The sequence below is a fragment of the Streptomyces sp. NPDC001292 genome (assembly GCF_042896465.1).
Taxonomy (GTDB): domain Bacteria; phylum Actinomycetota; class Actinomycetes; order Streptomycetales; family Streptomycetaceae; genus Streptomyces.
Genome location: NZ_JBIAXG010000035.1, coordinates 57,672 through 99,288, shown reverse-complemented (window position 1 = coordinate 99,288; position 41,617 = coordinate 57,672). Strand labels below are relative to the sequence as shown.

Here is a 41,617-nt window from a genome sequence, read left to right as displayed (position 1 = left end):
CGGGAGTCCTCCCGGACGGGGCGGTCGTCGGTGAAGCAGGAAACCCAGCGGGCGACCGCTGGAATCCCCCGCCTTTAGGCGGGGGAGGAAGTCAACCATGAGCAGGTACAACAGACCCACGAGCGATCCACTGCTCACGATCTCCCGGCGGTCGATCATCCCCCGCACCTCTGAGAGGGGGATCCACTCGATGCGGTCGGACTCGTTCATCTCTGTGGGCGGCCCGGCGTAGGTGGCGCCATCCGCGCGGAAGACGTGGTGCTGTGAATCGGTGATGCCGTTGGCCGGCTCGGCGTAGATAAGGGGCTTGATGGGACCAGGGCGCCAGCCCGTCTCTTCCAGGACCTCGCGGGCCGCCGCCTCTTCCGGGGTCTCGCCCTCCTCCACCAGGCCCATGGGCAACTCCCAGGCCCACGAGTCCGTGATGAAGCGGTGCCGCCACATCATCAGAACCTCTTGGCGGTCGTTGACCACGACGGCCACGGCCAAGTGGCGGAGGCGAACGACGTGGTACTCCCACCTGCGTCCATCAGGCTGCTGGACATCGACCAGACACAGATTCACCCACTTGTTCGTGTAGATCTGTCGCTCACCGTGGGTCTTCCACTCCATACCTGCGGCCCCTCTCGATCGGTCTCCAGGATCTCAGACCATCCCGGAGACGGACGCAGGTTCGGCCCTTTTCGCGTCAGCATGACGAGATGGCTCTTGGGCGTGATCGCGTCCTCGCTCAGGATCCGTCACTCACCGGCTTGGTCAGGCTGTCCAGCCGAGCGGGGAGAGAGGTGACTAACCCCACAAATTCTTGATCGGTTGGGATTTTGGGACATTCGTGAGCCAAGCTCCATGTCTGACGACAAGCCCCCACCGCCGTAGGTGGGGCGGTCTGGGCGTGCGCCGAGTCCTGCCGACGCCTGGATGCCGACGCGACGTATGGCGAGGCAGGAACGGAGGACCCACGCACGACGGGTCGCTGGAACGGTCACGCCATGACCGGTCCGAGCAGCCCTTGGGGTGAAGCCGCGGCAACGCGGCCGGGCAACTTCGCCAGCCCGAATCCGACAGGTCATCCTTCGTAGGCGGCAGACGAAGGGTTGCGCATGAGTGCGCCGCAGAACACCCCGCAGTTCCCCGTTCCTCACCAATCCCCGAGGAACAAGAAGACCGATTCCTTGATCGCGGTCCTGATCGCGATCATCATCGGAATTTTCGCGGGCGTCCTCCATCGGACCATGGAGGGTGTGTCGTACTACGAGGCCATTAAGACAGCGGGCGGTACGGCCGTTGGACTAGCGGTTCTCTTCTTCATGATCTTGAGCTACATCTGGCCCTGATCACGGAAACCCATCCGTTGTTTCTTAGCCCCTCCACCGTACGGGGGCGTATCGAGAGCAAGGTCATCACGGAGACCCCGTGAGAGAGCATTGACGAACGTGGATGAGACCCTGGCACCCAGGCTAGGGTCTCTCTACTGGTGTGCCTCGGTATATCCCTGCCGACTCAGCCACGCCTACTGGGTTGTGTCGTCCAACGGCGGAAACTGCCTCGGCCGGCCCGCGACAGCCGTCCGTGAGCCATCAGTTTGGGAAGCTTGGGTGCTTTCAGGGCAGGAACCTTGTTGACCTGCGTGGAAACGATGCCGGTGCCCGATGGCTGCCGGCTTGGCAGGCTAAAGCTGGTGCTCGAACCAACGCCTGCCTTGGGCGATCTCGTAAAGAGTGGGGCGTGTGAGGTTACTTCTTTCCAATCCCTCCTCTGCAATCGTAAGCAAATTGACAGGAAACTCATGGGGATGAGCTAGGATCCTTTTCGCAGTATTCGCATCCATCCTAGATCGGATGAGTTTCCAGCCCTGGGGTGAAATGCCCTTTGAGTGTAGGGCGTCACTGCGCGCGTTCTGATATTTGGCACTACAAATTTCCAGCGCATCTCCCCAATCGCGCCTAGCCGCCATGCGCTTTAGGGCGCGATTCACCAGGAAACCTGAGATAAAGCCGGCATGCTTGCCGCACGCTTGCCGACTATCGATGATTTCTCCCAGCTCCCAAATGGCGTTGGGCCCCATGCGGTGCTCAAGGATAGCCAATAGGCAGCAGGACGCATTTTCGTCGATGGATTTCAGCTCACCCTCACGGATACGAGTTTTCCGCTCGAGGCGGAATAGACCCGTAGGTGCGTTCATCACGCCAACAAACCTTCTGATTTGGGAAAACTCCCAAGGCTCAAGTTGCCGACATAGCTCATTGAGCTCATTTGAAAGATCCACGATCACGTGTCCAGGAGCCCAGCTCAGCAGTGCCGCAGAAACTGCCATCTTATGGCCATCGTGCATGCATGCGCGAAAAGCATCGTGCCACAATGAAGATTGTTCCCGGTGCTTCCAAAGTGCAGCAGCCCGTTCAGACAGCGGAACTCTTCTGTCATTTATGGTTGGATATCCTGAGCAACCCTTCCATGGTGCAGTTGACAGGGCAAGGCGCCAGGCAACCCAAGGGTCACCCATTTCCTCACCGATGAGATTGGCTCGCTCTGTAAGAGATGTGCGGGCTCGTTTCTGGTCATGACAGCGAACCATCAGATCTGAGAGCCGCCTCAATTCCTCCAAAGCAGCAGAATCCCCATCAAAATTCAACTGGGGAACGCTACCGACTTCTTTGTGCAGAACGCGCGGATCATAGAAGCCCGTACGGAAGATGTTACGAGTGAGGTAGGTAAGGTACTCTCCCAAGTTGGAGTTGTTCTGGAACAACGGCGAGTAGCCACGCGCCAACGCGTCTATGAAACGCCGCATCCTCCCCCCAGTGGAAGCGATATCCATCCTGCCAGCCTCGACGCAGCGGACCCACTGAAGGGTAGTTGACGTCTCCTCAAAGAGTGGTAGCAGATCATCCCTTGCCGCCTCGACTAGGCAATTGGCGATGACGCCACGCCGAATCCACTCATCGCGTTCCACGCCAGAGTCTTGGAGGTTATGCAACCACCATTTACTTCTTTCAGAGTTTGGCAACTGCAGCAAGAGGGGGGCAAGCTCATAGACGATTTCGTCGCTAATGGGCTCGGTATAGTGAGCCTTAGCCGCATCTAGTAGGACCGGCAACCCAGAATCCGTAGGAACGAACTCAGCCGATGAAGGAGGCTGGTATACTCCTGCCTTTTGTGCTCTGAGGATTTGCCGCATGCTAAGCATGTCCGTCAAGTGCCCCGCGATTTGGCGCGTGCACTTTGGAGCAGCCGCAGATACGTAATCATTCAGAAGGTAAGCGACGAGAAGTCGGGAGTGTAGCGAGTAGCGATGGCTATCGTCTCCCCAGAGTTCACCGATCCTCTGAGTTAGATCGGCAAGTTCCCCGATGTCATACCAACCGCAAAAGAACCTCGCCACATTCAGCCAATGGGCGTCACGAATCAGCGCCTCGAGTCGCTCCGGCCGGGATCCCGTCACTTCGACAGCATTAGTGTGATAACGGGCTGTCTTGTAGAGATATCTCGCCGCGAAGAACTCGCGTAGCGGCTGAACTTGGAACTCGAATTTTCCTTCAATGCGCTCTACGAGGACGAAGACCCGATTTATTCCCTCTGTGATTTCTTTGATTCGGTCGCTCGGCCCCTCCTTGGCGTCGAGGTACGACCAAATGGTCCGCTTGAGTTCAGCTGACTCAATGTCACCGGCGCCATATTCTCCAGACTTCTCTTGACTTCTAGCATGCAAGAGCCAGCCTAGATAGCCATGAACCTCAAGTAGTACCTCTCGATACTTCCTGACCACGGGGGTTTTATCCGCTTCGCGGTCTAGCAGCGTGTTGATGTACTCATCGTAGAGAGAAGTTCTTTTATCCGGAAGATTCCATCCCCTGGTATGGACGAGCCAGAGCAGAATAGCCAGCTGCATTGGCGTTCGCGCCAGCTCTGCGACGTGTGGTTGCGTAAGGCATCCCGCCAAGGCCCCTCTAAGCTCCGATGCCTGATCGGTCGGCAGGGTGCGGCGACTGATCCAAGAGTTGGCGTACCTCTCGGTTAGATCGACAGTCAAGTCCTCGAGTTTTCCATAAAGGAATACATCACGTGAGAAAGTGGGTGCGCTAGCCAATGAGGAGGGACGCCCCGTGGCCACCACTTGTACATCGGAGCCGAGACTTTCCATGTCCTGCACGAAGGAGCTGACCGTCTTTACAACCTGATCCCGCAGGGAGGGATCAGCTACTTCATCCAGTCCATCGAGCAACAGAAGCGTAGGTGTGCTGGATACGACGGCCACGAGATCGTCATTACTAAAGCGCATTCCGCCGGTCACGAATTGTACGTGATCTGCAATGTACGATTGCAGAGAGGGTGCGCCGGTTCTGGCTTTTGGCTCCTCTGAGCCAAGCCAGGGTGAAATACCCTGCATCCATTTACCCAAATGCCTCAATTCGACGCGCAGCGGCATTCGCAGAGGGCCGTTCACTAGTCGTGCTGGCAGCCGAGCTAGGTCGCTTTCTTTGTTGAGTAGTCGCGCTCGGAGGACCTGCCCAATGAATTGAATAAGCGTAGATTTCCCTTGCCCAGGGCCGGCTTCAATGACCAGGCGGTCAAGTTTCGGAATATCGTGATCAGTCAGTAGCGCGCTTGCCGCTCCTAATGGATACCTGTCCCTTTCCTCGTAGAGTTCCTCCAAGAAGACTTCGTAATCTTCCCCAGGCTCTTCCTCGGTTTCGTGCAGTTGTTCCGCTAGAGCGGCAACTTTATGTGACAGCTGATGGCGGGCGGTTGAGTCGGGGCTAATCGCGAGCGGTACATCCACGAAGGATTCAATGAGAGGCGCATCAACATGAGCTTGCTTAAAGCGGAGGCTTGCTTGCTCATCGTATTGTCGAGACAAGTAAAGCAGTATCGTTGATACTGCAGGATTCCGTGACGTGTAGCTAACATGCTGCGAGGGCGGGGCAGCAGTATTCTTCGTTAGGGTTTCAGTGAGATAGGAGTGCACAGCATCCGGGCCGCGGAAAAGCGTGAACCTGAAGACGAGCGAGGGATGCCTATCAAGTCTTGCGTCCACATCTTCGCGCCACCAAAAAAATGTGGGTAGCGGTAGGTGATTTTTTGCCCACCCCTGAACCCTGTCGCGCAATCCAGAATCTAAATGGCCGCTCGCTGGAACGTTTGAAACAAAAACGAACTCGCGAGCGCCTCTGCCTTTCAGAGCCTGAAGCTTGGGAATCTCACCTTTCAGGTTTTTGGTGACCCACTTGTACAGGTCATCTGCCGTTGGAGTGCCCAGCGGGTTTGGCTCACGAAATTTCACCTGGTAAACGATGGCGTCAATGAAGGTGTTGTCATCGTCAAGGTCCAGGACTACTGAGTCTCGTCCACCGTCGGGTCCAGAAATCGGCAGGCATTGCGCTCGCGGTCGTTCAGCTGTAATGAGCGACTGGACCAAGCGTTGGAACCGCCGGCCGTCAAGGTCTTCATACGGATAGCTTTCGCCCATGCGTTTGATCCCCTCCCCGCACTCCAGGGTCATTGTGCACGACGCGCCTGCTCCGTAGGGGCGGGATGAGTCAAGTTGCGTGGAGGGATGTGGTGCCTGCTGGTTGAACGGGGGCGCGCCGACCCTGGGACGCAATCGGCTGGAGCTGAGGCGGGCGGGCCCAAAGCCCTCGTGGCAGAGGTGCCAGCGTTCGGAGTTGACGGCAGCGCTGACGGCAACGATGGCACGCAGACGCATATGATCGCTAATCTGAACGATCAGAACGTGAGACCGTCGGCTCTCCTCGCGGCGTGGTGCCCGATCCTACGGATCAGAAGGTTGCAGGTTCGAATCCTGCCGAGTGCACACAGGTCAAAGGCCCCGGAGTGATCCGGGGCCTTTGGCGTTTCAGGGGCGTACAGCAGTGAGGTACAGCAACCGCGTCAACCGCTACCGCCCATTGCGTCGGACAGCTTGCCGATCGCGGCGCGCACTTCTTCCTCGCTCGCCTCGGCGTAGACCTCCATCGTCATGGCGATCTGCGAATGGCGGAGGATCCGCTGGGCGACCTTCGGGTGGACCTTGAGGGCGGCCAGGAGCGAGCTGCACGTGTGCCGTGTGTTCCGCAGCGGGATGACCCGGACGCCGGCGCGGCGAGCCCGCAGGGCGAACATGCGGGTGAGGTTGCCCGGCTCGATCGGGGTGCCGTACTTCGTGGTGAAGATCAGGTCCTGGCTGCCCTGCCAAAGTTCCCGCTGCTCGCGCAGGGCGGCCAGCTGGCGAAGGAAGGCGTCCGGGGTGAGATCGTCCAGGCCGGTCAGCGACTCTGACATCTTCACCGCCCCTCTCCGGGGTAATCGGGGCCGTCGCTGGGGTCGTAGCCGGGCGGGAAGGTGCCCGGCGGCGGCTCGGGCAGCGACACGGCCAGCGACGGGCTGACTGCGTTGACGAAGTCGAGGTCGGCGCCGGTGGTGTCGGCGTAGAGGGCGAGTTGGCCCAGCAGGAGCACAGTGCGGGCGAAGTCCTCGCAGTCGGGGCACATGACGGTTTCTCCCTTCATCAGGCATGGCTGGGGTAGGGACCTGGCGTGAAGGCGGTCACGCCGACCGAGGAGGCAGGGAAGGTCAGGCCGTAGCCGGGGCTGTCTTGGACAGCGGCACCGGGGCTGCGGGAGTGCCGGGCAGGGCGGTCCGGAAGGGGGCCAGTTCGGGCAGGTCCGGGGTCAGGTTGGCGTGCCGGTTGCAGGTGTTGACGGCCTGGCGCAGGGAGGTGTGCGGGGCGCGGATGCGGTGCCAGCCGCCGGTGGAGCCCCCGGCGATGGCGAGGCCGCGCAGTTCGGCGGGGATCTGGATGGCGGCCAGGACGGCGTCCGGGGAGATGTCGACAAAGGCCATGTTGGCTGAGGTTTCGTCGTTGACGCGGTGGGCGGTGCGGCCGGTGAGCTGGCGCGGAGCATGGTGATGCCCTTGCCGAGTTCGGAGCCGAAGCGCTGCCCGCAGATTTCGAGGTAGATGCCGGCGGCGCGGCCGAGCTGGGCGAGGCGGACCAGGGCGGTGATGATGCGGTCCCGCCGCTTCTCCTCCTCCTTGCTCGCGAAGAGGGCGAGTTCGGCGACCTCGTCGACCAGGACCACGATCGGAGTCCGGCGCAGGTGTTCGGGCAGGTCCCAGATGTCGGCGGCGATCTCCGCATCCGGCACGGCAGCGGTGATGCGCTGCTCGGCACGGATGATCTGGTACACCTCCTCCATCCGGGCTACGAGGGCGTCGAGGAGTTCGGCGGCGGTGTCGGGGTTGTCGGCGAGGGCGGAGAAGCGGCGGGCCAGCGGGAACAGCTCGACCCCTTGCTTGCAGTCGATGCCGACCAGGGCGACGTCCATTGCGTGGGCAGCGCGGGGCCGGGGCCGCCGACGTCCGTGACTGATCGTTCCCCGGTGGTGGAATCCCGCCCCCCGGACCTGACCGGGCGGCCGAGCGCGCTCGTCGCCGATGGCCTTGTCAGTGGGGGCCCGTACTCTCGCAAGGGATGACGCGGGTGTGGAAGTGCTCGGGGCTGCAGTGGTCGGGGGACGGTCCCGTGCTGGTGTGGGACGGCGGGCGGACGAGCGCGCTGCCGTGGGGGAAACGGGTGGCCTTCGAGGTCGCGGAAGGGGGAGTGCGGACATGCGTGGGAGCGCGGCGGCACGGGTGTCCGGTCCGGGCGGCGGTGCCGGGGCGGAGCGCTGGGGCGCGGTGCGAGGAGTGCGCGCGGCTGGAGCGGGCGCACTCCGTGGCCGCGGACACGATCGCGGACGATCCGCGGCCCTACCACGTATATCTGGCCTGGTTCGGGCCAGGCATGGTCAAGGCGGGGATCACGGCCGTGGAGCGAGGCTCCGCGCGGCTGCTTGAGCAGGGAGCCGTCTGCTTCAGCTGGCTGGGCGCGGGTCCGCTCATGGCGGCGCGCCGCGCCGAGGAGTTGCTGCGCGCCGCGCTCGGGGTCCCGGACCGGATTCCGTACGCCGAGAAGCGCGCCGTACGGTCCGTGCTTCCGGTAACCGAGGAAGAGCGGGCTGCCGAGGTCGGGGAGCTGCACGGGCGGGCGACCGCGCTCGGCGGCTGGCCCGAGTCGCTGGAGCGGGAGCCGTTCCGGCCCGTCGACCACGCCGGGATCTTCGGGCTGACCGGTCTGCCGGCCGCCGTGGGCGAGGTGACCGAGCTCGTCGCGGGCGGGGTGGTGAGCGGTGAGCTGGTCGCGGCCGCCGGGCCCGATCTCCACCTGGCGGCCGATGGCGGGGTCGTCGTGCTGGACACGCGGCTGATGGCCGGCTGGGGGCTGCGGCCTGCCCGGAGCGTGGAATTCACCGTGCCGGTACGGGAGTTGCGGGATCCGGCCGGCGTAGAGAATGGGCTGCAGGACGGGCTGTTCTGAAGCGTGCCGGCCGCAGGTGAAGTCTCGGGACTCAAGGAAACTCCCGGGCCGCTGGGAAGGCTGAGGCGTTTGGGAGGCTTATTGGGAACCCTGAGGCCGATGGGACTCCGAGGCTGCCGGGAACTCCGAAGCTGCGGGGAAGCCGAGGCCGCCGGGGAAGCCGAGGCGGCAGGAGGAAGTACCAGGCTGCCGGGGGCGTCCCGGGTCGCCGCGGCCATCACGCGCCTCCCGGGCGTTTCCTGAGAGCCGCCTGTGGGGTTTCTCAGGGAAATCACAGACGGGTGAAAGTCTGCTCTCAGAGGCTCCCTGAAGGGTGTCCCCATGACCACGACCTCGCCCCAGGGGCGCACCGAACTGCTGAGGCCCGACGGGAGCCCCGTCCGGGTGCTTGTGGTGGACGACGAGCCGTCGATCACGGATCTGCTGTCCATGGCCCTGCGCTACGAGGGCTGGCAGATCCGCAGCGCGCAGGACGGGCAGGGCGCCGTCCGGGCCGTGCGCGAGTTCCGGCCCGACGCCGTCGTCCTGGCCATGACGCTGCCGGACATGGACGGACTCGCCGTCCTGGGCCGGCTGCGCCGCGAACTGCCCGCGGTGCCGGTCCTCTTCCTGACCGCCAGGGACGCCGCGGAGGACCGTGTCGCCGGGCTGACCGCGGGCGGGGACGACTGCGTCACCAAGCCGTTCGGCGTGGAGGAGGTCGTGGCGCGGCTGCGCGGGCTGATCCGGCGCTCGGGTGCCGCCGACCGGCGTTCCGACTCCGTGCTCGTGGTCGGCGACCTCTGCCTGGACGAGGACAGCCACGAGGTGTCGCGGGGAGGGGAGGACATCCACCTCACCGCCACCGAGTTCGAGTTGCTGCGCTTCCTGATGCGCAACCCGCGGCGCGTGCTCAGCAAGGCGCAGATACTCGACCGCGTCTGGTCGTACGACTTCGGCGGGCAGGCCAATGTCGTCGAGCTGTACATCTCCTATCTGCGGCGGAAGATCGACGCCGGCCGTGAACCGATGATCCACACCCGGCGGGGTGCCGGTTACCTGATCAAGCCCGCCGCGTGAGGCGACACCCTCTGCGCCGCTGACGCCCGGCCGCCACCGCCCGCGTCGTCGTAGTACACCCACAGGCGTTCCTATACGGTGTATAGCATGTCGACGACCTCGCCGGAGCAGACCTCCTCCCAGGCCGCCCAGGGCCACCCCCAGCGCTGGCTGATCCTCGGTGTCATCTGCCTCGCCCAGCTCACCGTGCTGCTGGACAACACCGTTCTGAACGTCGCGATCCCGTCCCTCACCCGTGAGTTGCGCGCGGCCACCTCCGACATCCAGTGGATGATCAACGCGTACTCGCTCGTGCAGTCCGGGCTGCTGCTCACCGCGGGCAGCGCCGCCGACCGGTACGGCCGCAAGAAGATGCTGGTGGCGGGGCTGGCCCTGTTCGGCATCGGTTCGCTGGCCGCCGCACTCGCCGACTCCACCGGGCAGCTGATCGCCGCCCGCGCGGGCATGGGCGTCGGTGGCGCGCTGCTGCTGACCACCACGCTCGCCGTGGCGATGCAGATCTTCGCCCCGGCGGAGCACCCCAAGGCCATCGGCATCTGGAGCGCGGTCAACGCCCTGGGATTCGCGATCGGCCCGCTGATCGGCGGCTTCATGCTGAACCACTTCTGGTGGGGCGCGATCTTCCTGATCAACCTGCCGGTCGCCGTGCTGGGCCTGGTCGCGGTCCTCGCCCTGGTCCCCGAGTCCAAGAACCCCCGAGGGGACCGGCCCGACCTGCTCGGCGCGCTGTTGTCCACGATCGGCATGACCTCGCTGGTGTACGCGATCATCTCGGGTCCCGCGCACGGCTGGACGTCGACGCGGGTGCTGGTCACGGCGACGGTGGCGGTGGTGGTGCTGACCCTCTTCGCGTTCTACGAGAGCCGGATCCCGTACCCCATGCTCGACATGAACTTCTTCCGCGACCGCCGCTTCGCGGGCGCGGTCGCCGGTGCGGTGCTGATCACCTTCGGCATGGGCGGCGCGCTCTTCCTGCTCACTCAGCACCTTCAGTTCGTGCTCGGCTACGGCCCCCTGGAGGCCGGTCTGCGCACCGCGCCGCTCGCCCTGTCGGTGGTGGCGCTGAACTTCACCGGACTCGCGGCCCGGTGGACGACGCGGCTGGGCACCCCGGCGGCGATCGGCCTGGGCATGGTGCTGATGTCCGGCGGGCTGGTGTCGATCGCCACGCTCGCCTCCGGCGGGTACGGCGGCACCCTGCTGGGTCTGCTGCTCATCGGCGCGGGCTGCGCGATCGCCAACCCGGCCATGGCCCACGCCATCATGAGCGCGATCCCGCCGGCCAAGGCGGGCGTCGGGGCGGGCATCAACGGCACGCTGGCGGAGTTCGGCAACGGCCTGGGGGTGGCCGTCCTGGGGGCGGTGCTCAACTCCCGGTTCGCGGCGGTGTCCCTGCCGGTGGCCCTGGCCGCGGCGGGGTCGGCCGCGCAGAGGAAGCAGGTGACCGACGCGTTCTCCGCCGGGCTGCAGACCAGTCAGCTGGTGGGAGCGGTGGCCGTGCTGCTCGGTGGCCTGCTGGCCGCCGCGTTGCTCCGCAGGGCTGAGCGGGCAGACTCGGGGGTGGTGGTGGCCCACTAGCTCGGGCGGTTCCGCCCCGCGCGCCTTCGGGCGCCCGGCACGACCGGCGGTTCAGGAATCGAGGAAGGTGCGCCATGGTGAAGGCAGCCCAAGGGGCCAAGGGGGCGGCGCGGACCAGCGTCTGGCTGGAGGGCAAGGCGCGCCGCGGCGGGCGCGGCGGGCAGCCGTCCGGGCTGGACCGGGAGCGGATCACCGAGGTCACGGTGCGGCTGCTGGACGCGGAGGGGCTGGCGAAGTTCTCCATGCGCCGGCTCGCCGCCGAGCTGAACGTGACGGCGATGTCCGTGTACTGGTACGTCGACACCAAGGACGACCTGCTAGAACTCGCCCTCGACGCCGCCTTCGGCGAGCTGCGGCTGCCCGAACCGGACGAGGAGACGGACTGGCGCGACCAGTTGCGCCGGCTCGCCGCCGAGTACCGGGTGCTGCTGGTGCGCCACCCCTGGCTGTCGCCGCTCGCCGGGACGTTCCTCAACATCGGCCCGAACTCGCTCGCCTTCTCGGGCACGGTGCATCGCGTCATCCGCCGTACCGGGCTGCCCGAGGAGCGGCTGACCGGGGCGATCTCCGCGGTCTTCCAGTTCGTGTACGGCTACGGCACGATCGAGGGCCACTTCGTGGCCCGCTGCGCCGAGGCGGGCATGGCCCCGGACGACTACTTCCGGCACGCGATGAGCGCGGCCACCCGGGCCCCGGACGCCACCGAGGTGCTCCGGGAGTCCGCGACCCTCATGGCGGCCCGTGGCGGCGACACGGTCGCGGAGATGCTGGACCGCGACTTCGCCTTCGCGCTGGACCTGCTGGTCGCCGGCATCGAGGCGATGGTCGCCCGCGGCTGACTACTCGTCGCGCGGCGCGAGCCGTGCGGGGAACCCGCCCGTCGACACCGGTCCCCAGCGCCGCGGAGTGATCCGGATGATCGACTTGCCCTGCCTGACCATGGCCTCCCGGTACTCGTCCCAGTCCGGGTGCTCGCCCGCGATGTTGCGGTAGTACTCCACCAGGGGCTCCACGGAGTCCGGCGCGTCGATCACCTCGGCCGTGCCGTCGATCTGCACCCACGGCCCGTTCCACTCGTCGCTCAGCACGACGACGCCGACCCGTTCGTCCCTCTTGGCGTTGCGGGTCTTGGCCCGCTCCGGGTAGGTGGAGACCACGATCCGCCCGGAGCCGTCGACTCCGCAGGTCAGCGGTGAGGCCTGGGGGCTTCCGTCGGCCCGCCGGGTCAGCAGCAGGGCGCGGTGACGGGGCCGTACGAAGTCCAGCAGCTCATCCAGTGAGACGCGGGTGTTGGTCGCGATGTCCGGTGCCATAGCCGCAGCCTAGGCGCTGACCGGGGCCGAAGGCCCTTCGGCGGCTGAGCCCGCCGCGTGTCCTCCGCCCGGCTCGTTCAGGCGAGGGCACCGCTCAGGTCGTCGTGCACGGGCACGTCGCGACGGACCCCGGTGACCTCCAGGACGCGGTACGGGACACCGTCCGGCCTCGCCATCACCCGGAGCCGCACTCCAGGGGGCAGCCCGTGCCGTACGTCCTCGACGAGGCGGGCGCCCTGGGAGTCCATGAAGCGGGTGTGGGTGAGGTCCAGGACCAGCACGTCCAGCCGGCCGGCGCGGGCCGCGGCGAAGGCCAGGACGCCGGCGCGCAGGGCCGGGGCGTTGGACAGGTCGATCTCCGGGGGAAGGACGAGCAGGGCTCGGCCCGGGTGGTCGTGCACCCGGCAGGGGTTCGGGAAGTGGGTCACCGCACTCACCTGGTGGAAGGCAGAGGTCCATCCGGTCTCGAAAGGCCGCTTCCTGACCCGTCCGGGTCCATTCCACCATTCCCGCGCGCCGGTTCACAGGGGCTGAGGCCGACCGTCAACCAGGCGGAACCTCCTGGGAGGGACGAGATAAAGTTCTGTTCGTCCTGTGCTCGCAGTCGGGAATGTGCTGCGGAGCTCTCCTGCGCATGGCCGTTTGGCCGTGCATGCCGAAGAGGTTCGTGGTGCCTGCGTCCGACTTTTCTGAATTGCCCCGTTTTCCGGGGGATCTCGAGCTGGCCGAAGCGCTGACGACGGCGGCTCAGCAACTGCACGACACGGCCACCCCGCACAGCACCATGCAAACCGCCGTACGGCTCGCCGTACGTCTGCTGCCGGGCGCCGAGCACGCGGGCATCTCGGTGCTGGAGCGCGGCAGCGGCCGCCGTGCGGCCGCCTGGACCGACGAGGTCGTGCGCACCGCCGAGGGATCCGGTGGCGGGGGCGACCCGGAGCCGTACTGGGATCATCTGTGGCATGCGCCTGTCGTGCGCATGGCGGACAGTGAGGCCGACGACGGCGGCGCGTCGCTGGCCGGCCTGGGGCTGCGCTCGGCGCTCGCGCTGCGGCTGCGCGCCGACAAGCGGCGGCTGACCCTGCTCACCGTCTACGCCCGCAAGCCGGGCGTCTTCGACGACGCCGCGACGCGCGTCGGGCGGCTGTTCACCGCGCACGTCAGCCTCGCGCTGGACTCGGTGACCGTGCGCGAGCAGCTCACCGAGGCGATGCGCACCAGGGACCTGATCGGCCAGGCCACCGGCATCCTCATGGAACGGCTGAACATCGACGCGGCGGAGGCCTTCGACAGCCTGGTGCGCGCCTCGCAGCGGGAGAACGTCAAGCTCCGCGACCTGGCCCGCCGGATCGTCGATGCGAACAACGCCACATGAGCGGCGGGGAGTTGATCGGCGGCAGGGGGACACACGCAACCGCATGAGCCCCGAGACGAGCTCTGACCCGCTGGAGCAGCGATCGTGCGCAGCGGCGGTCTCGACACGCTGCTGCGTGATCTGACCGACCGCGCGGTCGAGGACGTGCCCGGCGCCGCCGCGTGCAGCATCACCGTGCGCCGCGACCACCGGCTGCTGACCCTGGCGGGCAGCGGCGGCCTGCCCAGCGGCCTGGTCCTGCGTCAGTACGAGAACGGCAACGGCCCGTGCGTCACCGCGGCCGGGACCGGCGCCGAGCAGTACACGAGCAGTACAGCCCCGACCTGGCCGCCGAGACCCGCTGGCCCGCGTACACGCCCTACGCGCTGTCCGTCGGGGTGCGGTGCGTACTGGCGCTCCCGCTCGTCGTGACCGGCGAGACGGGCGCCGCGATCAACTTCTACGGCGTGGCGCCCGGCGCACTCCAGGCGGGCCGGCACCGGGCCCGCGCCTTCGCGGCCCGCGCCGCGGACGCCGTCGACGTCTCCCTGCGCCTCGAACGCGACCGGGCCGCCGTGCCCGACGTACGCACGATGCTGCTGTCCCGCAGCGTCATCGACCAGGCGATCGGCGTCCTGATGGCCCGGGAACGGGTCGACGCCGCCAAGGCCCTGGACCGTCTGCGCCGCACCACCCGGCATCGCAACACCAAACTCCGCGACCTGGCCGCGGACCTGGTCTCCCGCGTCACGGACCCGGGCCGCCCCCCGTCCGGCGGCCGGTAGGGCGGGCCGCGGGTCCGGTGGACTACGCCGTCGGGAGCACGGTGCCCTGGACCGCCTGGATGTCCAGTTCGACCCTCAGGGTGGTGCCGATGGCCGCGATGCCGGCCTGGAGGACCTGGTTGTAGTTCATGGCGAAGTCCTCGCGGCGCAGTTCGGTCGTCGCGCGGAAGGCGGCGCGGGTGCCGCCCCAGGGGTCGGCGCCGGTGCCGAGGTAGGCCAGGTCGAGGTCGACCGGGCGGACCACGCCGCGCATGCCCAGCTCGCCGTGGACGGTCCAGCGGTCGGGGCCGGCGGCGGTCACACCGGTGGAGCGGTAGGTGATCCGCGGGTGCCGCTCGACGTCCAGGAAGTCCGGGGACTTCAGGTGGCCGTCGCGCATGCCGTTGCCGGTGTCGACGGAGTCGGCGCGGATGACCGCCTCCACACGGGACTTGGTGACGTCGTCGGGGGCGATCTCGACGGTGCCGGCGAAGTCCCTGAACCGGCCGTGCACGCTGGAGATCCCCAGGTGCTGGGCGACAGCGGCGACCGAGGAGTGCGCCGGGTCGATGGTCCACGGCCCCGGCGGGGGCAGCTCGGTGCCGCCCTGCCGCGCCAGCGTCACCGTGCCGACCTCGGCCCGCCCGCTCGCGGTGACGATCGCGCTGGAGGCTGCGGGCGCGTACCCGACCGCCGTGACGATCACCGTGTACGCACCCGGTGCCAGCGCGGTCGTGTCCCGTACGGCGCCCTCCGCGTCGGCCTCGGCCCGCAGCACCTGCGTGCCCGCCATGTCGGTCATCGTGACGACCGCGTGCGACACGGCCCATCCGTCCCGGGTGCGGATCCTCGCGGTCAGTCCCATCCCGTTTTCTCCCTGCACAGCCTTGCAAATGGTCGGAAAGCGACCGGCCCGCGGCGCGGCGCGGCTCCCCTCGGAGCGCGCCCCGCCACGGGCCGGACCGTGACCCGGGACCCCGCCCGGGCCTCATGGGCACCCTGGCCCGGTCTTACTCGCCGGGGTGGGCGAGCTCGATGTCGTGGTCGTCGACGCCGCGGCCGGTGACCGTCAGGGCCGTCGCCACGGGCGGGTAGCCCGTCGCGATGACGGTGTAGTCACCGCCGTTCAGGTCGGTGAAGGCGTACGCCCCGTCCGCGCCGGTGGTGGACGTGCCGACCACGTTGCCCGCCGCGTCGACCAGGGTCACCCGGGCGTCCGCGAGGGGACCGTGCGGAGCGCGGACGACACCCTGGAGCTGCGCCCCGGCGTCCAGGTCGATCTCGACCCGGGTCACACCGGTGCCGACCACCTCGACCGGCAGCGCCCGCGGCCGGTACCCGGCGGCGTTCACCGCGACGGTCACCGCCCCCGGTACCAGCTCGGCGAAGGAGAACTCGCCGCTCTCCCCGGTGGTCCCGGTGGCCAGCAGGTCGCCGCGCACATCGGTGACGATCACCATCGCGTCCTCCACCGGCAGCCCGGACCCGGCGGCCCGGACCACACCGCCCAGCCCGCTGGTGCCGCTGAGCAGGATGTCGTACGCCACCGGCTCGCCGTTGACGACCACCGTGGACGCCTGCGGCTGGAAGCCGTCGGCGGAGGCGATCAGGACGTACGAGCCCGCGCCCGGCGCGTCCACCGCGTAGGCGCCGTCGGCCTGGGCGACCGACCGGCCCAGCTGGCGGCCGGCCAGCGAGATCAGCGTGACCGCGGCCTGCGGCACCGGCGCGCTCTCGGCGCCCCGGACGAAGCCGTGCACCGGAATCCCGCCGCCGGCACCGGCGCCCGGCTCGCCGGCTGCCACCGTGGCGACTGCGGCCAGCCTCTGGGTTCCCTCGGGACCGGTCCCGGCGCCCTCGGCGGGGGAGGCGGCCACCGCCCAGCTGGGCACCCGCTCCCCGGCGGCGGCCGCGGCCTCGGGGGCCCGGGCCTCGGCGACGACGGGGACGGTGGCCGGGTCGACCGGCGCGGACTCGGCCTCGGCGGACTGCGCCAGCGCGCCCTTGGTCCGCAGCGGGACCTCCTTGATGAACAGCGAGATCAGGAAGGCCACCGCCGCCAGCGCGGCGGCGATCAGGAAGATGTCGGCGATGCCGTGCCCGTAGGCGCTCTCCATGACCGCGCGCAGCGGCTTCGGCAGCGCGTTCATGTCCGGGATGGTGTCGCTCGAACCGGAGGAGGACAGGGCGGCCGCGTACTTCGGGCTGAGGCCGGCCAGGCCGTCCTTGACGTAGTCGGTGATCCGGTGGGCCATCACCGCGCCGAGCGCGGAGACGCCGACCGCACCGCCGAGGGAACGGAAGAAGGTGACCGTGGAGCTGGCCGAGCCGAGGTCGGTCGGCGCCACCTGGTTCTGCGTGCACAGCACCAGGTTCTGCATCATCATGCCGATGCCGAGGCCCAGCAGGGCCATGAAGACGGCCGTCTTCCAGTACTCCGTGTCGTAGCGGATGGTGCCGAGCAGGCCAAGACCCGCCGTCACCAGCACGCCACCACTGACCAGCCAGGCCTTCCAGCGGCCGGTGCGTGTGATCAACTGTCCGGAGACGGTGGAGGAGACGAACAGGCCGGCGATCATCGGGATGGTCATGACACCCGACATCGTCGGGGACTTGTCCCGGGCCAGCTGGAAGTACTGGCTGAAGAACACGGTGCCGCTGAACATCGCGATACCGACGAACAGCGAGGCGAGCGACGCCAGCGTGATGGTGCGGTTGCGGAACAGCCGCAGCGGGATGATCGGCTCGCTCGCCTTGGACTCGACGAGCACGAACAGCAGGCCGAGGGCGATCGAACCGGCGAGCATCGCGTACGTCTGCCAGGACAGCCACTCGTACTTGTCACCGGCGAAGGTGACCCAGATCAGCAGCAGCGACACGGCGGCGGAGATCAGGAACGCGCCGCCCCAGTCGACCTTGACCTCCCGCTTCACCACGGGCAGGTGCAGGGTCTTCTGCAGGACGATCAGCGCGATGACCGCGAAGGGCACGCCGACGTAGAAGCACCAGCGCCAGCCCAGCCAGGAGGTGTCGGTGATGACACCGCCGAGCAGCGGGCCGCCCACGGTGGCCACGGCGAAGGTGGCGCCGAGGTAGCCGGAGTAACGGCCGCGCTCCCGCGGCGAGATCATCGCGGCCATGACGATCTGGGCGAGGGCGGACAGACCGCCGCTGCCAATGCCCTGCACCACACGGCAGGCGATCAGCATGCCCGGGTTCTGCGACAGGCCCGCGCAGGCCGACGCCAGGACGAAGATGACGAGCGCTATCTGGACGAGCGCCTTCTTGCTGTAGAGGTCGGCGAGCTTGCCCCACAGGGGAGTGGCCGCGGTCATCGACAGCAGGGCGGCCGTGACCACCCAGGTGTAGGCGGACTGACCGCCGCCGAGGTCACCGATGATGTGCGGCAGCGCGTTGGAGACGATCGTGGACGACAGGATCGCCACGAACATGCCGAGCAGCAGCCCGGAGAGCGCCTCCATGATCTGCCGGTGCGTCATCGGAGCGCTGCCGGAGGAGCCTCCCCCGTGCTTGGCGTGAGCCCGCACACCGGCTGGTGTGGTCGTTGCCATGGGCTTCCTTTTTCTTACGTGCTTGCGGGTGTACGGGTGGTCTTGGGGGCAACGGGTGCGGGGATCCGGGCCGGAGCGGAACGGCAGTCGCCGAAGCTGGAGCGCAGGCGTGTCATCAGCCGGATCAGCTGGCCGACCTCGTCGTCGGTCCAGTCGCTCAGCCGCTCGCTGAGCAGGCGGGTGCTCCGCCGGGTCAGGTCGTCGAGCTGGTCCAGCCCCGCGGGCGTCAGGCGCAGGATGCGCGAACGCTTGTCCGCGGGGTCCGGGATCCGCTCGATCCAGCCGCGTGCGGCGACGTGCGCGACGTGCCGGCTGGTCACCGACATGTCCACGGAGAGCAGCTCGGCGAGCTTGCTCATGCGCATGTCCCCGTGGCGGCCGAGCAGGGTCAGCACGGCGGCCGAGCCGGCCGGGCAGTCGGGCGGCAGGATCCGTCCCATGTCACGTTTCACGGCTCCGACGGCACTGAGCTGACGCGCAAGCTCTTCGTACTGCGCCTGCTCGGCCATCACACCTCCCGAATTCGTTGCTCGGGGCAACCGTAGTGTTGTTGGTTGCCGCAGGCAAACAAATCGGGGCCCGGTGGCGCAAAAACTTGGCAAAGGCAAGTATTGGCGGATGTAAACCCGCAGGTGAGGTGCCGTCCGCCGCCCCGCGACCACGGTGCGGCCCCGCCGGCCTCCGGCCGCCCGTCCGGCCTCCCCTCTCCGGGGCCCCCGTCAAGTGAGGTGCGGGGCCCCGCGCTTGGGCGGCGGCAGCGTTTTCGCTAGGGTCTCGGGCCATGGCTAACACCCAGGGCCCGCAGGGCAACTACGACCCCGCCGGCAGCACCCAGATGTTCCGCGCGTTCGTCGACGAGGCGCCTCCCCAGGGCGCCCAGCAGCAGGCCTCCTCCGGCCCGCGCATCGGCCTGATCGTCGGTGTCGTCGTCGCGGTGGCGGTCGTCGCGGCCGTCGCCTGGCTCGCGCTCAAGTAGGGCGAACCACTTTTAGTACACATCGTTTAGTACACATCGTTCTCTCCGGCTCCGCCGTCTCCGTCCATCGACACCAGCCGCCCCCTCTCCCCCGTCGGCCCCCTCTCCGTCGGCCCCGCCGCCCCGCGCGCGGCCGGGAAACGGCTCCCAGACAGACGACGGCCGCCGAAGCGCCCGAACGGCGCCTCGGCGGCCAGGAGTCGACGTCATCACGGCATCGCGCCGTGATGTCCGGCGCCCCGTCGAGCGGGAGGCGCCGGGCCTTGCGGATCAGTCGTTGATGAGCCCCTCCCGCAGCTGCGCGAGCGTCCGGGTCAGCAGCCGGGAGACGTGCATCTGCGAGATGCCGACCTCCTCGCCGATCTGCGACTGGGTCATGTTGGCGAAGAAGCGCAGCATGATGATCCGCCGCTCACGGGGCGGCAGCTTGGCCAGCAGCGGCTTGAGCGACTCGCGGTACTCCACGCCCTCCAGCGCCGTGTCCTCGTAGCCGAGGCGGTCGGCCAGGGAGCCCTCGCCGCCGTCGTCCTCGGGGGTCGGGGAGTCCAGCGAGGAGGCGGTGTAGGCGTTGCCGACCGCGAGGCCGTCGACCACGTCCTCCTCCGACACGCCCAGCACGGTGGCCAGTTCCGTGACGGTCGGGGAGCGGTCGAGCTTCTGGGAGAGCTCGTCGCTGGCCTTGGTGAGCGCCAGGCGCAGCTCCTGAAGGCGCCTGGGCACCCGCACCGACCACGAGGTGTCGCGGAAGAAGCGCTTGATCTCACCCACGACCGTCGGCATCGCGAAGGTCGGGAACTCCACGCCCCGCTCGCAGTCGAAGCGGTCGATCGCCTTGATCAGGCCGATGGTGCCGACCTGGACGATGTCCTCCATCGGCTCGTTGCGCGAGCGGAAGCGGGCCGCCGCGTAACGGACCAGCGGGAGGTTGAGCTCGATCAGGGTGTCCCGGACGTAGGCGCGCTCGGGGCTGTCCTCGTCGAGTGTGGCGAGCCGCAGGAACAGGGAGCGGGACAGGGTGCGGGTGTCGATGGTCTCCGAGGCCGGCAAGGCCGACGCGGCCGGAACAGCCGGGGCGGGGGCGGCCTCGAGGGCCGCCACGTCGTCGAGGGCGTCGAGCGGCTCGAGCGCCGGGGAGGGCGTCTCGCTCTTCGTGAGCGTCAGCACCTTGGAGCTGCCCTGGTCTGCGGACATGCCACCCCCTCTGGGTCGCGGGACGGTCGCGGCCACGCTCTCTGACGAGGAGAACGCAGCCCTCACCTGAATACCGGAGCCGAAGCCACGGCAAACGCGCTTCCCGCAGAATGTCACATGTCGGCAACGCGCTGTAGGGACTTGTCGACAAGTGAGAACCGAATCGACCCTGGAAAGAAGGGGTCTGACGGTCTTTCGTCCCGAAGATGTCGGGAACTGCCCTGATGGGTGATTCGCTCGTGCCGGTTACGCCTCGATCCTGTTTGCGGACCGCAATCGCTGGAAGCTACGGGCGAGTAGCCGGGACACGTGCATCTGGGAGACGCCGAGTTCCGCACTGATCTGCGACTGGGTGAGATTGCTGTAGTAGCGCAGCAGCAGGATCCGCTGTTCCCGTTCGGGAAGTTGGACGAGGAGGTGGCGGACCAGGTCGCGGTGCTCGACGCCGTCCAGGGCCGGGTCCTCGTAGCCGAGCCGGTCCAGCAGCCCGGGCATTCCGTCGCCCTCCTGGGCCGCCTCCAGGGAGGTCGCGTGGTACGAGCGTCCGGCCTCGATGCAGGACAGCACCTCTTCCTCGGTGATGCGCAGCCGCTCGGCGATCTCGGCGGTCGTGGGGGAGCGGCCGAAGGCGGTCGTCAGGTCCTCGGTCGCGCTGTTGACCTGCACCCACAACTCGTGCAGCCGGCGTGGGACGTGGACCGTGCGGACGTTGTCGCGGAAGTAGCGCTTGATCTCGCCGACGACCGTCGGCATGGCGAAGGTCGGGAACTGCACGCCCCGGTCCGGGTCGAAGCGGTCGATGGCGTTGATGAGCCCGATGGTGCCGACCTGGACGACGTCCTCCATCGGCTCGTTGCGGGAGCGGAAGCGGGCGGCCGCGTAGCGCACGAGCGGCAGGTTCGCCTCGATGAGCGCCCCTCGCACGCGGGCGTGTTCGGACGTGCCGGGTTCGAGCTCCTTCAACTGGGTGAAGAGCACCTGCGTGAGGGCTCGGGTGTCGGCACCGCGCCGCTTCTCGGGAGCCGGAGTCGGGGTCGCGGTCGGGGCCGGGTCGTCCGGAGTCGAGGCCGTGGTTGTGGCCGGGGCCGAGACGGGATCCTGGGGCGGCGCAGTCTTGGCCGACACGGTCAACGCCACCTCTTCGTCGATCAACTCATCCGTCAAAAGCGGTCATAGCATCACAAGACATGTGCATCGTGTTCAAGCACCGCATATGCACGTGTTGAGGGGTGAATTAGGGCATAAGACACCAAAAAGCCCCGCACCGTTCCGATGCGGGGCCGAGCGTGCAGCCGTACGGCCGTAAGGCTGAGAAGTTACCGGCGGTCAGAACTCGTAGTCGGCGATCACCCACGTGGCGAACTCGCGCCACTGGGCCACGCCCGCCTGGTGGGCCGGGTGCTCCAGGTACCGGCGCAGCGCTGCGGCGTCCTCGACGGCCGAGTTGATCGCGAAGTCGTAGGCGATGGGCCGGTCGCTGACGTTCCAGCCGCACTCCCAGAAGCGCAGGTCCTCGATCTGCCCGCCGAGCGCGCGGAAGGCCTCGGCCCCCGCGGTGACGCGCGGGTCGTCCCGCTCGACGCCTTCGTTCAGCTTGAAGAGGACCAGGTGGCGGATCATCATTCTCCTCCGTTGGCGACCCACGTCATGAAGTCGCCTATGGCCTTGGCGGCGTCCGAGATGCCCTCGAACCCTATCTGGACGTAGCTCGCCGCCTTGGCGGGGTCCGTGATGATCACGTACAGCACGAAGACCACGAGCAAATAGACGGCGATCTTCTTGGCGTTCACCGCCATCGCGGCCTCCCCCTGTCGCTGAGTTCCCTGTCGCTGATTTCCCTGTAGTCGGTACCGTCCGGGTCGAGCGCTGTAGATGATCGCACGAAGGGCCCCGTCCTGGCGGACGGGGCCCTTCTCGAGCGGTAGCGGAGGGATTTGAACCCTCGGTGACTTGCGCCACACTCGCTTTCGAGGCGAGCTCCTTCGGCCGCTCGGACACGCTACCGAGGGAGACCTTACAGCACACCGGGCCGTGCTCCGAAATCCGTTTCCGCCCCGCCCCGGCGGCCGGGGTTCAGCGGCCGCGGAAGAAGTCGGTCAGCAGCGCGGCGCACTCCTCGGCGAGCACGCCCTCGATCACTTCGGGCCGGTGGTTGAGCCGCCGGTCCCGTACGACGTCCCACAGGGAGCCGGCGGCGCCCGCCTTCTCGTCGCGGGCGCCGTAGACCACCCGGTCCACCCGGGACAGCACGATCGCTCCGGCGCACATCGTGCACGGCTCCAGCGTGACCACCAGCGTGCAGCCCGACAGCCGCCACTGCCCGGTCTTCGCGGCGGCCCGCCGGATGGCGAGCACCTCCGCGTGGGCGGTCGGGTCGCCGGTGGCCTCCCGCTCGTTGTGGCCGACGCCGAGCACGGTCGTACCGTCGGCGGACAGCACGACCGCGCCGACGGGCACGTCCCCGCCCGGGAGGGCCTGCCCGGCCGCGTCCAGGGCGAGCCGCATCGCGGCCCGCCAGCGGTCGCGCACCGGGTCCGGGGCCCCGGCCGGGTCCGGCGTCCCGCTCAGGTCCTGCGTGTCAGGCGTGTCCGGCCCGGTCAGCGGACGGTCTCCAGCACCTCCGAGGCGCCCAGGGCCTCGGCGATGGCGCTCAGCGCGTCCTCCGGGTCCAGGGTGCGCAGCTCCTTCGCGCCGACCCCCAGGTCGTCGAGGATCTCGCCGTCGCCCAGGGGGCTGTGCGTGATGGCTTCGGCGGACGACGACTCCTCCTCGTCGTCCTCGGTGGACTCCGGTTCACCGTCCTCCGTGCCGTCGAGGTCGAGGGAGTCCAGGTCGGGGCCGTCGTCGCCGGGCTCCCGGCCGAGCAGTTCGTCGGTGAGCAGGATCTCGCCATAGGAACTACGGGCAGCGGCGGCGGCGTCGGAGACGTAGATACGAGGGTCGTCCTCGCCGTCCACGCGGACCACGCCGAACCACGCGTCCTCCTGCTCGATCAGGACGAGCACCGTGTCGTCGTCGGCCGAGGCTTCCCGGGCCAGGTCGGCCAGATCGGCCAGCGTCTCCACATCGTCGAGCTCTGTGTCGCTCGCTTCCCACCCGTCTTCGGTGCGCGCGAGCAGTGCGGCGAAGTACACCGTGACTCTCCCACTGGTCATAGGCGTGCCGGTTGGGGGTTCCCCCGGCGGAGGTTCTGGGCGGGGGAGCTGGGCTCCGAGCCCCACCCACTCGGAATCGTGGCAGAAACAAGGCCTTCAGGGGACGTCTTCGGCTCCCTGTGTCCGGCAGTTTTGATCGCACGCCGGTGAAGGACTCACCAGCGCACACGTTGCCGCCACCAGCGGATCGTACGCGGCTTTCCCCCGGCGGCCACGCACACCCACCGTCGGAGACGTCCGTGCGGGTGCAGGTGGCGTCCTACCAGCGGAACGTGCGCATGCGCATGGCGTGCCGCAGCCGGGCGGTCTTGGCGCGGCGGGGCTGTACGCGGTCGCGCAGGGCCCGGGCCTCGGCGAGATCACGCAGGAACCGGGCCCGGCGGCGGCGCCGCTCGGCGTCGGCGTCCGCCGCGCCGGCCGTCTCCGGGACGTCCGCCGTCTCGCGCCGCGCGCGCGGCGACGGGTCCTTGTCAGGTGCCCGTTCCCGATCAGGCATCGGCTCACCACCCCAGGCCCACCCAGTCCGTCACTCCCACTTTCCCCCGGATGCCGGGTTTGATGCCACAACGGTGCACGTTGGCCGGGGTGCGGCGCGGGCCGCCGCCTGCGGCGCAGCAGGCGGGCGGGCCGGATCGGGGCCCGGTTACTGTTGGCCCATGCGTCTCCACGTCGTCGACCACCCGCTGGTCGCTCACAAGCTCACCACGCTGCGCGACCGCCGCACCGACTCCCCGACCTTCCGGCGGCTCGCCGACGAACTGGTCACCCTGCTCGCCTACGAGGCGACCCGCGACGTGCGCACCGAACAGGTCGACATCAACACGCCGGTCGCCCAGACCACCGGCGTCAAGCTCTCCCACCCGCGGCCCCTGGTGGTGCCGATCCTGCGGGCCGGACTCGGCATGCTGGACGGCATGGTGCGGCTGCTGCCGACCGCCGAGGTGGGCTTCCTGGGCATGATCCGCAACGAGGAGACGCTGCAGGCCTCGACGTACGCCACGCGCATGCCGGAGGACCTCTCCGGCCGCCAGGTCTACGTCCTTGACCCGATGCTGGCCACCGGCGGCACGCTGGTCGCGGCCATCCAGGAGCTGATCAAGCGCGGCGCCGACGACGTGACCGCGGTCGTCCTGCTGGCCGCCCCCGAGGGCGTCGCCGTCATGGAGCGCGACCTGGCGGGCACCCCGGTGACCGTGGTGACGGCCTCGGTCGACGAACGCCTCAACGAGCACGGCTACATCGTCCCGGGCCTCGGAGACGCGGGCGACCGGATGTACGGCGCCGCCGAGTAGCCCCGGCCCACCAGCTGACGCCCCTCCGGCCGCCCCGCGGGACCACCCGCCACTGACCGGTCGCGGAACCTCAGCAGCCCTTCTCCGGGGTGGTTGCCTCGGGCTGCGGGGCGGTCAGGGCGGTCAGGGCCTCATCGGCGGCCGCCTGCTGGGTCAGCGCCTTGAAGCCGGTGCCGATGATCAGGTCCACGTCCGTGCCCTTGCGGGTGTCCGTGCGGCGCTCCGCCCCGTCGAGCTGGGTGGCGAGGACGGGCAGCGAGGTGTTCAGCGAGGAGGCCGGGCCGAGGAGCAGACCGGCCCCCTTGACCTTCTTGTCGAACTCCTCGGTCGCGTTGCCGACCTGACCGATGCGGAAGCCGCGCCTCTTCAGCTCGTCCGCGGTCTGCTTGGCCAGGCCGCCGCGGGGCGTGGCGTTCAGGACGTTGACCGTGATCTGGCCCGGCTTGGGCAGCGCCCGGGCCGCGCTCGTCGCCGACGTGCTCGCCGCGGGCGACGCCTTGGTCGAGCAGTCCCCGTCGGTGCCGGCCGCCGAGGCCCTCCTGCCGCCGGTGAAGACGTCGATGAGCTGCCACGTGCCCCAGCCGATCACGCCCAGCACCGCGACGGAGGCGACGACGAGGAACACGAGCCTGCCGCGCCGCCGGGGCTTGCGCATCCGCGGGTATCTGTTCCCCGTGATCCGGTACTTCCCGCCCATGCCGGGGGGAGTCAGCATGCTCATGGGCGCAGCGTAGTGCGCATGAGCGGTGATTCCTACTAGATGATCATTGGAGCCCGCCCAGCTGAACCCGAAAGGTCCAAGGCGTCACCGAACGGCGGTCCCGGACGGCGCACGTCCCGGCTCAGGGTCCCGGCTTGCGGTCCCGGTTCACGGGCGCGGGCCTTCGGCCCGGATGCTCAGTCCAGCTCCAGCACGCGCGCGTGCAGCACCTGGCGCTGCTGGAGCGCCGCCCGCACCGCGCGGTGGAGGCCGTCCTCCAGATACAGGTCGCCCTGCCACTTCACGACGTGCGCGAAGAGGTCGCCGTAGAACGTCGAGTCCTCCGCGAGGAGGGTTTCCAGGTCGAGCTGCTGCTTGGTGGTCACGAGCTGATCGAGGCGGACCGGGCGCGGCGCGACGTCCGCCCACTGCCGGGTGCTCTCCCGGCCGTGGTCGGGGTACGGCCGGCCGTTTCCGATGCGCTTGAAGATCACACGGAGAGCCTACCGGCCCAGACCTTCCGGGCGCAGCCCGGCCGCCGGAGTGCGGCGCTGGAAATGCGGCAGCAAAACCGGGCGAACCGGGAACGAGGGCTTGAGATGAGTGACGGCGGGGCCGTGGCCGGACCGGGCGGTGAAGGCGTCGCCGTCGTCGGGCCGTTGTGCACAGGCTGTGGACAGCGGGTCACACGGTGCGGGGGACGCGTTGGGCGTGCCCGCGGATGCGGAAGGCGGTGACGATCTCGAAGACGCCGACCACCACCAGCCACCAGCCGCCGAGCACGATGAGCACCGCGGCCGACTGCAGCGGGGAGTCGATCAGCACGATCCCGGCGATGAAGGTGAGCACGCCGAGGAAGATCTGCCAGCCGCGTGCCGGCGCGTCGCGGTCGTGGACGGCGGCGATCGTCAGGGTGATGCCGCGGATCAGCCAGCCGATGCCGATCCAGAGCGCGAGCAGCAGGATCGACTGCGTGGCGCCGCGGAAGCACAGCAGACCCAGCAGGATCGACAGGGCGCCGCTGAAGAAGGCCAGCACGCGCAACGAGGTCGTCTTGTGGGTGCCGAACGCGGAGACCAGCTGGAGCACGCCGCTGACCAGCAGGTAGATCCCGAAGAGGACTCCGGCGGCCAGCAGTGAGGCGCCCGGCCAGAGCAGCACCAGGATGCCGAGGACCAGGGCGGCCACACCGGTGGCGAGTACCGCCTGCCAGGCGGCGCGGGACAGGAGGTGCAGGGGCCCTTCCAACGGCGGTTCGTGCTGCGGGGGCGGTGCTGTCCGGGGGTCCCGTGGGTCACGCATGGCGTGGACCCGACGATCGTCGTACCCCGGGCCTTCGGGGCCGCTGCTCGGTGGCTCTGTCATGATCCATGCTGCGATCGGGCGCGCGCGTACCGCCACCCGGGACCGGCCACTCGGCTGACGTCCGCCGCAGGGCCGGCCCGCCTCGGCCGCACCGCCGGCCCGGTCACTTCCCGGAGGACTTCGTCCCCTTGCCCGCCTTGCCCGCCTTGGCCGCCGCCTTCAGCTCCTGCTTGTGCGCCCGCACTCTGGCCAGCGACTCGGGCCCGGTGATGTCGGCGACGGACCGGAAGGAGTCCGGCTCGCCGTACGCTCCCGCCGCCTCCCGCCACCCCGTGGGCCGCACACCGAGCTGTTTGCCGAGCAGCGCCAGGAAGATCTGCGCCTTCTGCTTGCCGAAACCGGGCAGCTCCTGGAGTCGTCGCAGCAGTTCCTGCCCGCTGTCGACGCCCCGCCAGATGGCCTCGGGGTCGCCGTCGTAGCGCTCGACGAGGTGATGGCACAGCTGCTGGATCCGCTTGGCCATCGACCCCGGGTAGCGGTGCACGGCCGGTTTGTCCGACAGGAGCCGGGCGAAGGTCTCCGGCTCGAAGGCCACGATCTCGTGGGCGTCCAGGTCGTCGGTGCCCATGCGCCTGGCGATCGTCGCCGGCCCGGTGAACGCCCACTCCATCGGGATCTGCTGGTCCAGCAGCATGCCGATCAGCGCGGCGAGCGGACTGCGGCCGAGGAGCGCGTCGGCCTCGGGGTCCTGGGCGAGGTGAAGGGTGACGTCCATGTCCCGATGGTCGCCCGCCGGACGGCGTGACGCAGCCGGAGGACTCGGGCGAGCCGGCGGCCGGGGCCGCGACATGGCTCCCGGAGTTGGCCCTCCTCGGCCCGCGCCCCGCCCCGCCCCAGTGCCCAACTGGCCCTTCCGCCCCAGAAGTCAGCCTTCCCGCGGGAGCCTCGGTGAGCAAAGCGCCGTCTTCGTCCGTACCCATCCAGAAGCCGGCGAGTTCCAAGACGGAGAAGTGACGTGACCGGACGGCGGGGCGAAGGTCGGGACGGCGCTGCGCGCCGTGGACGCGGACGGTGCCGACCACTTGGGGAGTTGACGCTGCTCGGCGCGGTACTGGTCCTGCTCCTCCTCGGCGGTGCCGGACCGGCCTCGGCCCACGCCGCCCTGCGGGGCGCGGACCCCGCCGACGGAACCGTCCTCAGGACGGCGCCCGGCACGGTCACTCTGGCCTTCACCGAGTCCGTCAGTCTGCTCGACGACTCCTTCCGCCTGTTCGACCGCGAGGGGCGGCGGGTGCGCACGGGCGAGCCGCAGCACGCATCGGGACGCCCGGACACGGCCCAGGTGGCGTTCCCGGAAGGGCTGGGCGAAGGCACGTTCACCGTGGCGTGGCGGGTGGTGTCGGCGGACAGCCACCCCGTCTCCGGCGCCTTCACCTTCTCGGTGGGACAGCCGTCCCCGACGTCGGCCGCGATCGACACCGGCCCGGCCGGGAACCCCACGACCCGCGGCCTCCACGACCTCGCGCGCTACACCGCCTACGGCGCCGCGGCCCTGTTCATCGGCACGGCGGCCTTCGCGCTGCTGTGCCGCCCGCCGGACGCGGGCCCGCTGCGCAAGCCGCTGATGGCGGGTTGGTGGGCGCTGCTGACCTCCACGCTCGCCCTGCTCGTGCTGCGGGCGCCCTACGAGACCGGGGCCGGTCCGGCGTCGGCATTCGACCCCGCGGTTCTCTCCCGTACCCTGACCGGCCGCCCCGGTCTGATGCTGCTGGCCCGCCTGGCTCTGCTCGCGCCGGCGGCCGTCCTGCCGGCACGGCTCTGCCGGCCCCGGCCGGAGGAGAAGCCCTCGCGCGCGACCCTGGCGGCGGGCGCCGCGCTGGCCCTCGCCCTGGCGCTGACGTGGGCGGGGTCCGAGCACGCCTCGGCCGGCATCCAGGTTCCGGTGGCGATGACGTCGTCGGTGCTGCATCTGCTGGCGATGGCGGTCTGGCTGGGCGGCCTGACGGCCCTCCTGACCACCCTTCAGCGCGTCACGGCGGACGAGCCGGAGGCAGGGCGCGGCGTGTCGGCGGCCCCGGACGGTGCCGGGGGCCCCGGTTCTTCGGGCGGCGACCCGGGACCGAAGGCAAAGGCAGCAGTCACGGTCGCCTCCGAAGGCAGCGGCGGCCGCACGACGGTCGCGGCCCCGGTCGCCGACCCGACCGCGGCGGTCGACGGCCCGATCCCCGCAGCGGCCGGGAGGGCGGCCGGCGCCACGGCGCCTTCCGCCGACGGTCCCGGGCTGACCGCCGCGGTGGCGCGCTTCTCCCGGATCGCCTTCGGCGCCGTCACCGTCCTCGTGGTCACCGGGGTCTACCAGTCCTGGCGCGGCCTCGGCTCCTGGACCACGCTCACCGGTACGGCGTACGGCCGGCTGCTGCTGGTCAAACTCGCGGTGGTGGCACTGCTGCTGGCCGTGGCGGCCCGTTCCCGGCGCTGGACGGCACGGCTGGTGACGGCGAATGCGGAGCCGGCCGTACCCGACGGGAACGCGCAAGCGGAGGACCCCGAGACGAAGACATCCGCACCCACACCGTCGTCCACCCCCGACGCCTGCCGCCGTGCTCTGCGCCGCTCGGTGCTGGCCGAGGTCGCCGTGGGCATCGCGGTCCTGGTCTTCACCACGGTGCTGGCCGGCACCCTGCCGGGCCGCGCCGCCGCCGAGGCGGCCCGGGCCACGCCCGAGGCCGGGGTTCCCGGCGCCTCCGTCACGGTCATCCCGTTCGACGTCGGCACCCCGGGCGGTCACGGCAAGGTGCAGATCACCCTGGAACCGGGCCGCGTCGGCCAGAACGCGGTGGAGGCCGTCGTCTACGGCCCGGACGGCGGCCTGACCGTCGTTCCCGAGCTGCGCCTGTCCCTGTCCCTGCCCGCACAGACGATCGGCCCCGTCGACGCCGGGCTGGCCAACAGGGGCGGCTACTGGGGCACCGACTCCCTCAATCTCCCGATCCCCGGGACCTGGACCATGAAGGCGACGGTACGGGTGTCGGAAATCGACCAGGTGAGCGAGGAACGGAAGGTCCAGATCCTGCGCTAGCGGCTGCGGGACGCCGGCCCGCGTCCCGCGCATCACGTGTGCGGAACGCGGCGGGTCGATACCCGTGACATGCGTCTCCGGGGACGTATTGTCGACGTGACACACGCCGAACGGCGGGTCAGCGCCCCACACCTGTCTCTTCATCTGTACGGATGAGACATCCGATCGCACATATAGAGCTAATCAGGGAATTCCTTCACCCATTTGCCGCGCATCCGGGGAAAGTCGGGGGCGTTAGTCGGGATATGACTAAGGCAGCCAGGGAAGGGTACTGGGGTCTGTTCGGGGGTCAGGAGCGAGAGGACCCGGTCGCCGCACGCGCGGTGGCGCTGGGCCCCTACACCTACCTTCCCGCCCCGGTGCACTCGTCGACCACCGTCAACGGCACCCTGACCAGGGGCGGGCTCCCGGTCGCACTCAAGGTGACGGAGCCCCTGTTGCGGGATTTCCTGGACGCGATGAGCACACTGGAAGCCGACCTCGCCCGCCGCTGGCTGGGTTCTGACGTCAGGTCCCGTTTCTCGGGAGCGGAATAGCCGGCCGGGTCATGTACGACGAACGTATCGATCATCGTTCCGGCCGTTCGACTGACTATTCGGGCTATCCCGGTTACCCGAGCCATCCGGGCGGACACCAGGGGGCGGGCACCGGCCGGCACCGGGGTCCGGCGGATTTCTTCACGTCTCCCCTGGAGCCGCCGGACGCGGCCTGGGATCCCGCCGAGGAACTGGCCTTCATGCTCCAGGACGCGATGGAGGAGCACCGGCCGGACATCCCCACCGTGCGGGACGAGGCACCGGTCACCGAGCCCGGCCCGAACACACCCCTGGAGAACCTCCAGGCGATCACGGCGGAACTGCCTCCCCTGAAAGCGGTCTCCCGACGCCATCGAAAGGTCCGGGAACGCAAGCGTCCGAACGTCCTGCGGACCGCCAGTCACGTCATCGCCGCGCTGGCCGCGGTGATCGCTTCTTCTGTGAGTTTCTTCGGCGGAATGGTTGCCTACGATCCCCTCCGCGTCGTGGCCGTTGCCCGTATGCAGGACGGCATCGCGTCCTGGTGGCCCCTGCTGGTCTACGGTCCCTGGCTGGTCGCCTCGCTGTCCGTGCTGCGGGCCGCGCTGCACCGGCGCCGCGCCGTCCACTCCTGGAGCGTGGTGCTGACCTTCTCGTCCATCGCGATGCTTCTGTGCGTGTTGCAGGTGCCCAGGACGGTAGTCGACATCGCCGCGGCCGCCCTGCCGGGCCTGGCCTCCCTGGCCTGCTTCCAGCAGCTCGTACGCCAGATCACCCTGACCCGCCCGCCCCGGCGCACATCGCCCCGCCACCGTCAGCCCCGTATTCCCCACACCGAGACCCCGCCCAGGTCCACGGCCCGCGACACCCGCCGCACCACGACGGCGCGACCGGCGCGACCGGCGCGACCGGCGCGACCGGCCGGAGGCACGGCACGCAAGAGGGCCTGAGCCGATCGCTCCCCGGAGCCAGGGCCCCACGGACGTGGCGCCGGGGCCACCATGGAGGTGGACGGAGTGTGGCGGACGCGAAGGAGGCCGCCATGGCAGCCGCGCATCTCCCGGTGTCGCCCCTGGTGGTCAGGGCGACCGACGGCCGACGGGCCGAGCTGGCACTCACCGGGGACATCGGGGCGGAGGCCCTGTGGCCACTGGAGGAACGACTCGCGGCGCCGCCGCTGAGCGAGGCCGACGAGTGGGTCGTGGACATGAGCGGGGCAACCCACCTCGACCTCGCGTGCGCCTACGCCCTGCTGCGGGCCGCCACGCGGTGGCCGGCGACCGCGCTCACCATTCGCGGCGCCCGGCGCACCGTGCACCGGACCCTGCACCGCGCGGGGCTCGACACCGTCGCGGTGATGGAGGACTTAGAGGTGGCGGAGAGCTCCGGGACGGCGGAGGGCTCCGGCCGGTGACAGTGGGGACCAGATCAGACGCATCCCGAATATTTCGGTGACCGATGTAATCTGGAGTCATGGCTCCGGATACGACGCGCACCCCGTCCCGTCCGCGCTGGCCCGCCGTACTCACCGTGGAGCGGGCGCGCCCGGAGGGGATCCGGTCACGGCCGAACGCCTGGTGGCTCGCCGTGGCCACGGTGTGCTTCGGGGCGTTTATGGGTCAGCTGGACGCGAGCATCGTGACGCTGACCTACGGCAGCCTGCGCACCGAGTTCCACGCCTCGCTCGCCGCGGTGGAATGGGTGTCGCTGGCGTATCTGCTGGCCTTGGTGGCGCTGCTGGTGCCGGCCGGGCGGCTGGCGGACGCCCACGGCCGCAAGCTGCTGTACCTGTACGGGTTCGCCGTCTTCACGCTGGCGTCCGCCGCCTGCGGACTGGCGCCCTCCTTGGCCGCGCTGGTGGGCTTCCGGGTGGTGCAGGCGGCCGGGGCGGCGCTGATGCAGGCCAACAGCGTCGCGCTGGTGACCACCAGCGCACCCCGCGGGCGGATGCGCAGCGCGCTCGGCGTGCAGGCCGCCGCACAGGCGCTGGGGCTCGCCCTGGGGCCCACGGTGGGTGGCGCACTGGTGTCCACCCTGGGCTGGCGCTGGGTGTTCTGGGTGAACGTGCCGGTCGGGGTGATCGCGCTGGTGAGCGGGCACTATCTGCTGCCGCGCACCAGGGCCCGTACGAAGGTCGCCCGCTTCGACTGGGCCGGACTGGCGTTGCTCGCCGTGGCGACGACCTGCGCGCTGCTCGGCGTGTCCGCGGCCTCCGGCCTGCCGGTGCCCGGCTGGAGCGTGGTCCTGCTGTTCGGCGTGGCGGCTCTGGCCGGCTGGGGCTTCGCCCGCCGTCAGCGCCGTACCGCCGCGCCCTTGCTCGATCTCGCTCTGCTGCGGGTGCGTGCGGTCGCGTTCGGGCTGGTCGGGGCGCTCAGCGGATATCTGGTGCTGTTCGGCCCGCTGGTGCTGGTGCCGGTCGTGCTGACCGCGCGGGGCGCCTCGGAGCTGACCGCGGGAGCGGCGCTGACCGCGTTGCCCGCCGGGTTCGCCCTCGGCGCCACCGGCGGCGACCGGTTGCTGCCGCGCTCCTTCAGCGACCGTGGCCGGTGCCTGACCGGCGCCGGCGTATTCCTCCTCGCCACGGCCGCTCTCCTGGCCGTTCCGCTGACCCTCGCCCGGCTGGTGCCGCTGCTGGCCCTGGTCGGCGTGGGGCTGGGAACGTTCACCCCGGCCAACAACGCCCTGATCATGGGCGCGATCCCCGCCCGTTCCTCCGGCACCGGTGGCGGCCTGGTCAACATGACCCGCGGTCTGGGCACCGCCCTGGGAGTGGCGCTGGTGACCCTCGCCCTGCACCTGGCGGCCGGCGGCGGAACCGAGGCCGGCGCGCGGTGGTCCGCGGGGATTCTGGTGGCGGTGTCGGCCGTCGCGGTCGTATCGGCCTGGCTGGGGCCGGACCGGGGCGACCACCGGCGGTCCCGCCCGGGGCTCGAGGAGTGAGACGGTGCGTGAGCCGGTGAAGAACCCGCGTGAGCCGGTGAACAACCCGGTGGCGGAACGAGCGGGAGGGCGCGCCCGGGGACCCGGCTACCCTTGCCGCATGCCCGCGCAGCCCCGTTCCGAGCTCCCCCTGCCCGGCCCCGCCGCCGAGGCGCCGGACGCCCGTCTGCTCACCGAGGCTGTCACCCGCCTGCGCCGCGCCCTGCGGGCCTCGATCCGCACCGACTATCCGTGGGAGAAGCTGCCCATGGCCCAGGTCGAGCTGCTCCAGGTGCTCGGTGAGCACTCACCCGCCCGGATCAGCGATCTCGCCGCCCGCCAGCGACTCGCGCCGAGCACCGTCAGCGGACTGATCGGCCAGATGATCGCCACGGGCCTGGTCGCGCGTGAGGTCGACTCCGCCGACCGCCGTGCCTCCGTCGTCACCCTCACCGACGCCGGACGCGACCAGCTCGCCGCGTGGACCACCGCCCACGAACGCCGGATGGACGCCGCACTGGCCTCCCTGGACGACGCCGACCGGGCCGCCATCGCCGCCGCTCTGCCTGCCCTCTTCCAACTCGCCGAGCAACTTGGCCAGTTGGACGCAGGCGCGAACGCGGGCTGACACGGAGGGCTCCCACCGGAATCCGGTCGGAGCCCTTGTTCGTCCTCCTGGGTGCCCTTTCGTCCTGGTGGGTGCCCTTCGGCGTCAGGCGGTCGCGCAGACGGCCTCGACGAAGTGGCCCACCTGCGTCTCCGGCAGGCTGCGGGAGAGGTCCGCCTCGCTGATCATGCCGACCAGGCGGTGGTTCTCGATGACGGGCAGCCTGCGGATCCGGTGTTCCTCCATGGTCCGCAGGACAGTGCCGCTGTCGGCGTTCGCGTCGATCGTGATCGGCTTGCCCCGCTCCAGCTCACCCGCGGTCATGGTCCGGGGGTCCCGCCCCTTGGCGAGGCACTGCACCACGATGTCGCGGTCCGTGATGATCCCGTGGAGGCGGTCGTCGGGCCCGCAGATCGGAAGGGCTCCGACGTCCAGCTCCCTCATCCGGCGCGCCGCGTCCTCCAGCGTCTCGCTCTCCTGGACGCATGTGGCGCCGGTGTGCATGATCTCCCGTGCGGTGGTCATGGCCGTCTCCTTCGAGCTTCGATGGCCGGCACGGAGAGAGCCAAGATCCTGGCCCGCTCCGGCCAGTTCGGCTTACCACCAGTGTCGGTTCTCCGTATGCCCGCCGCATGCCGTGGAGGCCCGGCTCCCGCTCGGGGGACCACCCCGCCCCAGGTGGGGCGTTTGCGCGCGTTTGTGGTGATTCAATACCGTTGGTCGCGGGGGCAACCGACGTTCGGGCAGGGCAGAGCGATGACCGTCAGTCCGTCTTCGCCACGGCCGACCGCAGACCGGGAGCGGGCACCCGTCCATCTGTCGTCTCTGGTGAAGCGCCCCGTGGTGGACCGGGGCGACCGGTCGCTCGGCCGCCTCTCCGACGTGATCGTCCGGCTGCGCGGTGCCGACTATCCGGTGGTGACCGGGCTCGTGGTCGGCGTGGGCGGCCGTGAGCTGTTCGTCCCGGTCGAGCAGGTGGCCGCTCTCGACGCCGAGGGCCTGGTGGAGCTCGAGAGCGCACGGCTGGACCTGCGGCCGTTCGAGCGGCGCGAGGGCGAGGTGCTGCTGCGGGCGGACGTGCTGGGCCACCGGCTTATCGATGTCGGCGAGGCACGCCTGGTGCGCGCGCAGGACGTGGAACTCGCCGAACGGGAAGGCCAGTGGCTGCTGTCGGGCGTGGACACGCACCGCCCCCACCGGCTGCTGGGGATCTTCGGCAACCGTTCGACGGGGCACGCGTGCCGGGACTGGAAGGCGTTCGAGCCGCTGATCGGACACAGCCGCAGCGCGCTGGTCCGCCGTCCAACGGCCCGGATCCGGCGCCTGCGGCCGGCGGAGATCGCCGACCTGCTCGAAGACGCCTCCCGGGACGAGGAACGCGAGATCCTCGGCGACGTCCGGCAGGACCCGGAGCTGGAGGCGGACGTCTTCGAGGAGTTGGAGGAGGACCGGGCTTCCCGGTTGCTCAACGCCCGTACGGACGAGGAGATCGCCGCCGTCCTGGCGCGGATGCGGGCGGACGACGCGGCCGACGCCATCGACGATCTACGGCAGGGCCGTCGCCGTACCGTGCTGGAGCTGCTGCCCGCCGGACAGCGCGCCAAGGTGCTGACCCTGATGGGGTTCAACCCCGACAGCGCCGGGGGCTTGATGGGGATGGACTTCCTTGCCCTGCCCCCGGACACGTCGGTGAGCGAGGCCGAGGCGGCGGTCAGGCGGGCGAGCCGGCTCCAACCGGAGGCGCTGACCAGCGTCTACACCGCCGACGAGGACGGACGGCTGCTCGGCTGGGTCCAACTGGTCACCATCCTGCAGAGCGATCCCGGGCTCCGGCTGGCCGAGGTGAGCGAGGCCGATCCCGTGCGCGTCGGCCCGGACACGGACCTGGTGGACGTCGCCCTGCTGATGACGGACTACAACCTCATCACCCTGCCGGTCGTGGACGACGAAGGGGTCCTGCTCGGCGTGATCACGGTCGACGACGTGCTGGAGGCGACGCTGCCGGAGGACTGGCGGCGCCGGGAAGTGGCTCCGCCACCCGATGCCCACCGGAACGCTGAGGCGGGCGGCACCGCGGGCACCACTGAGGCCGGCAGCGCCACGGGCCTGGAGGAGCGTGAGGAGCCCTCACCATGACGGAGCCCCGGCCCGAGCGGCGCCCACCGCAGCAGCCGCCGCCCGGCGCGCGCCCCGAGGACCGTCCGCCCAGGCCCGGCGCGCGCCCGGAGGACCGTCCGCGTGCGCCCGTCTCGCGTCCGGAAGCGCCCACGCCCACCCCGCCCCGGGACGGGGGTACGCCGCCCACGCCCGCCCCGCGCCCACAGGCGCAGGGCGGCGGTGCGCACCCCGTGGTCCCGGGCAGGCCACCGGTCGGTCCCGCCGCCCCGGAGCGCGCTACGACGCCCAGCCCCGCACCGACGCCCCCATCCCCGCTCCCACGCGCCGACATCACCCCCACAAGGCCGGCGGCGGGCCCCCGCCCTCGCCCCGGCGACCACCCTCACCCCCGCACCACAGCGGTACTGGACGACGCCCACCTCGGCGACATCGAGGGTGCCCTGGGACGTATCCGGCTGGAGGAGGCGGACTCCAGCCGCAGCCTGAAGAGGCGGCTGCTGACGTTCCTGGCGATCGTCGGCCCCGGCCTGATCGTGATGGTCGGCGACAACGACGCGGGCGGGATCTCCACCTACGCCCAGGCAGGCCAGAACTACGGCTACAGCCTGCTGTGGGTGCTCCTGCTCCTCATCCCCGTCCTCATCGTCAACCAGGAGATGGTGGTCCGGCTCGGCGCCGTCACCGGTGTCGGGCACGCCCGGCTGATCAACGAGCGCTTCGGCAGGTTCTGGGGCTGGTTCAGTGTCGGCGACCTGTTCGTGCTGAACTTCCTGACGATCGTCACCGAGTTCATCGGAGTCTCGCTCGCCCTGAGCTACCTCGGCGTCGACAAGTACATCGCCGTGCCCGTCGCCGCCCTCGCCCTGGTCGCGATCACCGCCACGGGCAGCTTCCGGCGCTGGGAACGCGCGATGCTCGCCTTCATCGCCGTCAGTCTGCTGCTGGTGCCGCTGGCACTGATGAGCCACCCGCGCTACGGAGCGGCCGTCCAGCACCTGGTCGTCCCGGGCGTGCGAGGCGGGGTCACCTCGGAGGCCGTCCTGCTGATCATCGCGATCGTCGGTACGACCGTCGCCCCCTGGCAGCTGTTCTTCCAGCAGTCCAACATCATCGACAAACGCATCACCCCGCGGTTCGTCGGCCATGAGCGCGCGGACACCGTGCTGGGCTCCCTCGTCGTGATCGGCGGTGCCGTCGCGATCGTCCTCGTCGCCGACTACGCGGTGAGCGGTACGAGCGCCGCCGGGCACTTCACCGACGCGCTGGGTGTCGCCGAGGCACTGGGCGGGCACAGCCACGTGCTGGGAGTGATGTTCGCGGTCGTGCTCCTGGACGCGTCGATCATCGGCGCCGCGGCCGTCACCCTGGCCACCAGCTATGCCTTCGGCGACGTCTTCAACCTACGTCACTCCTTGCACCGCAGCTTCCGCGAGGCGAAGGCGTTCTACGGGACCTACACCGGGATGGTTCTGCTCGCAGCCGCCATCGTGCTGATCCCCGGTGCGCCCCTGGGGCTGATCACGACCGCCGTACAGGCTCTGGCGGGACTGCTCCTCCCTTCCGCGTCGGTCTTCCTCCTGCTGCTGTGCAACGACCGGGCGGTCCTCGGCCCCTGGGTCAATCCGCGCTGGCTCAACGTGGTGGCCTCGACCATCATCGCGGTGCTCCTGATGCTGTCCGGAATCCTCGTCGCGACGACCCTGTTCCCGTCGCTGGACACCGCCCGGATCGCGCTGTGGCTCGCCGGGGTGCTGGTCGTGGGGTTGCTGGGCGCGGCGGTGGGGCTGCGTGTCGTCCGCGCCCGCCGGGGCCCGGCCCTGCCCCCGCCTTCGAAGATTCCCCGCTCCGAACGCGAGAGCTGGCGCATGCCTCCCCTGGCTCTGCTGGAACCGGTCGTCTGGTCCCCCGGGATCAAACTCGGAATGAGCCTGCTGCGCGGCTACCTCGTGATCGCCGCGCTGCTGCTGGTGGTCAAGGCCATCCAGATCGGCTGAGCCGGGTCGGGGGCCTGGTCGGGGGCCGGAGGCGGAGTGAGGATGGAGGTGTGAGGGAGGCTCTGATGTGATCCCGCCATACCCGCACCACGGTGATCGTGTGGTGGCCTACCTGCTGCCGGTGTGGACGAGGCTCCCCGCCGCCGATCGCATGGGCGTGGCCGCCGCCGTGCTGGCCGTGGCGTTCGTCGCCCTGATCGTCGGGACGAGGGTGCGGCGGGCCCGTTCCCGTCCGCCCAGACGTCCACGGGCCCGGACCGCCGAGCCGGTCGACACGTCATGGTTCACCGCCCACACCCTGGACGGCTTCCCCGAGGAGGCGGTCCGCGCCGGCCTGAGGTCTCCTACCGCCCCGTCCCGCGAACGCCTCTACGCCGCCTGGGTTCTCGCCACCCACACCCAGGGCGCGGACGCCGTATGGCTGGAGAAAAACCTGGCCCTCCCCGCCGAAGCCGCCCACCTGATCGTGGACGCCGCCGAAGCCAGACGCCGCGAACCCTCGGCACGGGAGAACACCGATACGAAGGCTCACGGAAGCGACCGCCCTGAGCGGTGACGGATGGTGGAAACCGAGACGGGTGAACGCCGGAGGGCCGGGCCGCTTTCGCGGTCCGGCCCTCCGGGCTGGCGGAGGATACGAGATTCGAACTCGTGAGGGGTTGCCCCCAACACGCTTTCCAACTGTGTTGGTGGGGTGGTGAGCCTCGTACGGAGCCGTTCACCTGCGTTCATGGCTGACCGGGTCCCGGGACTAGCCTCGCCCACAGTCCGGTCTGAACGGCCCTGTACGGGGCTGAATGAGACGGGAACTGAGACGGCCCGGCGGTGACTGGGCCCGCCCGGCTGCCTGCGTTCAAACCATTCCGCCTTTCCCTGTGACGCGCCTGTGACAGTCGGCGGACACGGCCATGACGTCCGGCGAGCAATCTGAAGAAACAAGGGCAAATCGCCCTAAGCGGTCAGATCCCTCGTCGGAAGACAGCACCATGAGCGCCACCCTCGCCATTCCACACATCGAAGCCCCCGCCCCTGCGCTGGCTCCGCGCGAGCGCGAGACGCTCCGGCACATCGCCGCTGGCCGCACCTACCTCCAGACCGCCCGCCACATGGGCCTCTCCACCCACACTGTGGACGCCTACCTGCGCCGTATCCGGGCCAAGCTCAACATCACCAACACCGCCGAACTGACCCGCGTGGCCATCGCCCTGGGCCTGTGACCCAGGGGGCCGCGACCGGCTCCCCGTCGACCCGCACGCCGGCGGCGGTGGGGGTGGGGGTGCTGGCGCAGTCCGCGGACCGGACGCCGGACGTCGCCGCAGCTTCTAAGCGCAGGTCGGAGGGCATCACGATGTGAAGGTCACGGCGGTCTTGAAAACCGTCGTGGCGCGAGTCACCGTGGGTTCAAATCCCACACCCACCGCGCAGGTTCACGGTCCTTGACCAGGTGAAACGGTCGAGGGCCGTTCTGCTGCCCGATGCCCGTGGGCACCCGCTGTTCCCCGTTGTTTCCCGTTTGAACGGGCACGACTGGGGCACGGCTATGGCCGACGTCGTACTGATCGAACGTCGCAGCCCTGCTGTCGCATAGGGCGTACGCTCCCCGAAATGCGAGGGAGCCCCAGATCACTTTGGGGTCCCTGCGCAAGCCGGGGCGGCCATACGAGGGAAGATATTCACTCAATCGCACGCTTGCGGACCGGCAGCGGTCGTGCGAATAAGAAGATTTGCCAAGAGTGGGCGGTACCCATTCCCCATCAGGAGGAGAAGGAGATGGCTACCAGTCCAGATCGGGCTCCGCAGAACGGCGGCGAGCCGAAAGGTGACATGGGCGCTGACGAAGTGCACCAGTTCTTCGTCGTGAACGTCACCACCGGCCCCCTCGACGGCAAGGTGTACTGGGAAGGCGGCGGAAGCCAAGCCGCAATCGACGTACAAGGTCTTCAGCCGGGACAGGCATCACGTCTTGAGTCCTTCTCTCCCAAGAGCGGGAGCAAGGACTGGTGGAAGTGGTCTGAACGTGGAGGTTGGAACCAGCTCAACATCTATGGCGGCGACCGCTACGTAGCCGTCACGATCAGCAACTACGGCATCGGTGTGCTTCCCACCGCCACCTCTCCCGACACGTGGAAGTGGTGACCCCTCAGTGTGAAAGCGGTCAGCTGGGTCACAACTGATCACCGGAGGCCGTGACCTGCGGCCGACTCGTCGATGAACGCTCTCACCGTGGGTTCAAATCCCACGCCCACCGCGCATGTGAACGGCCCCTGACTAGGTCAAACGGTCAGGGGCCGTTGTGTTGCGCGATGCCCGCCAGCCACCGTGGTTCCTTCCCCGGGGATCCCCGCAGGATTGGGCACGGACGGGGCACGGGCACCTTTCGGGCAGCGGTGGTCATAGCAAGATGTGGATGGTCGCTGTGGTTGCTGCTGTACTGCGCTGCTGTACAGCCACGCCTCCGATGGCTGGCGCTTCCTCTGGCTCAGGACTCCGGTCCCACAACAATGGAGTCTCTTGTGCTCTCGACGATAGCGAGCAACTCCGCCCGTTCCTGCTGCGTTACCTTGAACTTGTCGAGTGTCTGGTTGAAGTCGTCGATGAATGCCTCCCACTCGTCTCCGGTGATCAGCAGGTCGCGATGGGAGTCTTCCATTGTGCGACCCGTGTATCGCTGCGGCCCCCCGGTCGCTTCACCGACCATTTCCGTCACCAGGTACTTGAACCCCGGCGGCAACACGCGGTGGTGCGCCTCGTTGACGTGAGGATTCGCGTTCAGCCGGTCGTCAATCATGATCCGGTCGATGAAATCGTCGACGACGGTGGCAATGCTGTAGATACCGCCGAGTCGCTCGTAGAGCGAAGTTGGCTGCATTTCCACGTTCGCCTCCTCCGGCTCTGTGGTGCCTGATAACCGATCACGCGAGTGTGACGGGATCGCCGCGCCGGATTGTGCCGCCTGCGATCACATCGGCGTAGACCCCCACATTCACCTGGTTGTGCTGCGCTGCCGTGCGCAGGATGCCGGCGTCTTGCGGCAGGTCTCCCTGCGGCAGCGTGATCATGACGCAGCGAGAGCACGGGCCGGTGATCTGCAAGCGGACCTGGTCGCCGATCGCCACCGCATGACCGATCCAGTCGTTCTCCACGAAGCCCTGCTCGTCCGGGCCGGTTGCCACGACAATGTTCGGCCGAAATCGCCGAGCCTCGAAGCGCCCCTCGGGGTACAGCGCGCGCAGCCGATCGATCGTCGCTGTCGTAATCAGGTGCACGACTGAGATATCGAAAAACGTCCCCGCCGGCATTTCCCACTCGGTCACGGTGTCCCTGTGATCGAGACCCTCCATGTCCGGCCAGTACTCCTCGGCCGTCGCGCCCGACAACTCGCCCTCGTCTCGCGCCTGCGCAAGCACGACCTCCCGGCCGAGCGTTTTGGAGAGGATCTGCGCCAGGTGGGGCTGGTCGCTCATGAGGGCAGTCCCATCGGGCAGGGTCAGGCGGACGGCAGGCAGTTTCGATGCCGCCTGCGGAGGCTCGACATATGCAGCGCGAAAGTCGAAGAAATTGCCCCACTTATGCGGATTCTTCGCGCCCGCGACCTTTCCCGTCGCTGTGTCGACAATGGCAAATTGCCGATCCCCGACAAGCCCGCGCTCCGTGACCTCGGAGGCGTTCAGCTCCTCCCCGAGCATCGACTTCACTGGGTAGCGCCACAGCCCGACAACCGAGCCACCGCCCGCATGTACGGAAGGGGAAGGCGAGTGCGACGGATCCGT

The 41,617-nt window shown here is 69.3% G+C and carries 42 protein-coding genes, 2 tRNA genes, 3 pseudogenes and 1 riboswitch (1 of these 48 running past the window's edge); of the genes and pseudogenes, 22 read left to right on the top strand and 25 right to left on the bottom strand.

What is annotated here, in order from left to right; translation table 11 throughout:
* Positions 1-96: 96 nt before the first annotated feature.
* Positions 97-612: pseudogene (locus tag ACFY4A_RS30535) on the bottom strand (NUDIX hydrolase); the annotation flags it as partial.
* 273 nt (positions 613-885) lie between these two features.
* Positions 886-1,097: riboswitch (cyclic di-AMP (ydaO/yuaA leader) on the top strand.
* Positions 1,098-1,100: 3 nt separating this feature from the next.
* Here ACFY4A_RS30535 and ACFY4A_RS30530 point away from each other — a divergent pair.
* Positions 1,101-1,334 carry a hypothetical protein gene (locus ACFY4A_RS30530; protein WP_390832556.1) on the top strand — a complete coding sequence of 78 codons (234 nt, stop codon included), beginning with the start codon at positions 1,101-1,103 and terminating at the stop codon, positions 1,332-1,334.
* A gap of 335 nt (positions 1,335-1,669) precedes the next feature.
* On the opposite strand, the gene ACFY4A_RS30525 is transcribed toward ACFY4A_RS30530, so the two are convergent.
* From ACFY4A_RS30525 to ACFY4A_RS30510, 4 genes and pseudogenes are all read right to left on the bottom strand, one after another.
* Positions 1,670-5,467 (bottom strand): NACHT domain-containing protein, encoded by a 3,798-nt coding sequence (locus tag ACFY4A_RS30525; RefSeq protein WP_390832555.1) that lies wholly within the window; start codon positions 5,465-5,467, stop codon positions 1,670-1,672.
* A gap of 422 nt (positions 5,468-5,889) precedes the next feature.
* A pseudogene (locus ACFY4A_RS30520) lies at positions 5,890-6,198 on the bottom strand (tyrosine-type recombinase/integrase); the annotation flags it as partial.
* A gap of 83 nt (positions 6,199-6,281) precedes the next feature.
* Positions 6,282-6,506 (bottom strand): hypothetical protein, encoded by a 225-nt coding sequence (locus ACFY4A_RS30515; RefSeq protein ID WP_390832554.1) that lies wholly within the window; start codon positions 6,504-6,506, stop codon positions 6,282-6,284.
* 64 nt (positions 6,507-6,570) lie between these two features.
* Positions 6,571-7,325 (bottom strand): annotated as a pseudogene (locus ACFY4A_RS30510) (FtsK/SpoIIIE domain-containing protein); the annotation flags it as partial.
* A gap of 146 nt (positions 7,326-7,471) precedes the next feature.
* On the opposite strand from ACFY4A_RS30510, the gene ACFY4A_RS30505 reads away from it, so the two are divergent.
* The 4 genes from ACFY4A_RS30505 to ACFY4A_RS30490 all read left to right on the top strand — a co-directional run bounded on the left by ACFY4A_RS30505 (position 7,472) and on the right by ACFY4A_RS30490 (position 11,832).
* Entirely contained in the window at positions 7,472-8,356 is an 885-nt protein-coding gene (locus tag ACFY4A_RS30505) for a DUF2797 domain-containing protein (RefSeq protein WP_390832553.1), read from the top strand.
* A 321-nt stretch (positions 8,357-8,677) separates the two neighbouring features.
* Complete coding sequence (locus ACFY4A_RS30500; protein WP_390832552.1) at positions 8,678-9,415, top strand: response regulator transcription factor; 738 nt, start codon at positions 8,678-8,680, stop codon at positions 9,413-9,415.
* Between the two features lie 87 nt (positions 9,416-9,502).
* Positions 9,503-10,993 (top strand): MFS transporter, encoded by a 1,491-nt coding sequence (locus tag ACFY4A_RS30495; protein WP_390832551.1) that lies wholly within the window; start codon positions 9,503-9,505, stop codon positions 10,991-10,993.
* A 74-nt stretch (positions 10,994-11,067) separates the two neighbouring features.
* Complete coding sequence (locus tag ACFY4A_RS30490; protein WP_390832550.1) at positions 11,068-11,832, top strand: TetR/AcrR family transcriptional regulator; 765 nt, start codon at positions 11,068-11,070, stop codon at positions 11,830-11,832.
* On the opposite strand, the gene ACFY4A_RS30485 is transcribed toward ACFY4A_RS30490, so the two are convergent.
* Together ACFY4A_RS30485 and ACFY4A_RS30480 are read right to left on the bottom strand one after the other, a co-directional pair.
* Complete coding sequence (locus tag ACFY4A_RS30485; RefSeq protein WP_390832549.1) at positions 11,833-12,306, bottom strand: PPOX class F420-dependent oxidoreductase; 474 nt, start codon at positions 12,304-12,306, stop codon at positions 11,833-11,835.
* A 77-nt stretch (positions 12,307-12,383) separates the two neighbouring features.
* Entirely contained in the window at positions 12,384-12,734 is a 351-nt protein-coding gene (locus tag ACFY4A_RS30480; RefSeq protein ID WP_390832548.1) for an STAS domain-containing protein, read from the bottom strand.
* A gap of 224 nt (positions 12,735-12,958) precedes the next feature.
* Here ACFY4A_RS30480 and ACFY4A_RS30475 point away from each other — a divergent pair, with 224 nt between their 5' ends.
* The 3 genes from ACFY4A_RS30475 (at position 12,959) to ACFY4A_RS30465 (ending at position 14,445) form a co-directional block, all read left to right on the top strand.
* Positions 12,959-13,681 carry a GAF and ANTAR domain-containing protein gene (locus tag ACFY4A_RS30475; protein ID WP_390832563.1) on the top strand — a complete coding sequence of 241 codons (723 nt, stop codon included), beginning with the start codon at positions 12,959-12,961 and terminating at the stop codon, positions 13,679-13,681.
* An 84-nt stretch (positions 13,682-13,765) separates the two neighbouring features.
* Positions 13,766-14,092: a hypothetical protein gene (locus ACFY4A_RS30470; RefSeq protein ID WP_390832547.1), complete on the top strand. Its 327-nt coding sequence runs from the start codon at positions 13,766-13,768 to the stop codon at positions 14,090-14,092.
* A complete protein-coding gene (locus ACFY4A_RS30465) occupies positions 14,089-14,445 on the top strand; it encodes an ANTAR domain-containing protein (protein ID WP_390832546.1) in 357 nt (118 codons plus the stop codon). Before ACFY4A_RS30470 ends, ACFY4A_RS30465 begins: the two co-directional genes overlap by 4 nt.
* Before the next feature lie 22 nt (positions 14,446-14,467).
* On the opposite strand, the gene ACFY4A_RS30460 is transcribed toward ACFY4A_RS30465, so the two are convergent.
* The 3 genes from ACFY4A_RS30460 to ACFY4A_RS30450 all read right to left on the bottom strand — a co-directional run bounded on the left by ACFY4A_RS30460 (position 14,468) and on the right by ACFY4A_RS30450 (position 18,505).
* A complete protein-coding gene (locus ACFY4A_RS30460; protein ID WP_390832545.1) occupies positions 14,468-15,289 on the bottom strand; it encodes a YceI family protein in 822 nt (273 codons plus the stop codon).
* Between the two features lie 145 nt (positions 15,290-15,434).
* Positions 15,435-17,996, bottom strand: a complete 2,562-nt coding sequence (locus ACFY4A_RS30455) for an MFS transporter (RefSeq protein ID WP_390832544.1) — start codon at positions 17,994-17,996, stop codon at positions 15,435-15,437.
* 14 nt (positions 17,997-18,010) lie between these two features.
* On the bottom strand, positions 18,011-18,505 hold the full coding sequence (locus tag ACFY4A_RS30450) for a MarR family winged helix-turn-helix transcriptional regulator (protein WP_390832543.1): 495 nt from the start codon (positions 18,503-18,505) through the stop codon (positions 18,011-18,013).
* Positions 18,506-18,777: 272 nt separating this feature from the next.
* On the opposite strand from ACFY4A_RS30450, the gene ACFY4A_RS30445 reads away from it, so the two are divergent.
* Positions 18,778-18,972, top strand: a complete 195-nt coding sequence (locus ACFY4A_RS30445; RefSeq protein ID WP_390832542.1) for a hypothetical protein — start codon at positions 18,778-18,780, stop codon at positions 18,970-18,972.
* Between the two features lie 270 nt (positions 18,973-19,242).
* Here ACFY4A_RS30445 and ACFY4A_RS30440 read toward each other — a convergent pair whose 3' ends face one another.
* The 8 genes from ACFY4A_RS30440 to ACFY4A_RS30405 form a co-directional block, all read right to left on the bottom strand.
* Entirely contained in the window at positions 19,243-20,163 is a 921-nt protein-coding gene (locus tag ACFY4A_RS30440; protein ID WP_390832541.1) for an RNA polymerase sigma factor SigF, read from the bottom strand.
* Between the two features lie 246 nt (positions 20,164-20,409).
* Positions 20,410-21,288 (bottom strand): RNA polymerase sigma factor SigF, encoded by an 879-nt coding sequence (locus ACFY4A_RS30435; protein ID WP_390832540.1) that lies wholly within the window; start codon positions 21,286-21,288, stop codon positions 20,410-20,412.
* 201 nt (positions 21,289-21,489) lie between these two features.
* Entirely contained in the window at positions 21,490-21,783 is a 294-nt protein-coding gene (locus tag ACFY4A_RS30430; protein WP_390832539.1) for a Dabb family protein, read from the bottom strand.
* Positions 21,783-21,959: a hypothetical protein gene (locus ACFY4A_RS30425; RefSeq protein WP_390832538.1), complete on the bottom strand. Its 177-nt coding sequence runs from the start codon at positions 21,957-21,959 to the stop codon at positions 21,783-21,785. Before ACFY4A_RS30425 ends, ACFY4A_RS30430 begins: the two co-directional genes overlap by 1 nt.
* A gap of 123 nt (positions 21,960-22,082) precedes the next feature.
* Positions 22,083-22,167 (bottom strand) — tRNA-Ser (locus ACFY4A_RS30420).
* Positions 22,168-22,236: 69 nt separating this feature from the next.
* On the bottom strand, positions 22,237-22,668 hold the full coding sequence (gene tadA, locus ACFY4A_RS30415; RefSeq protein ID WP_390832562.1) for a tRNA adenosine(34) deaminase TadA: 432 nt from the start codon (positions 22,666-22,668) through the stop codon (positions 22,237-22,239).
* A 92-nt stretch (positions 22,669-22,760) separates the two neighbouring features.
* Entirely contained in the window at positions 22,761-23,297 is a 537-nt protein-coding gene (locus tag ACFY4A_RS30410; protein WP_390832561.1) for a hypothetical protein, read from the bottom strand.
* Positions 23,298-23,577: 280 nt separating this feature from the next.
* Positions 23,578-23,814, bottom strand: coding sequence for a hypothetical protein (locus tag ACFY4A_RS30405; RefSeq protein WP_390832537.1), 237 nt, complete (start codon positions 23,812-23,814; stop codon positions 23,578-23,580).
* 160 nt (positions 23,815-23,974) lie between these two features.
* Between ACFY4A_RS30405 and upp the strand changes: the two genes are divergently transcribed.
* On the top strand, positions 23,975-24,610 hold the full coding sequence (upp, locus tag ACFY4A_RS30400) for a uracil phosphoribosyltransferase (protein ID WP_390832536.1): 636 nt from the start codon (positions 23,975-23,977) through the stop codon (positions 24,608-24,610).
* A 70-nt stretch (positions 24,611-24,680) separates the two neighbouring features.
* On the opposite strand, the gene ACFY4A_RS30395 is transcribed toward upp, so the two are convergent.
* From ACFY4A_RS30395 to ACFY4A_RS30380, 4 genes are all read right to left on the bottom strand, one after another.
* The gene (locus ACFY4A_RS30395) at positions 24,681-25,307 is read right to left on the bottom strand and encodes a LytR C-terminal domain-containing protein (RefSeq protein ID WP_390832560.1); all 627 of its coding nucleotides are present in this window, start codon (positions 25,305-25,307) and stop codon (positions 24,681-24,683) included.
* Positions 25,308-25,507: 200 nt separating this feature from the next.
* The gene (locus ACFY4A_RS30390; RefSeq protein WP_004943146.1) at positions 25,508-25,804 is read right to left on the bottom strand and encodes a type II toxin-antitoxin system VapB family antitoxin; all 297 of its coding nucleotides are present in this window, start codon (positions 25,802-25,804) and stop codon (positions 25,508-25,510) included.
* 190 nt (positions 25,805-25,994) lie between these two features.
* Entirely contained in the window at positions 25,995-26,675 is a 681-nt protein-coding gene (locus tag ACFY4A_RS30385; protein ID WP_390832535.1) for an HdeD family acid-resistance protein, read from the bottom strand.
* A gap of 103 nt (positions 26,676-26,778) precedes the next feature.
* On the bottom strand, positions 26,779-27,390 hold the full coding sequence (locus ACFY4A_RS30380; protein ID WP_390832534.1) for an HhH-GPD-type base excision DNA repair protein: 612 nt from the start codon (positions 27,388-27,390) through the stop codon (positions 26,779-26,781).
* 315 nt (positions 27,391-27,705) lie between these two features.
* Here ACFY4A_RS30380 and ACFY4A_RS30375 point away from each other — a divergent pair, with 315 nt between their 5' ends.
* The 6 genes from ACFY4A_RS30375 (at position 27,706) to ACFY4A_RS30350 (ending at position 33,756) form a co-directional block, all read left to right on the top strand.
* Complete coding sequence (locus ACFY4A_RS30375; protein WP_390832533.1) at positions 27,706-29,694, top strand: copper resistance protein CopC; 1,989 nt, start codon at positions 27,706-27,708, stop codon at positions 29,692-29,694.
* Positions 29,695-29,939: 245 nt separating this feature from the next.
* Positions 29,940-30,230, top strand: a complete 291-nt coding sequence (locus ACFY4A_RS30370; RefSeq protein ID WP_390832532.1) for a hypothetical protein — start codon at positions 29,940-29,942, stop codon at positions 30,228-30,230.
* Positions 30,231-30,241: 11 nt separating this feature from the next.
* Entirely contained in the window at positions 30,242-31,159 is a 918-nt protein-coding gene (locus ACFY4A_RS30365) for a DUF2637 domain-containing protein (protein WP_390832531.1), read from the top strand.
* A gap of 92 nt (positions 31,160-31,251) precedes the next feature.
* Complete coding sequence (locus ACFY4A_RS30360) at positions 31,252-31,623, top strand: STAS domain-containing protein (protein ID WP_390832530.1); 372 nt, start codon at positions 31,252-31,254, stop codon at positions 31,621-31,623.
* Between the two features lie 59 nt (positions 31,624-31,682).
* Positions 31,683-33,149, top strand: a complete 1,467-nt coding sequence (locus ACFY4A_RS30355; RefSeq protein ID WP_390832529.1) for an MFS transporter — start codon at positions 31,683-31,685, stop codon at positions 33,147-33,149.
* A gap of 100 nt (positions 33,150-33,249) precedes the next feature.
* A complete protein-coding gene (locus tag ACFY4A_RS30350; RefSeq protein ID WP_390832528.1) occupies positions 33,250-33,756 on the top strand; it encodes a MarR family winged helix-turn-helix transcriptional regulator in 507 nt (168 codons plus the stop codon).
* Positions 33,757-33,840: 84 nt separating this feature from the next.
* On the opposite strand, the gene ACFY4A_RS30345 is transcribed toward ACFY4A_RS30350, so the two are convergent.
* Positions 33,841-34,260, bottom strand: a complete 420-nt coding sequence (locus ACFY4A_RS30345) for a CBS domain-containing protein (RefSeq protein ID WP_390832527.1) — start codon at positions 34,258-34,260, stop codon at positions 33,841-33,843.
* A gap of 231 nt (positions 34,261-34,491) precedes the next feature.
* Between ACFY4A_RS30345 and ACFY4A_RS30340 the strand changes: the two genes are divergently transcribed.
* The 6 genes from ACFY4A_RS30340 to ACFY4A_RS30315 all read left to right on the top strand — a co-directional run bounded on the left by ACFY4A_RS30340 (position 34,492) and on the right by ACFY4A_RS30315 (position 39,983).
* Complete coding sequence (locus tag ACFY4A_RS30340; RefSeq protein ID WP_390832526.1) at positions 34,492-35,871, top strand: magnesium transporter MgtE N-terminal domain-containing protein; 1,380 nt, start codon at positions 34,492-34,494, stop codon at positions 35,869-35,871.
* Positions 35,868-37,847 (top strand): divalent metal cation transporter, encoded by a 1,980-nt coding sequence (locus tag ACFY4A_RS30335; RefSeq protein ID WP_390832525.1) that lies wholly within the window; start codon positions 35,868-35,870, stop codon positions 37,845-37,847. The genes ACFY4A_RS30340 and ACFY4A_RS30335 overlap by 4 nt, the downstream gene beginning before the upstream one ends.
* A gap of 100 nt (positions 37,848-37,947) precedes the next feature.
* Positions 37,948-38,403: a hypothetical protein gene (locus ACFY4A_RS30330; RefSeq protein WP_390832524.1), complete on the top strand. Its 456-nt coding sequence runs from the start codon at positions 37,948-37,950 to the stop codon at positions 38,401-38,403.
* Between the two features lie 430 nt (positions 38,404-38,833).
* Positions 38,834-39,064 carry a response regulator transcription factor gene (locus ACFY4A_RS30325; RefSeq protein WP_141365842.1) on the top strand — a complete coding sequence of 77 codons (231 nt, stop codon included), beginning with the start codon at positions 38,834-38,836 and terminating at the stop codon, positions 39,062-39,064.
* A gap of 44 nt (positions 39,065-39,108) precedes the next feature.
* Positions 39,109-39,269: transfer RNA gene (locus tag ACFY4A_RS30320), tRNA-Ser, on the top strand.
* Between the two features lie 348 nt (positions 39,270-39,617).
* On the top strand, positions 39,618-39,983 hold the full coding sequence (locus ACFY4A_RS30315) for a hypothetical protein (RefSeq protein WP_390832523.1): 366 nt from the start codon (positions 39,618-39,620) through the stop codon (positions 39,981-39,983).
* A gap of 343 nt (positions 39,984-40,326) precedes the next feature.
* On the opposite strand, the gene ACFY4A_RS30310 is transcribed toward ACFY4A_RS30315, so the two are convergent.
* The gene (locus ACFY4A_RS30310) at positions 40,327-40,716 is read right to left on the bottom strand and encodes a group 1 truncated hemoglobin (RefSeq protein WP_390832559.1); all 390 of its coding nucleotides are present in this window, start codon (positions 40,714-40,716) and stop codon (positions 40,327-40,329) included.
* 43 nt (positions 40,717-40,759) lie between these two features.
* Positions 40,760-41,617, bottom strand: partial view of an MOSC domain-containing protein gene (locus ACFY4A_RS30305; RefSeq protein WP_390832522.1) — the 3' portion only. Its footprint extends 6 nt past the window's final position; the window shows 858 of its 864 coding nt (coding positions 7-864); its start codon lies off the right edge, out of view; its stop codon occupies positions 40,760-40,762.

Coding starts and splice junctions, on each gene's coding strand:
- ACFY4A_RS30335 (WP_390832525.1), top strand. CDS start 35,868: ATGACGGAGCCCCGGCCCGAGCGGCGCCCACCGCAGCAGCCGCCGCCC.
- ACFY4A_RS30485 (WP_390832549.1), bottom strand. CDS start 12,306: ATGGCACCGGACATCGCGACCAACACCCGCGTCTCACTGGATGAGCTG.
- ACFY4A_RS30395 (WP_390832560.1), bottom strand. CDS start 25,307: ATGGGCGGGAAGTACCGGATCACGGGGAACAGATACCCGCGGATGCGC.
- ACFY4A_RS30425 (WP_390832538.1), bottom strand. CDS start 21,959: ATGGCGGTGAACGCCAAGAAGATCGCCGTCTATTTGCTCGTGGTCTTC.
- ACFY4A_RS30370 (WP_390832532.1), top strand. CDS start 29,940: ATGACTAAGGCAGCCAGGGAAGGGTACTGGGGTCTGTTCGGGGGTCAG.
- ACFY4A_RS30355 (WP_390832529.1), top strand. CDS start 31,683: ATGGCTCCGGATACGACGCGCACCCCGTCCCGTCCGCGCTGGCCCGCC.
- ACFY4A_RS30315 (WP_390832523.1), top strand. CDS start 39,618: ATGGCTACCAGTCCAGATCGGGCTCCGCAGAACGGCGGCGAGCCGAAA.
- ACFY4A_RS30350 (WP_390832528.1), top strand. CDS start 33,250: ATGCCCGCGCAGCCCCGTTCCGAGCTCCCCCTGCCCGGCCCCGCCGCC.
- ACFY4A_RS30365 (WP_390832531.1), top strand. CDS start 30,242: ATGTACGACGAACGTATCGATCATCGTTCCGGCCGTTCGACTGACTAT.
- ACFY4A_RS30495 (WP_390832551.1), top strand. CDS start 9,503: ATGTCGACGACCTCGCCGGAGCAGACCTCCTCCCAGGCCGCCCAGGGC.
- ACFY4A_RS30445 (WP_390832542.1), top strand. CDS start 18,778: ATGGCTAACACCCAGGGCCCGCAGGGCAACTACGACCCCGCCGGCAGC.
- ACFY4A_RS30310 (WP_390832559.1), bottom strand. CDS start 40,716: ATGCAGCCAACTTCGCTCTACGAGCGACTCGGCGGTATCTACAGCATT.
- ACFY4A_RS30440 (WP_390832541.1), bottom strand. CDS start 20,163: ATGTCCGCAGACCAGGGCAGCTCCAAGGTGCTGACGCTCACGAAGAGC.
- ACFY4A_RS30340 (WP_390832526.1), top strand. CDS start 34,492: ATGACCGTCAGTCCGTCTTCGCCACGGCCGACCGCAGACCGGGAGCGG.
- ACFY4A_RS30450 (WP_390832543.1), bottom strand. CDS start 18,505: ATGGCCGAGCAGGCGCAGTACGAAGAGCTTGCGCGTCAGCTCAGTGCC.
- ACFY4A_RS30430 (WP_390832539.1), bottom strand. CDS start 21,783: ATGATCCGCCACCTGGTCCTCTTCAAGCTGAACGAAGGCGTCGAGCGG.
- tadA (WP_390832562.1), bottom strand. CDS start 22,668: ATGCGGCTCGCCCTGGACGCGGCCGGGCAGGCCCTCCCGGGCGGGGAC.
- ACFY4A_RS30525 (WP_390832555.1), bottom strand. CDS start 5,467: ATGGGCGAAAGCTATCCGTATGAAGACCTTGACGGCCGGCGGTTCCAA.
- upp (WP_390832536.1), top strand. CDS start 23,975: ATGCGTCTCCACGTCGTCGACCACCCGCTGGTCGCTCACAAGCTCACC.
- ACFY4A_RS30500 (WP_390832552.1), top strand. CDS start 8,678: ATGACCACGACCTCGCCCCAGGGGCGCACCGAACTGCTGAGGCCCGAC.
- ACFY4A_RS30455 (WP_390832544.1), bottom strand. CDS start 17,996: ATGGCAACGACCACACCAGCCGGTGTGCGGGCTCACGCCAAGCACGGG.
- ACFY4A_RS30325 (WP_141365842.1), top strand. CDS start 38,834: ATGAGCGCCACCCTCGCCATTCCACACATCGAAGCCCCCGCCCCTGCG.
- ACFY4A_RS30345 (WP_390832527.1), bottom strand. CDS start 34,260: ATGACCACCGCACGGGAGATCATGCACACCGGCGCCACATGCGTCCAG.
- ACFY4A_RS30490 (WP_390832550.1), top strand. CDS start 11,068: ATGGTGAAGGCAGCCCAAGGGGCCAAGGGGGCGGCGCGGACCAGCGTC.
- ACFY4A_RS30475 (WP_390832563.1), top strand. CDS start 12,959: ATGCCGAAGAGGTTCGTGGTGCCTGCGTCCGACTTTTCTGAATTGCCC.
- ACFY4A_RS30460 (WP_390832545.1), bottom strand. CDS start 15,289: ATGGGACTGACCGCGAGGATCCGCACCCGGGACGGATGGGCCGTGTCG.
- ACFY4A_RS30380 (WP_390832534.1), bottom strand. CDS start 27,390: ATGGACGTCACCCTTCACCTCGCCCAGGACCCCGAGGCCGACGCGCTC.
- ACFY4A_RS30385 (WP_390832535.1), bottom strand. CDS start 26,675: ATGACAGAGCCACCGAGCAGCGGCCCCGAAGGCCCGGGGTACGACGAT.
- ACFY4A_RS30405 (WP_390832537.1), bottom strand. CDS start 23,814: ATGCCTGATCGGGAACGGGCACCTGACAAGGACCCGTCGCCGCGCGCG.
- ACFY4A_RS30515 (WP_390832554.1), bottom strand. CDS start 6,506: ATGAAGGGAGAAACCGTCATGTGCCCCGACTGCGAGGACTTCGCCCGC.
- ACFY4A_RS30530 (WP_390832556.1), top strand. CDS start 1,101: ATGAGTGCGCCGCAGAACACCCCGCAGTTCCCCGTTCCTCACCAATCC.
- ACFY4A_RS30505 (WP_390832553.1), top strand. CDS start 7,472: ATGACGCGGGTGTGGAAGTGCTCGGGGCTGCAGTGGTCGGGGGACGGT.
- ACFY4A_RS30360 (WP_390832530.1), top strand. CDS start 31,252: ATGGCAGCCGCGCATCTCCCGGTGTCGCCCCTGGTGGTCAGGGCGACC.